The sequence below is a fragment of the Methylobacterium sp. yr668 genome, from assembly GCF_900116245.1.
GTDB lineage: Bacteria > Pseudomonadota > Alphaproteobacteria > Rhizobiales > Beijerinckiaceae > Methylobacterium.
This window is the reverse complement of record NZ_FOZY01000028.1, coordinates 1-57143: the sequence shown is the minus strand read 5'-3', so window position 1 is coordinate 57143 and position 57143 is coordinate 1. Positions and strand designations below refer to the sequence as shown.

Below are 57143 nucleotides of genomic sequence, written 5' to 3'. Positions count from 1 at the left end.
CACGGCCGGCCCGCTCGCGGGCGTGCGGGTCGTCGACCTGACCAGCGTGATCATGGGGCCCTCGGCGACCCATATGCTGGCCGATCTCGGCGCCGACGTGATCAAGATCGAGACGCCGGAGGGCGATTCCTTCCGGCATTACCGGCCTGCCCGCGGCGCCGGGATGGGCGGCAACTTCCTGCACCTCAACCGCAACAAGCGCAGCGTCCGCCTCGACCTGAAGCGGCCGGCGGCGCGGGCCGCCCTCGACCGGCTGATCGCCACGGCCGACGTCTTCGTCCACTCCATGCGGCCCGACGCGATCCTGCGACTGGGCTACGGCTACGAGCGGGTGCGCGCACTCAGGCCCGACATCGTCTTCTGCGGCGCCTACGGGTTCGGGGCCGACGGCCCCTACGCCCACAAGGCGGCCTACGACGACCTGATCCAGGCGGGCTCGGGCCTCGCGGCACTCCAGACCGCCGCCTATGGCCAGCCCGGCTACCTGCCCACGGTGCTGTGCGACAAGATCGCCGGACAGGCCATCGCCTGCGCGATCCTCGCCGCCCTCTACGAGCGCCGGGCCGGCGGCGGCGGGCAGGCGGTCGAGGTGCCGATGTTCGAGACCATGGTGGAGTTCAACTTCGTCGAGCACATGGTCGGCTACGCCTTCGAGCCGCCGCTCGGTCCGCCGGGCTTCAACCGGGTCCTGAGCCCGCGGCGCAAGCCCTACCGGACCCGGGACGGCCACGCCTGCATCCTGCCCTATTCCGACCGGAACTGGCGCGACTTCTTCATCCACACCGGCCGGCTCGAGTTCGTGGACGATCCCCGCTTCGCGCCGCTCGCCGTGCGGGTGGAGAACATCGAGATCCTCTACGCCCTGATCGAGGTGGAGGCGCCGCGCCGGACCACCGCCGAGTGGGTGGCGTTCTGCGATTCGGTGAGCATCCCGTGCATGCCGGTCCTCGGCCTGGAGGACCTGCCGGAGGACGCGCACCTGAAGGCGGTGGGCTTCTTCGGCAGCGCCGAGCACCCGAGCGAGGGGCGCTACCGCACCATGCGCCGGCCGGTCTCGTTCAGCGGCAGCCGCTTCGCGATCCGCCGCCACGCCCCCCGGCACGGCGAGCACACCGCCGAGGTCCTGGCCGAGGCCGGGCTCGACCCGGCCGAGATCGCCGCCCTGACCCTTGAGGAGACCGTCCAATGAGCAGCGCGGGCGAGACAGGCGGCGCGGGGGAGGACCTGCTGTTCTCCGTCGCCGACGGGGTGGCGACCATCACGCTGAACCGGCCCGAGCGGAAGAACGCCTTCACCTTCCCGATGATCGAGGCCTGGACGGAGGCCCTGCGGCGCTGCCGCACCGACGCGGCGATCCGCGTCGTGGTGGTGACCGGCGCGGGCTCGGCCTTCTGCAGCGGCGGCGACATCGTCGAGATGGGCGAGCGCCTCGACCAGCCGCCGGCACGACGCAAGGAGGAGCTTTACGGGCGGATCCAGCGCATCCCGCTGACGCTGGAGGATCTCGACAAGCCGGTGATCGCCGCCCTGAACGGCGTGGCCACCGGCGCCGGCCTCGACCTCGCCCTGATGTGCGACCTGCGCTTCGCCGCCAGGAGCGCCCGCTTCGCCGAGACCTACGTGCGGGTCGGCCTCGTCCCGGGCGCGGGCGGCGCCCATTTCCTGCCCCGCCTTGTCGGGACCGCGAAGGCGCTGGAGCTGTTCTTCACCGGCGATTTCGTCGATGTCGACGAGGCCCTGCGGATCGGCCTCGTCAACGGCGTCCACGCCGACGCGGACCTGATGCCGGCCGTGGCAGCGCTGGCGCGGAAAATCGCCAAGGCGCCGCCGCTGACGCTGAGCCTGATCAAGCGCGCGGTCTACCAAGGCATGCGCAACGACCTGCGCACCAACCTAGACCTGATCTCCTCGCACTACGCCGTCGTCACCGCGACGCCCGAGCATCGGGAGGCCGTGCAGGCTTTCATCGGGGGGCGCGACAGGACCTGACGCGTCGGGGCCCGGTCCCATTGCCGCCCGCATCAAGACCGAAACGTTTGTGCGGGCGACATCTTCCCCCCGGCGTCGCACTTTCGCGCTTGTCGCCACCGCGCTCACCTGCAAGTCTATCCAAAATTCAATCCGCGCAACGACGCGGGCTCAGGTCTGGGAGGACGCGATGACGGCTCGGATACTCGGTGCGCTCGTGTGTGCGCTCGCCTTCGTCACGCCGGCCGCGGCGCAGAGCCCCATCGTCATCAAGTTCAGCCACGTCACCACCACCGACACGCCCAAGGGCCAGGGCGCCGAGCGGTTCAAGCAGCTCGCCGAGGAGCGCACCAAGGGCGCGGTCAAGGTCGAGATCTACCCCAACAGCACGCTCTACAAGGACAAGGAGGAGGTGGAGATGCTCCAGCTCGGCGCCGTGCAGATGCTGGCGCCGTCCACGAGCAAGTTCGGGCCCCTCGGCGTGAAGGAGTTCGAGGCCTTCGACCTGCCCTACATCTTCCCCAATGAGCAGGTGCTGCGGCGCGTCCAGGACGGGCCGATCGGCCAGGGCCTGTTCAAGAAGCTCGAGACCAAGGGGATCAAGGGCCTCGGCTACTGGGACAACGGCTTCAAGATCCTCACCGCCAACAAGCCGATGCACGCCCCCGAGGACGTGAAGGGCCTGAAGTTCCGGATCCAGTCCTCGAAGGTTCTGGAGGCGCAGTTCAAGCAGCTCGGGGCGCTGCCGCAGGTGCTCGCCTTCTCCGAACTCTACCAGGCGCTGCAGACCGGCGTGGTCGACGGCCAGGAGAACCCGCCGTCGAACGTGACGACCCAGAAGCTCAACGAGGTGCAGAAGCACGCCACGCTGACCTACCACGGCTACATCGGCTACGCGGTCATCGTGAACAAGGGCTTCTGGGACGGGCTGCCGGCCGACATCCGCACCACCCTCGAGGGCGCCATCAAGGACGCGACCGCCTACGAGCACGAGATCGCCGACAAGCAGAATGAGAAGGCGCTCGCCGACATCCGCGCCACCGGCAAGACCGAGGTCTACACTCCGACCGATGCCGAGAACGCCGCGTGGCGCAAGGCCCTGGCGCCGGTCCAGCGCGAGATGGCCTCCCGCGTCGGCAAGGATCTGGTCGCGGCGCTGAACAAGGAAGCCGAGGCGGCGCCGAACAACTGATCCCGCCGCAGCAGCGCCCGGACCGACCATGTTGCTGAAACTGCTCGATCGGCTCGAAGAGGTGCTGATCGGAACCCTGATGGCGGCCGCGACCGTCATCACCTTCGCCACGGTGGTGCACCGGTTCCTCTCCGGCATCCCGGCGCTGCAGGACTACACCGACCGGATCGACTTCGGCTGGTCGCAGGAACTGTGCATCTACATGTTCATCTGGGTGGCGAAGTTCGGCGCGGCCTACGGCGTGCGCACCGGCATCCACGTCGGCGTCGACGTGCTGGTCAACCGCCTGCCGCCGGGCGCGCGCCGGGTGATGGTCCTGGTCAGCCTCGCGGCGGGCGCGCTGTTCACCGGAATCGTCGGCACGCTCGGCACGAACTTCGTCTGGCGCATCGGCCACACCGACCAGACGACGCCCGACATGGAGATCCCGGTCTGGATCGTCTACCTTGCGATCCCGCTCGGCTCCTACCTGATGTGCTTCCGCTTCCTGCAGGTCGCGTGGAGCTACTGGAAGACCGGGCATCTGCCCGCCCGCGATCACGCCCATGTCGACGGCGTCCCGACCGTCGAGGGTGTCGACCCGATCCAGCTCGGCCGCGAGGGAGGCCCCGCATGAGCGGCCTGATCATCTTCGGGCTGCTCATCGCCCTCATGCTCACCGGCATGCCGATCTCGATCGCGCTCGGCCTGACGGTGCTGACCTTCCTGTTCACCCTCACGCAGGTGCCGATCGAGAGCGTCGCGCTCAAGCTGTTCACCGGGATCGAGAACTTCTCGATCATGGCGATCCCGTTCTTCATCCTCGCCGGCAACTTCCTGGCCCATGGCGGCGTGGCGCGGCGGATGATCGCCTTCACGACCTCCCTCGTCGGGCACTGGCCGGGCGGCCTCGGCCTCGCCGGCGTGGTCGCCTGCGCGCTGTTCGCCGCCGTGTCGGGGTCGAGCGTGGCGACCGTGGTGGCGATCGGCTCGATCATCCTGCCCGCCATGGTGGCGGAGGGCTACCCACGGCGCTTCGGCGCCGGGGTGATCACCACCTCGGGGGCGCTCGGCATCCTCGTGCCGCCCTCGATCATCCTCGTGCTCTACGGGGTGTCGACGAATTCCTCGATCGGCAACCTGTTCCTCGCCGGTGTGATGCCCGGAATCGTCCTGTCGGCGATGCTGGCGAGCGTCACCTTCGTCATCGCCAAGCGCCGCGGCTATCCGCGCATGCCGAAGGCGTCCTGGGCCGAGCGCCTGCGCGCCTTCCGCGAGAGCGCCTGGGGCCTGTTCCTCGTGGTGATGGTGATCGGCGGCATCTACGCCGGCATCTTCACCCCGACCGAGGCGGCCGCGACGGCGGCCGTCTACGCCTTCGTCATCGCGGTGTTCGTCTACCGGGACCTGAAGCTGTCGGACGTGCCCCGCGTGCTCCTCGCGTCCGCCAACATGAGCGCGATGCTGCTCTACATCATCACCAACGCGGTGCTGTTCTCGTTCCTGATGACGTCGGAGAACATCCCGCAGACGATGGCGGCGTGGCTGATCGCCATGAACTTCAGCCCGCTGGTCTTCCTGCTCGTCGTCAACATCATCCTGCTGATCGCCGGCAACGTGATGGAGCCGTCCTCGATCCTGCTGATCATGGCGCCGATCCTGTTCCCGATCGCGGTCAAGCTCGGGATCGACCCGATCCATTTCGGGATCATCATGGCGGTCAACATGGAGGTCGGCCTGTGCCACCCGCCGGTCGGGCTCAACCTCTACGTGGCGAGCGGGATCGCCCATATGGGCATCTCCGAGCTGACCGTCGCCGTACTGCCCTGGTTGCTGACGATGCTGGCCTTCCTGGTCCTGGTGACCTACTGGCCCGCCCTGTCCCTGTGGCTCCCGCGGGCGCTCGGGGCGATGTGACGGCCTGACGACCGGCGGAAGGATCCGATCGTCACGCTCGGCGCCGGGACGGCCGCTCCGGGCGCCCGTCCCGATCGCACCGGCACGGGCCGGCAGGAAGCCTGAGCATCCCTGCCGTGCCCGGAAACCGCCGCTCAGGCAGGCTGCGCGACCGCGGTGCTGCTGTGCCGCAGGGTCAGCGACAGGCAGACGATCGCGAGGACGCAGGCCGCCAGCAGGAGAATGAAGCAGCCGTTCCAGCCGTAATGGTCGGTCGTGTAGCCGACCAGCGCGCTCGCCGCGACGGAGCCGCCGAGATACCCGAACAGGCCCGTGAAGCCCGCCGCCGTTCCGGCCGCCTTCTTCGGCACGAGCTCGAGGGCCTGAAGGCCGATCAGCATCACCGGCCCGTAGATCAGGAAGCCGATGCAGATCAGGGCCGCGAGATCGACGCCCGGATTGCCCTCGGGATTGAGCCAGTAGACCAGCGTCGCCGCCATGACGCCGAACATGAACACCACGCCCGTCGCGCCCCGGTTGCCGCGAAACAGCTTGTCGGACAGCCAGCCGCAGAGAAGGGTACCGGGAATGCCGGCCCACTCGTAGAGGAAGTAGGCCCAGGAGGTCTTGTCGACCGAGAAGTGCTTGGCCTCCTTCAGGTAGGTCGGCGCCCAGTCCAGCACGCCGTAGCGGAGCAGGTAGACGAAGACGTTGGCGAAGGCGATGTACCAGAGCATCCGGTTCTTCAACACGTGCTCGACGAAGATCTCGCGCGTGGAGAACTCGCGCTCGTGGTTCGCGTCGTAGCCGTCCGGATAATCGTCCTTCCAGGCCTCCACGGAGGGCAGCCCGCAGGATTGCGGCGTGTCGCGCATGGTGATGAAGGCGAAGACCGCGACGCCGAGCGCCACGGCGGCGGGCACGTAGAACGCCGCGTGCCAGTCGTTGAACCAGGCCAAGCCGAGCAGGAAGAGCGGGCCGATCAGGCCACCGCCGACGTTGTGCGCCACGTTCCAGACCGAGACGACGCCGCCGCGCTCCTTCTGGGACCACCAGTGCACCATCGTGCGGCCGCTCGGCGGCCAACCCATGCCCTGGAACCAGCCGTTGAGGAACAGCAGCACGAACATGATGCCGACGCTGGAGGTCGCCCAGGGCACGAAGCCGAACAGGAACATCACCAGCGCCGAGAGCACGAGGCCGATCGGCAGGAAGTAGCGCGGGTTGGAGCGGTCCGAGACCATGCCCATCAGGAACTTGGACAGACCGTACGCGATCGCGACGGCGGAGAGCGCGGTGCCGAGCTCACCGCGGCTGTAGCCCTGCTCGACGAGGTAGGGCATCGCCAGCGAGAAGTTCTTGCGCAGAAGGTAATAGCCCGCATAGCCGAGAAAGATGCCCGCGAAGATCTGCCAGCGCAGCTTGCGGTAGGTCGGATCGACGCGATCCGTCTGAATGGGTGGCCTGTGGGCCGCGGGAGCGAGAAAGCCGATCATGGCGCGCCTTGGTGCTTGAGACCGCGGATGGACCCGGGCTCATCCCGGGCGCATCTCGGATTGGACGGGGTGCTGAGGTGCAGCGCTCAGCGTCGTGCCGTATCGGCGCGCCGACGCGCGATCCGCGCGTCCGGTCTCGACCTGTGGCGATGGTAAACGGCATGGTCCGGTCGCGGCATCGTTTCCTCCTGTGATGCGGCGCTTCTCCGGCCGGGCCGGGTCGCCGTCTCTCGGTCTCGCTGCGTCCTTGCCGGAATCAGACGGCGGCGGCCATCGCGCCGTCGGTGCGGCCGGTCATGGCCGCGATCCGCGCTCGGAGCGCCTCGACCTCGTCGGGCGAGAAGGCGAGACCGAGCTTCGACCGGCGCCAGAGAACGTCCTCGGCGGTGCGGGCCCATTCCCGGTCCATCATCCAGCGCAGCTCGCCCTCGTGGAGGCCGTGTCCCAGATCGGGTCCCAGATTCGAGGCGATGCGCAGCGCGTCCGTCCCGTAGGCGGCCACCATGCGCTGGACCGTGGCGGCGCCGAGCCGGGGCGCGGTGCGGGCGAGGCGCGCCTCGAGCTCGGCCACCCCGTCCACCGCGAAGTCGCCGCCCGGCAGCGCGGCGCCTCCGGTCCACGAGCGGCCGCGCGCCCCGAGGCGCTGACCGATCTCCTTCAGGGCATCCTCGGCTAGCTTGCGGTAGGTGGTGATCTTGCCGCCGAAGATGTTCAGCACCGCCGCCTCGCCGGCCGCGCCGTCCGTCTTCAGCACGTAGTCGCGCGTCGCCTCCTGCGCCGCGGAGGCGTGATCGTCGTAGAGGGGGCGCACACCCGAGAAGGACCAGACGATGTCCTCCCGGCGAAGCGGCGTCGCGAAGTACTCGCTGGCGGCGCTCAGGAGATAGGCGATCTCCTCCTCGGTGATCGCCGCGTCGGCGGGATCGCCGGAGAAGTCGCGGTCCGTCGTGCCGACGAGCGTCGTGTCGTTCGCGTAGGGGATCGCGAAGATGATCCGTCCATCCGCGTTCTGGAAGATGAAGGCCCGGTCGTGGTCGTAGAGCTTGCGCGTCACGATGTGCGAGCCCTGCACGAGGCGCACGTGCTTCGCCTCTCTCCGGCCGAGCGGGCCCTGGATCACCCGGTCGACCCAGGGGCCGGCCGCGTTGACGAGGAAGCGCGCGGCGATCTCCTCCTCGCGGCCGGTCCGAAGCTCGCGCCGGACGATGCGCCAGAGATCGCCCTCGCGCCGGACCGAGACGACGCGGGTCCCCACCGCGATCTCGGCGCCCCGCGCCTCGGCGTCGCGCGCGTTGAGCACCACCAGGCGCGTGTCGTCGACGCGCGCGTCCGAGTACTCGAAGCCGCGCCGGAACTCGGATTTGAGCGGGGCGCCGATGGGGCCGGAGAGGTCCACGGGGCGCGTGCCGGGCAGGCGCTTGCGGCCACCGAGATGGTCGTAGAGGAACAGGCCGATCCGCAGCAGCCAGGCCGGACGCAGGCCCGCGTGGAGCGGCAGGACGAAGCGCAGCGGGCGCACGATGTGGGGCGCGATCCGCCAGAGCACCTCGCGCTCGGCCAGCGCCTCCCGCACGAGGCGGAACTCGTAGTGCTCCAAGTAGCGCAGACCGCCGTGGATCAGCTTGGTCGACCATGACGAGGTGCCGCTGCCCAGGTCATTCTGCTCGGTCAGCGACACCGAGTATCCCCGGCCGGCCGCGTCCCGCGCGATGCCGCAGCCGTTGATCCCTCCGCCGATGACGGCAACGTCGAACGTCCGCATGATCCTCCCCCTCTCGTGCCGCGGCGTCGGACGCGCGGCTGCGAAAGCAGAGGAATTGAATACGAAACCAAAGGAAAGTCAATCGAAACCGATACGCTCAGCGACCGGTTTCGACGAGCCGCACTCCGGACGCGCGGCACAGGTCGCGCAGCGTGTCGCTGGGGCAGCGATCGGTCACGAAGGTGCCGACCTGGCTGAGCTGGGCGAGCCGGACCGGCGCGCTGCGCTCGAACTTGGTGGAATCGGCGACCAGCACGACGTGGCGGGCGTTGGCGATGATCGCCTGCGCGACCCGGACCTCGCGATAGTCGAAGTCGAGGAGGGCCCCGTCCTCGTCGATCGCCGAGGCCCCGATCACCGCGAAATCGACCTTGAACTGGCGGATGAAATCCACCGCCGCCTCCCCGACGATCCCACCGTCCGAGCGGCGGATCAGGCCACCCGCCACGATGCACTCGATCTCCGGGCTGGGCCGCAGGGCGAGCGCGACGTTGAGGTTGTTGGTGATGACCATGAGGCCGGAATGGCTCAGCAGCGCCCGGGCGACGGCCTCGGTGGTGGTGCCGATATTGATGAACAGCGAGGAGCGGTCCGGGATCAGGTCGGCGGCCGCGCGCGCGATCGCCGCCTTCTCGGGCGCCGCGATCGCGTTGCGTGCCTCGTAGTCGAGGTTCTCGGCGCCCGCGCCGAGCACCGCCCCGCCGTGGATGCGCGAGAGGAGGCGCGCGTCGCAGAGGTCATTCAGGTCCTTCCGGATGGTCTGCACGCTGACCGCGAACCGGCCGGACAGGGCATCGACCGAGACGCGCCCCTCGGTCCGGGCGACGTCCATGATCGCGTTCTGACGCTCCGAGAGCATGCCTTCAGACCTCCGCGCGGCGAAAACGAAACCGGTTTCGGTGCGAACGCGCGAACGATGCCGAAAAGCGAAGGCGCGCTCTGAACCGGCCTTCACGCCTAGCGGATTCACCTCCGGGAGGAAACGTCCGGACCCCGCGGCCCGGCCCGGCGGATGTTGACGATGCGCGCCCGCGCGTCGACAAGCGCCGCGATGGAACGGTTTCGGTATTCGCATCGATGACGCGCGCGGCCGTCCCGCAGAACTGGTCTCCGGTCGGAGGCGGGGATCTCGGCGACCTGATCCGCGGTCATGACTGGGCGGCGACGCCGCTCGGGGCCATCGCCTCCTGGCCCGCGCCCGTCCGGACCATCGTCCAGACCCTGCTGCTCTCGCCGGTCCCGACGGTGGCGATCTGGGGAAGCGACGGGATCCTGGTCTACAACCGGGGCTACGCGGAGGTCTGCGGCCCGCGCCATCCGGAGGCCCTCGGCGGGCGTCTCCTGGAACTCTGGCCGGAAGCCCGCGCCTTCAACGCGCACGTGATCGCCAGCGGCCTGGCCGGTCGCCCGCTCAGCTTCCGCGCCCAGGAACTGGAGCTCTGGCGACACGGGCGTCCGGAGACGGTCTGGATGGACCTCGACTACACGCCCATCCTGGACGACGACGGGACGCCGATCGGCACGCTCGCCACGGTGCGCGACATCACCGAGCGCGTCCTCAGCGAGCGTCGGATCGCCGAGAACGAGAGCCGCCTCGGCTTCCTCGACCAGCTGGGCCAGGCAACCGCGAACGCCCGCGACGCCGGCACGATCTTACAGATCACCACGCGCTGCGTCGGCGCACACCTGAACCTGTCGAATTGCGCCTACGCCGACATGGATCCGGACGGCGACGGCTTCACCATCCGCGGCAACTGGCACGTGCCGACGGCGCCCTCGATCCTCGGGCATTACAGCCTCGCCGATTTCGGCGCCCTGGCCGTCCAGGAACTCAATGCCGGCCGGCCGCTCATCATCAACGACAACGCCGCCGAGCTCGCCCCGCACGAGGCCGAGGCCTTCCGGGCGATCGGGATCGCGGCCACCATTTGCATGCCGCTGGTGAAGGACGGACGGCTCGCCGCCCTGATGGCCGTCCACCACGCGCGGCCTCACCGCTGGTCGCGCGCCGAGCTCGCGCTCATCCGCGAAGCGACCGAGCGCTGCTGGGCGCATATCGAGCGTGTCGGCGCGGAGGCGAGCCTGCGGCTCAGCGAGGCGCGGCTCCGCGCCCTGGTCCACGCGACCTCCGACGTGGTCTACCGCATGAGCCCGGACTGGCAGGAGATGCGCCAGCTCCACGGCCGCGGCTTCCTGTCCGACATGGCGGAGCCGAGCGTGCGCTGGCTCGACCGCTACGTCGATCCGGCCGACAGGTCCGAGGTCATGGCCGCCGTCAACGATGCGGTCAGCCGCAAGGGCCTGTTCGAACTCGAGCACCGGGTCCGGCGCGCCGACGGCGGCGTCGGCTGGACGCTGTCGCGCGCGGTGCCGCTGATCGATCGGCACGGGACCGTCACCGAGTGGTTCGGGATGGCCAGCGACGTCACGTTCCGCCACGAGGCCGACGCGCGGCTCAGGGAGAGCGAGGCCCGCTTCCGCGCCATGGCGGACGACGCGCCGGTGATGACCTGGATCACCGACGAGACCGGGGCGTGCATCTACCTCAACCGGCGCTGGTACGAGTTCACCGGGCAGGCGGAGGCCGAGGCGCTCGGCCTCGGCTGGCTGGACGCGATCCATCCCGACGACCGCGCCCACTCCGAGCAGGTGTTCCTGGCGGCGAACGCCGACCGGGCGTCGTTCCGCCTCGAATACCGCCTCCGGGACGGGGACGGCCGGTACCGCTGGGCGCTCGACGCCGCGTCGCCGCGGTTCGCCTCCGACGGCGCGTTCCTCGGCTATTTCGGCTCGGTCATCGACATCGACGAGCGCCGCGAGGCCGAGGCGCGGCTGCGCACGCTGACCGACGTCGTGCCGGCCTTCGTCTGGTTCGCCTCGCCGGACGGCCGCCTGCATTACCTGAACGACCGCTGGTGCGCGTATACCGGCCTCGACACGCAGGCGTCGCTGCCCGATGGCTGGATCGAGGCGGTGCATCCGGACGATCGCGCGCGGACGGCGGCGGTCTGGGCGGACGCGCGCGAGCGGGGCGTCACCTACGAGATCGAGGTGCGCTATCGACGGCACGACGGCGCGTATCGCTGGTACATGGCCCGGGCCGAACCGCTGCGCGATCCCGGGGGGACCATCACCGCCTGGTTCGGGACATCGACCGACATCCACGACCGCAAGCTGGCGGAAGACGGCCTGCGCGAGTTGAACGAGACCCTGGAGAGCCGTGTCGCCGAGCGCACCGGAGAGCTGCTCAAGACCGAGGAGGCGCTGCGCCAGTCGCAGAAGATGGAGGCCGTGGGCCAGCTCACCGGCGGCGTGGCGCACGACTTCAACAACCTGCTCACCATCATCCGCTCGTCCGTCGACTTCCTGCGCCGGCCCGAGCTGCCCGAGGCGCGCAAGGCCCGCTACCTCGACGCGGTGTCCGACACGGTCGATCGCGCCGCCAAGCTGACCGGCCAGCTTCTCGCCTTCGCCCGCCGCCAGACCCTGGACCCGCAGGTCTTCGACCTCGGCGACCGGTTGCGGGCCGTGGCCGAGCTGCTCGACACGGTGACGGGCGCGCGGATCCGGATCGTCACCGCGATCCCGGAAGTCTCCTGCGCCGTGCGTGCCGACCTGAGCCAGTTCGAGACGGCGCTGGTGAACATCGCCGTCAACGCGCGCGACGCGATGGACGGCGAGGGCACCCTCACGCTGCGATTGACCTGCACCTGTCCTCTGCCGGCGATCCGCGGGCACGCGGCGAGCGCGCGGCCGTTCGCGGCGATCGCGCTCACCGATACCGGCTCCGGCATCGCCCCGAACGTGCTGGACCGGATCTTCGAGCCGTTCTTCACCACCAAGGAGGTCGGCAAGGGGACGGGCCTGGGCCTGAGCCAGGTATTCGGCTTCGCGAAGCAGTCCGGCGGCGATGTCGCGGTCGAGAGCGTGCTCGGCGCGGGGACGACCTTCACGCTCTACCTGCCCGAAGTCGCGGCCGAGTCCGCGCCGTACGCCGTCGTCGCCCCCGCGGAGCCGGCCTCCCCCATCGGTTCCGGCCAGCGCGTTCTGGTGGTGGAGGACAACGTCGAGGTCGGCACCTTCGCCACGCAGATTCTGGAAGATCTCGGTTACGAGACCACCTGGGCCGCGAATGCCGAGGAAGCCTTGGACCGGCTCGGACCCGAGGGAACGGAGTTCGACGTCGTGTTCTCGGACGTAGTGATGCCGGGGATGGGCGGGCTGGCCCTCGCGCAGGAACTGAGGCGCCGGATGCCGCGGCTTCCGGTGCTCCTGGCCTCAGGCTACAGCCACGTCCTCGCGCAGGACGGCGCGCACGGATTCTCGGTCCTGCACAAACCCTACTCGGCCGAGCAGCTCGGACGCCTGCTTCGGCAAGTCACCGCGCGGAAGCAGGGCGCGACGGCGACGCCGTGAGCTGCTGCGGCGCGCACGCGCGCCCCCCGGCTGTTTGCTGATGCAACCGGCGGTGTAAGACGGGCGCCGACGACCCGGACGGATGACGGTGCCGTCCCCCCGCGCGCGACTGACATGACGACGCCTGAACACCCATACGCGCCCGCCACCGGCGACGGCGGCCCGTTCGACGCCGACGGCCTGCGGCTGACGCTGGACGAGGCCGGCATCTGCGGCTGGGCCCTCGACATCCCGACCGGGCGCGTCACGATCCTCCCGTCCTGCATCCGCCTGTTCGGCGTGCCGCCGGACCGTCTCACCACCCTGGACGAGATCCAAGCGCGCGTTCACCCGGACGACCGCGCCGCCCGGGCGGCGGCGATCGGGCGCGCGCTGACGGACGGCGGAAGCTACGAGATCGACTTCCGCGCCGTGCATCCTGATGGACGCGTTCACTGGTTGCGCTCGCGCGGGCGCGTGCAGGTCGATGCCGGCGGCCGGCCGTGCCGGCACCGGGGCGTGGTCTTCAGCATCCACGCGCAGAAGCAGGCCGACGAGGAGTTGCGGGCGCGCGAGGCGCACCTGCGCTCGATCCTCGACACGGTCCCCGATGCGATGATCGTCATCGACGAGCAGGCGCAGATCAAGTCGTTCAGCGCGGCCGCCGTGCGCCAGTTCGGCTACGGCTCGGACGAGATGGTCGGGCGGAACGTCAGCGTGCTGATGCCGGAGCCGTACCGCAGCCAGCACGACGCCTACATGGCCCGCTACCTCCGGACGGGCGAGCGCCGGATCATCGGCATCGGCCGCGTCGTGGTCGGCCAGCGCAAGGACGGCTCCACCTTCCCCATGGAGCTGTCGGTCGGGGAGATGCGCTCGGGCGGCGAGCGCTACTTCACCGGCTTCATCCGGGACCTCACCGAGCGGAACGAGACCGAGACGCGCCTGCAGGAGCTGCAGTCCGAGCTGGTGCACATGTCGCGCTTCACCGCCCTCGGCGAGATGGCCTCGACCCTGGCCCACGAGATCAACCAGCCCCTGACGGCGATCGCGAGCTACCTGAAGGGCTGCCGCCGCCTCCTCGGGCGCATGGAGGGTCCCGAGGTGCCCCTGCTCGCCGACGCGGTGAACCAGGCGGCCGACCAAGCCCTGAGAGCCGGGCAGGTGATCCGGCACCTGCGGGATTTCGTGTCGCGCGGCGAGAGCGAGCGGCACATCGAGGGATTGCCGAAGCTGATCGAGGAAGCGAGCGCCCTCGCCCTCGTCGGCGCCAAGGAGAAGGGTGTGCGCGTCCGCTTCGATCTCGACCCGGACGCGCCCCTCGTGATGGCGGTCCGGATCCAGGTGCAGCAGGTCCTGCTCAACCTCATCCGCAACGCGATCGAGGCCATGCAGGACGTCGCCCGGCGCGACCTGACCGTCGCCACGCGGGCGCTGCCCGCCGAGGGCCTGGTCGAGGTGCGCGTGTCGGATACCGGGACCGGCATCGCGCCCGAGATCGCCGAGCAGCTCTTCCAGCCCTTCGTGACGACGAAGGCGAACGGCATGGGCGTCGGCCTGTCGATCTGCCGGACCATCGTCGAGGCCCACGGCGGCAAGATCCAGGCCGGACCCGGTCCGGACGGCGGGACGACCTTCCGCTTCACCCTGCGCACCTTCGACCGCGAGGAGATGGCTCATGTCGAGTGACGCGCCCGTGCACATCGTGGACGACGATCTCGCGGTGCGTCAGGCGCTGGCCTTCCTGCTGGCGACCGACGGGCTGACCGTCCGCGTCCACGATTCCGCGACCGCCTTCCTGGCGGCGGAGCCCGAGCGCGTCCGCTGCGTCGTCACCGACGTGCGCATGCCCGGCATCGACGGCGTCGAGCTCCTGCACCGCCTCCGTCAGCGGGGTAGCCTGCCGCCGGTGATCGTCATGACGGGCCACGCGGACGTCGCCCTCGCGGTCGCGGCCATGAAGGCCGGCGCGGTCGACTTCATCGAGAAGCCGTTCGACGACGAGGTGCTCCTCGCCAGCATCCGCTCGGCACTGGCGCGCTCGGACCGGACGGCCAAGCGCGCGTCCGAGCGCGACGCGGTGCGGGCGCGCCTGGCCGAACTGACCGAGCGCGAGCGGCAGGTGCTGGAGGGACTGATCGCCGGCAAGGCCAACAAGGTGATCGGCCTCGATCTCGGCATCAGCCCGCGGACGGTGGAGATCTACCGGGCAAACGTCATGTCCAAGCTTCAGGCCGGCAGCCTCTCCGAACTCGTCCGCATGGCCCTGATCGCGGGGCAGACGGACGGCGACTGAGTGCGGGAGCGGTCCCGCAGCCGGCCGGTCCCTCGGGCGCCCCGGGGGCAGCATCCGGGGGCGGTGGTCCGAGCCGGGATCCGCGTCGACGCCGTCTAGGTCGTGGCCAGCATTCCTTCCCCGAGGAAGGAGCCGGGCCCCGGCACGCCGGGCAGAGCGAAGAAATAGCCGCCGCCGATCGGGCGGATGTACTCTTCGAGCCCCTCGCCGGACAGACGGTTCTGCACGGTGACGAATCCGGCGGCGAGGTCGGCCTGGTAGCAGACGAACAGCAGGCCCATGTCGAGCTGGCCGGCGGCGGTCAGCCCGCGGGAATAGTTGTAGCTGCGGCGCAGGATCAAACTGCCCTCGGTGCCCGGCAGGCGCGGATTGGCGAGACGGATATGGGCCGCGAGCGAGATCGCCTCGCCGTCCGGGTCGGCGGCGTAGTCGGGGACGTCGCGCTCGTGTCCCTGCCGGAGCGGCGCGCCGCTGCCCTTGTGCCGCCCGATGATGGCCTCCTGCTCGCCGAGCGGCGTGCGGTCCCAGCGCTCGACGAGGGTGCGGATGATCCGCACCACCTGGTAGCTTCCGCCCGTCGTCCAGGCCGGCTCGTCCTGCCCCGCTCCGACCCAGACGTAACGGTCCATCATCCGGAGGTCCCGCACGTCGAGGTTGGCGGTGCCGTCCTTGAAGCCGAGCATGTTGCGCACGGTGTCGGCCCCCATGGTCTTCACAACGTGGGGCGGGAGGAAGCCCTCCATCTTCCAGCGCGGCGTGAGGAGGCCGGGCGTCGCCTTGATGACGTCGCGCAGGGCGTGGATGTTGGTCTCGGCGGTGTTCGAGCAGAACTGGATCAGCAGGTCGCCGTGGCACTGCGCCGGGTCGAGGGCGTCGTTGGGGAAGCGCTCCATCGGCCCGAGATGGCGCGGGCGGGCGCGACCCAGGCCGAACCGGTAATCGAACAGGCTCGCGCCGACCGACACGGTGGCGGTGAGATTGTCCGGGAGGATGGTCGGCCCGAGGATGCCGGAATTGCGCGGCGGGAGCTGCGGGTGAAGATCAGGCACGGCACCGCCGCGCGTCAGGAAGGCGAGGCGCTCGGTGAGCGTCCGGAACAGGTGGGGCAGCTCGCCGCGCCGCTCGGCCAGCACGTCGAAGGCCACGTACAGGGCCGCGGCCGGCTGCGGGGTGACGATCCCGGCCTGATGGGGGCCGTAGAAGGGCTGGGCGACGAGCGTCCCCTCGGTGGCGGTGGTCGGCGTCGCGTCCTCGGCCCGGGCGGGCCCGAGGAGCGCGGCGGCGCCGAGGCCGCCGAGAAACCGGCGGCGGGTGGGAACCGGTGAAAGGAAACGCATCGTCGCTCGGCAAAATCTGGTCGCGCTGCCGCCTTTAGCCACGAAGAGAGGCCACAGCGCGGCACCTCGGCAATGATATCAGTCTAGACCGAGCCGGCCACGCAGCGTCGACAGATCTTCAGCCAGAAGGGTGATGGGCCCCTTCAGGGCGTTGCGGTCCCGGGCGGTGAGGTTGTCGTAGCTCTGGAAGCCGCCGTCCGGACTGCGGTAGCGCGCGAGCAGGTCCTCGACTCGCTTGTAGCTGCGCTCGACCCGGGCCACGAAGTCCCGGTCCGTCAGCAGCGGCCGCAGGAGCGTGAACACCACCTTCGAGCCCTCGATATTGGCCTGGAAGTCCCACAGGTCGGTGCGGCTGTAGCGCTCCTCCTCGCCGCTGATCTTGGTGGCGGCGATCCCCTCGATCAGGGCCGAGGCTGCCCCGACCGCCCGGGCGGGCGGGATGGCGAGCGCCGCGAGTCGGGCGCGCAGGGTCACGGTCTCGGCGGTGAGCCGCTCCGCGACCTCGCCGAGCCCCTCCGTGGTGCCGAGGGTGAACAGCGCCATCTCCAGCCGATGGAAGCCGACGAAGGCGGGATCGCGCTCGCGCAGCTCGAACTCGTCGCTGCGCACGTCGAGACGCTTGATCAGCTCGGGAAACAGGGCCGCCACCGGCTCGATACGCTCGTAGGGCGCGCGCGCCGGGGCGTAGAGCCGGCGCGCCTCCGCGAGCTGCCCGGCCTGGATCGCCGCGACGAAGCGCGCGGTCTCGCGCACGAAGGCGTCGGCCTGGGCCACGACGTAGGTCCTGTACGCCGCGAGGGCCGCAGCCAGCTCCGGCGGCACCGGCCGGGACGGCCGGGCGGGACGCGGGCTGTCCGGCATGTCGAGGGACCAGCCCGGGCGGGGATCGCCGACGCCGATCAGCGCCGCCAGAGCGAGGGCCGCGATGCGGGATCGGTCCCGGGCGAGGCTTGGAGACGCGGGCATGGGCGGCGGCGCATCGTGACACGGGGCGCGGCCCGAGCCGGCCGCATCGACCGGCTAATCGAGGCCTCACCGGCGGGCAACTGCCGACCGCGGCGGCGGTTCGCGGCGGGCCGTGGTCGACCAGCCTTCCGACGGCCTCGCGGAGCATGATCGCGGTGCGCTCAGACGAGGAGCGGAATCACGATCGCGAGCAGGACATTCCCGCCGACGAGCAGGATCAGAGGAAGCGTCTCCATACCGGTCAGCCCAGGCAGGACCGGGCGCGGATCCCGGCCATCGCGGGCTTCGCCGGACAGGCGGGCGCGTCCGCGGCGTAGCTCCGGGTGCCGGCCTGCTGCCCGGTGACCGCCTGCGAGAGCGCCGGCAGGTAGGTCGTGCCGACCATGATGCCGGCCGAGAGCAGGAGGCGGGCGATGACGTCGAGCATGGTGTTTCCCCTCATTCGGCCTTCGAGGACCGTTGTGCGGGGCGGTATCTACGCAAGCGGTGCTGCGGGAATATTGCGTCCCGTGTTGCTTCAGCGCTCTCGGGAAGTCATCGCGCCGATGGCACAATAACGGAGTGTGTCGTCGCGGAATCAGCGACGGATCGGGGAGCGGGACGGGTGACGGGGCGCGGGACACGGTGCGCGGCGCGATGATCCGCGGGTTGGGGAGGTCCGGGATCGCGCGCCGCGTCCTCGTGGTCGGCGCGATTCCGATTCTCGTCGCGGCCGCCATCGCGCTGGGCGCCTGGATCCTGCTCTACGAGGCCGAGCGGGCCCGGACCGGCGCCGTGGTGGCGACGGAGACCGCACAGACGCTGACGTCGATGAACCGGGCGCGGGCGGATGCCGTCAGCGGCGGCACCGAGCGGCGGGACGAGGCCGAGCGACGCTTCGACGAGCGGGCCGCCACGGCGGCCGGGCAGCTCGAACGCCTGGAGGGTCTCGCGCGCACGCGTGGCCAGTCGGCTCTCGTGGCGACCGTCACGGGCGATCTGAACTCGCAGGTGACGCGCATGCGCTCGCTCCTGCTCTCCGAGCGGACGGCGAACGCGACGATCGCCGATATGGCCCGGCGGGCGGACGCCCTGGTGGCGCTGACCGACGTCGCGCGCCGGCGCCAGCAGCAGGACAACGCCCAGTTGATCGCCGTCCTGGCCGTCAAGGATGCCGAGCTGGAGCGGAACCAGGGCGTCGTCACGGCCCTCCGGGAGCTCCGGGAGGCGATCAGCACCGCGGAGCTAAACCGGGCGCGCATCGGCCGCCCGGTCTTCCCGATCGAGTTCGATGAGCTCGCCGCCGACCTGCGGCAGCTCGATGCGGTGGGCGACCGGCTGCGCCGCGTCCTGCGGGTCGACGGCGAGGCGGGGGCGGCGGACCGGGCGACGGAGCTCCTGAAGGCGTACCGCGACCGGAGCCGGACCGAGGACGGCCTCAACAGGGTGCTCTCCGAGGGCTTCGAGCTGACCCGCGCGACCCAGGCCGGCCGCGTCCTGGTCGAGTGGTGCGACCAGCTCGTCCAAGTGAACGTCACCCGGCAGAACCGGCTGTATGAGGAGGTCGCGCTCCTGATCCGTCACTCGGTCCTCTCGAACGAGGCCGAGCTCTCCGCCCAGGACATCGCCCTCACGGCCCTGCGCCTGGCCCGGCGGACGGATGCGGCCCTGGCGCGCCGGGATACTGCGGAAGCGTCGCGGGTGCTGGAGGCGGGCGCGGAGCTGTCGGGCACGTCCCGGACGCTGCTCATCCCGGTGAGCATCCGGGACGAGATGGCGGAGGCGATCGACGGGTGGCGCACGCAGCTCGCCGCGACGATCGGGAAGATCGGCGAGCAGAACGAGACCATCGCCGACATGGACAGCCGCGCCGCCACGATGAGCGCCAACGCGCAGACCCTGAGCCGGGCCTTCATCGACGATGCCGACCAGTTCGGCAGCGTGATCCGGCAGTTGCTGGTCGTGGGGGCGGTCGGCGCCCTGTGCCTGGGGATCGGCGCCGCCGCCGCGGTGGCGCGCTCGATCACCCGGCCGCTGCACGCGCTCCAGCACAGCATCGTCACCGCCGCCGCCGCGCCCGCCCCCGAGGATATCGGCCGCGACAGTCACCTGCTCACCCGACGCGACGAGCTCGGCGACATCGCCAGGGCGACCAACGCGTTCCTGGAGCAGATCCGCCGCCGCGAGGCGGACCGGCGCAACGCCTCCCAGCGCGCCGACGACGCGCTCACGACCCTGCGGCAGGCCCAGGAGGACCTGATCCGCGCCGAGCGGCTCGCCTCGCTCGGGCAGCTCGTGGCGGGCGTCTCGCACGAGATCAGCACCCCGCTCGGCATCGCCCTGACCACGGCGACGCAGGTCCAGTCCGACTCGGCCGCGTTCGCGCGCATGGTCGGGGACAACCAGCTCTCCCGGTCGCGGCTGACCCAGTATGCCGGGCGGATGCGGGAGGGCGCGCAGCTCCTGACCAGCAACCTGATGCGCGCGGCCGATCTCCTCTACAGCTTCAAGCAGGTGGCGGCCGATCAGGCCATCGAGGACCGCCGCCCGCTGAACCTCGCGGACTGGATCGACGAGCTCCTGAAGAGCCTGCGCGCCCTGGCGCGGCCGGGCCGCCACGTCTTCGAGGTCGACTGCCCGCCCGATCTCGTCGTCGACACCCTGCCGGGGATCCTGGCGCAGGTCGTCTCGAACGCCGTCAAGAACGCGATCGAGCACGGCTTCCAGGATCGGGAGGGCGGCCGCATCACCATCACGGGGATCCGGTCCGGGGACGGCATCGGCCTCTCCATCGCCGATGACGGGCGCGGCATCGACGGGGCCGACCTCGGCCGCGTGTTCGACCCGTTCTTCACGACGGCCCGCGCCCGCGGCGGCACGGGCCTGGGCCTGCACATCGTCCACAACCTCGTGGTGAACCGCCTCCAGGGGCGGGTCGAACTGCAGAGCAGCGCGGGTGCCGGCACGGTGCTGCGGCTGTGGCTACCGGAGCGGCTGGCATGAGCGGCGCGACGCAACCCATCCGGCGCGGCGTCGGCCGCTCGAGGCTGCCGAGCGCCGGCCTGCTCATGACGCTGCTCGTCGGGCTACTCGTCGGGCTGCCCGCCGCGCTGCGCCCGCTGCCCGCCGCGGCCCTCACCGAGATCCAGTTCTGGCACGCCCTGGACGGGCCGAACGGCGAGCTGGTGACCCGCCTCGCCGAGACCTTCAACGCCTCCCAGCCGGACTACCGGGTCGTGCCGGTCTACAAGGGCTCCTACGCCGAGACGATCAGCAGCGGCATCACGGCCTACCGCACCGGCGCGGCGCCGCACCTGCTGCAGGTCTTCGAGGTCGGCAACGGCACCATGGCGGCCGCCGTCGGCGCCGTCAGGTCCGTCGCCACCGTGATGCGGGAGGCCGGGCTCTCGGTGACGCCCGAGGACTTCCTGCCGGTCGTCGCCACGAATTATCGGGATGCCGAGGGCGGGATGCTGTCACTCCCCTTCAACGTCTCCTCGACGGTGATGTGGATCAACCGCGACCGGTTCCGTCTGGCGGGACTCGACGCCAAGCAGCCCCCGGCGACCTGGCCCGAGGTCTTCGAGGCCGCGCGGCGGCTCAAGGCGGCGGACGGCAAGCGGTGCGCCCTGTCCTCCGCCTGGCCGACCTGGGTGCATCTCGAGCAGCTGTCCGTCTGGCACGACCGGCCGCTCGCGACCCGCTCCAACGGCCTGGACGGCTACGATGCCGAACTCGTCTTCAACGGCCCGCTCCAGGTCCGCCACCTGCAGAACCTCGTCGACCTGAAGCGCGCGGGCGTGTTCGAGTACAACGACCGCGTCAATCGCGGCGAGAACCGGTTCGTCTCGGGCGACTGCGCGATCTTCCTCACCTCGTCCAGCCTGTACGGCAAGGTCGCCACCGCGGCCCGGTTCGACTGGACGGTCGTGCCCATGCCCTTCTATCCCGACGTCGTGCCGGAGCCGCAGAACGCGATCCTGGGCGGCGGCTCGCTCTACGTGATGCAGGGCAAGACGCCGGACGAGTACCGCGGCGTCGCCCGGTTCCTGGCCTTCCTGATGGACGGGCGGCAGCAGGCCGCGATGTACCGGAACACCGGCTACATCCCCACCACGCGCGCCGCCTACGCCGACGCGGTGGCGGAGGGCTTCTTCGAGCGGCACCCGCAGCTCCACGTCGCCGTGCAGGAACTCACCCGGCGGCCGCCGACGCGCAACACCGCCGGTCTGCGCCTGGGCAACATGCTGCAGATCCGGGACATCTGGGCCGAGGAACTGGAGGCGGCGCTCGACGGCGCGAAGGCGCCGCAGCGGGCCCTCGACGACGCCGTGGCGCGGGGCAATCAGGTGCTGCGGGTCTTCCAGCAGCGGACCAAGAAGTGAGCGTGGCCGGTCGGTCGGCCCACCCCGTCATCGCGAGCGCCGCGAAGTGTCCCAGGGATGCGCGCCGTTAGTGGACGTGGCGCTGCTGGATTGCTTCGCTCCGCTCGCACGGACGGCGCTGTCGTTGCCGTCAGCGCGGGTCGCGGAACCGCACCGTCTCGAACAGGTGGCGGCCGAGGGGATCCATTGTCAGGCCGAGCACGTCGTCGCGGAGCGCCAGATGCACCTTGGTGTGGGCCAGGGGCACCCAGGGCATCGCACGCCGGGCGATGGCCTGAGCCTGCCGGTACAGAGCCTGGCGCGCCTCCCGGTCGCCGGTGCGGCGGGCGGCCTCGACCAGCCGGTCGTAGGCCGGGTCGCACCAGCGGGCGAGGTTGGCGCCGCCGGTCTGGGCGGCCTTGCAGCCGAGCAGAACGTTCAGGAAGTTGTCCGGGTCGCCGTTGTCGCTCGTCCAGCCGTAGAGCATCAGCGTGGGCTCTCCGCCGTATAGGGCGGCGCGGTACGCGTTCCAGGGACGCGTGACCGGGCGCGCGCGGATGCCAACTTGCGCGAGGTCGGCCTGGATCATGTCGGCGACGCGCCGGCCGTTCGGGTTGTAGGGTCGGCTGACTGGCGGATACCACAGGTCAACGTCGAAGCCGTCGGCGAGCCCGGCCTCGGCCAGCAGGCGCAGCGCCTCGCCGCGGTCGAAGGGGGTGTCCGGCAGGTCCGCGTCGTGGGCCCAGATCCCGGGCGGCAGCGGCCCCTGCGCCAGGATCCCCGCGTCGCCGTAGACGCCCGCCACGATCGCCCGCCGGTCGATGGCGAGGTTGACCGCGCGCCGCACCCGGACGTCGCCGAAGGGCGCACGGGTCGTGTTGAGGGCGAGATAGGCGACGTTCAGCTCGGCCAGCGCGAGCAGCGTCAGGCCCGGCTCCGCCCGGATCGCGTCGAGGTCGCCGGTCGCCGGGAACGCCATAGCGTGGCACTCGCCGGCCCGCAGCTTGTTCAGCCGGACCGCCGCGTTCGGCGTGATCGCGAAGACGAGACCGTCGGGGCGTTCGCCCGGCTCGTTCCCGTCCGCGGCGCGGCGCCAGTAATCCGGGAAGGCGCGGTAGCGGAGGACCTGATCCGGCCGGTACCCCTCGAAGACGAACGGGCCCGTCCCGATGGGCGCCCGGGCGAGGTCGTCCGACGCGTTGCCGGCCGCGAGGGCGGCCGCGTACTCGGCGGACAGGATGGCGCCGAAGGCCTGCGCGATGTTGGCGAGGAAGGTGGTGTCGGCCTCGCGCAACCGGAAGCGGACGTGGCGCGGATCCTGGGCGTCGACGGTCTCGATCAGGTCGGCGAGGCCGAGATCGTGGAAGTAGGTGAAGCCCTGCGCGGCGCCGTCGGGCCCGGAGCGCCGCTGCCGGGTGAACGAGAACACCACGTCGTCGGCGTTCAGGGCGCGCGTGGGGGTGAAGCGCGCGTTGGTGTGGAAGCGGACGCCGTCCCGCAGAGCGAAGACGTAGGTCCGGCCGTCCTCCGAGACCGTCCAGGATTCGGCGAGGGCCGGGCGGATCGTCGTGGTGCCGGGCACGAACTCCACGAGCGCATTGTAGACCTGCCACGCGGCGTTCATCGTGGTGGTGGTCGTGGCGCGGGCGGGATCGAAGGATTCCGGGCTGCCTTCCGAGCAGAACACGAAGGTGCGCGCCGACGCCGGGCCGTGACCCAGGATCAGCGCCGAGATGAAGGCGACCGCCAGGGCGCGCTGGCCGGCGCGGTATGCCGCGGCCGGCCTCACGGCGTCTGGATCGCGCCGGTCCGCGGCCGGGCGGCCGCTCCGGCACCCTGGGCGGGAAAGTCGACCTGCACGACGGTCCCCTGGCCGGGCTCGCTGCTGACCGCGATGCGGCCGCCGAGCTTGGCGGTCACGAGATTGTGGACGATGTGCATGCCGAGCCCCGTGCTGCCGGCGCTGCGGGCCGTCGTGAAGAACGGGTCGAAGATCCGGTCGAGGTGCTCCGGCGGGATGCCCTGACCGGTGTCGCGGACCTCCATCCGCACGAGGCCGCCCTCCCGTTCCGACACGTGCACGGTGATCCGTCCCGGCTCGCCCGCCCGGAACCCGTGCACGACCGCGTTCGCGATGAGGTTGGTCACGATCTGCGCGAGCACGCCGGGATTGGTGTCGATGACGAGGTCCGCGGGGCAGGCGCGCTCCACCGTATGGCCGCCCTTGCGCAGCATCGGCCTGAGGCTCGCCAGCAGGTCGTCAAGCCAGGTCGCCAGCACGACGCTGCGGCTCTCGTCGCTGACGCGGTCCACCGCGACCTGCTTGAAGCCCTGGACGAGGTCGGCGGCCCGGGTAAGATTCGTGCAGAGCAGGGTGGCGCCCTCCTCGACCCGGTCGACGAAGTGGTTCAGCCGGGACCGCGACAGCGTGCCGGCGGACAGGCCTGTGCGGAAGGTCCGCGCCTCGTCGCTCATGAGCGTCCCGGTGGTGAGCGCGATGCCCAGCGGCGTGTTGATCTCGTGGGCGACCCCGGCCACGAGCTGCCCGAGGGAGGCGAGCTTCTCGGCCCGGACGAGGTTGTCCTGGGTCCGGCGCAGCTCGACCAGGGCGACGTCCGCCTGATCCTTGGCCCGTCGCAGCGCGCCTTCCCGGCGGGTGATCTCGGAGACGAAGACCGCGGTGGCGCGGGCGATGTCGCCGAGCTCGTCGCGGCGTGCCGTGCCTCGCACGGCCGCCCTCGCCGGGTTACCGGTCAGCATGACCATGTCGCCCTGGAGGGCGCGCAACGGCACCAGGATCGAGCGGGCGACGAGGATCACGACCAGCGCGCCGAACAGCAGGAGCCCGGCCGCGCCGGCGAGCAGGATCCGCTGGATGACGATGCCGGACCGGTCGGCATCCTCCACGAAGGCGTCGTTGAGCGCCTTGGCGCTGTCGATCATCGTCGCGGCGAGCCCGTCCATCGCGACGATCATGGCGTTCTGCTGCCGCAGGCCCCCGATGGTGGTGGTGAGGCGCCCGCGCCACCCGTCGAGGGCCTGGACCATCTCGGCCTGGATCAGCGGCGAGATCGGCAGCGAGGCGGCGCTCCGGGCGAGGCGCTCGCCCTCGTCGCGCATCTGCTCGGCGAGGGCCGCGTCCCGGTGCAGGAGGGCGCCCGCGGTGCGCGGCCCCAGCTTGAGGGTGCCGATCGCGACGTTCTGGGTGGCGCGCTCGATCTCGTTGGCCTCCACGGAATAGGCCAGCAGCTGCGCCACCTCGTCGTGCAGGCTCTCCTGGCCGGACGTCTCGATCTTCAAGGTGCGCTCGATCCAGGCGTCGAGCTTCGCGCGGAGGTCCGGCTTCCACCCCGCCGTCTCGGCGGTGAGCGCGTCGAGGGCCTCCGCCTCGGCGTCCCGGCCGTCGGCCCGCAGCGCCGCCGCGAGGTCGCGGCTGGCGGCGCGGAAGAGGCCCTGCGCGCGCGGGCCGTCGCCCTCCGAGACCGCCGCTCCGGCGGGGCCGGCCGCGGGGGCATCGCTCCGGGCCGCGGCCTGGGCGGCGATCTGAGCAGCGATCACGGCGCTCTCCGCGCTGCGGGCTCTCAGGGCGTTGAGGCGGGCGACGAGTCCCCGGGCGACCCGCAGCGCCTCGACCTTCTCGGCCGTCGAGCGCGCGAGGTCGGCGTTCGAGGCCTGCTGGCGCAGGCGCGCCCGGTCGGCGAGGTCGATCAGGGTGTCGGCCCGCTGCGTCATCTCGCGGATCAGGCCGTCATTCTCCCGGGTCCGGCGGACGAAGGCGTCCATCTCGCCCCGGTAGCCGGCCAGCGCCCGCTCCACCGAGGCGGTCCGCGCGCGCTGCTCGTCGATGCGGGCGAAGCCGGCGAGCCGGCCGAGGCCGGCCTCGGCCCGTGCCGTCAGGCTGGCGAAGCGCTCGGCGTAGGCGGGCCGGTCCTGCGCGTCCGCGGCGGCGTACTGGTCGCGGACCAGGCGGGCGGTGGCGATGTCGTGGTACACGTCGGCGGCCAGGACCGCGCCGCGCCGGGCGCGCTCCTCCTGCGCCAGGAGGAGCCAGCCGGCCATGGCGATCGCGCCGGCGGCGAGGATCGGCACGCCACCGACCAGGGCGATCTTGGGTCCAACCCGCATCCGCGTCCCGACATAGGGGTCCGGCAGCAACTTAAGGCCGTGCCGGAGAGCGGTGCAATCGGGCGGCGTTCCGGCGACCGGATCACCCGGTGTCCGCGCGCAGTCTTCGGTCGCTGCCGCCCGCCCCGTCATCGCGCGCGCAGCGAAGCGACCCAGGGCTGCGCGCGTCCGGCCGATACGGCGCCGCCGGGTCGCTTCGCTGCGCGCGCAGAGACGGCGTCGAAGCCATCCGCCACGGGCGGTCTCAGCGATGTCGGGATCGGGGCGGCCGCGGGTCCGGGCCGGCCAGCACGGCATCCTGCGCGTCACGCGCGCGATCGCGCGGCGCCGGCACGCCGAACCGCTCGGCGCAGGTCGGCAGGCGCCGCGGAGCGCGTTCTCCGGCGCGCAGCATGCGGCGCAGCGCACCGAGCAGGTCGGGATCTTCGTCGGCACCGGGGTCGTCGCGGAAGTGCGGCATGGCGGTTCGCGCCCCTCACCGACGGCCGGGCGCGGCGTCGACCGCGATGAGCCGGACGCGACGGCCCGCCGGGTCGCCGACCGGGCCGGCGCCCGCGCAGGCGCCGGGCGGGTACGGCCAGGCCGCCCCGCCACAGGCGGCGCCGTCACGGGCCGCCGCGGAGGCTTTTGCGCCCCCGCTGGCCTGCATCGGCACCGTGCTGGCCGCTTGGGTCCAGCCGACGAGCGCCAGGACGCAGAGCGTGCCGAAAGCCGCGGCCGACGAGGTACCGATCACGTGTCGCATGGCCCGTCCTCCGGGCACCTCCGGCCCTCGGTCCTGCCACGCTGATAGGGACGCTCCGTACCGCGGATATTGCTTCCAGCCAGATCTGGAGCGTGAATTGTTGCGTCACCCCATCACGACGCAACATTGATCCGGGTCGCATCAGTCTCCCTCGGGGCGGAATATGTATCCGAGGCCCCGCACGGTGCGGATGTAGCGCGGATTGCCGGGGTCCGGCTCGACCTTTTTGCGGATGCGGTTGATCCGTACGTCGATGGCGCGGTCGAACGCGTCCGGGTCGCGGGCGTCCGCGAGGTCGAGCAGGCGCTCGCGCGAGAGCGCCCGCCGCGGATTGTCGGCGAACGCCTTCAGCAGGTCGAATTCCGAGCGGGTGAGCGCCTGCTCCAGACCGGCATCGTCGCTGAGGCGCAGGGCGTCGAGCTCCAGCCATTTCGTGCCGAACCGGATGCGGCGCCCGCTCACGGGAACCGGGGCCGGCGCGGCGGTCGGCGTCTGCACGCGGCGCAGGACCGAGCGCACGCGGGCGACCAGCTCGCGCAACTCGCAGGGCTTGGGCAAGTAATCGTCGGCCCCGAGCTCCAGCCCGACCACGCGGTCGATCGCGCTCGCCGTGGCGGTGAGCATGATGATCGGGATCGCGGTCCGGGCCTTGAGGTCGCGCACGATGGAGAGCCCGTCCTCCTCGGGCATGTTCAGGTCGAGCACGATCAGGTCCGGGCTGTGGCCGGCGAGGTGCTCCCGCAAGGAGCGCCCGCCGTCGCACAGGACCACCGAGAACCCGTGGAGCTTCAGGTAATCCCCGACCATCTCGCGGGTCGCCGCCTCGTCGTCCACCACGGCGATCGACGGGATCGCCGCACCGCCGCGGGCGGCGCCGGGGGCGGGGCTGTCTGGTATGGTCATCGCAGCGGTGCGCACTTTCCGGGTTCGCTCTTGAACGAATGCAGGAATCGTATCGGCTCACGGTAGCGTGACAAGTTTTCAACACGATTTCTAGCGTAGTCGTCCGATTGCGAGCAGCATTTCAGGTCATAGCCATGGACGATGACACCCTCACGCTGATCCCTGACGACCTCGACGAGGCGCAGCCGACCGCGGGAGCCTGGGTGATCGCCGTGATCGACGACGATCCGGCCGTGCATGACGGCACGCGCTACGCGCTGGCGAGCTACACCCTCGACGGGCGCGGCCTGGAGATCCTCACCGCCCGTTCGGCCGCGGAGGCGCGGGTGCTGCTCGCCGAGCGCCGCGACGTGGCGGTGGTGCTGCTCGACGTGGTGATGGAGACCGACAATGCCGGGCTGGAGCTGGTGGACTACATCCGGCGCGAGCTCCGGCAGGAGACCGTGCGCATCATCCTGAGGACCGGCCAGCCCGGGCAGGCGCCGGAGCGGCGGATCATCGTCGACTACGACATCAACGACTACAAGGCGAAGACCGAGCTGACCGCCGACAAGCTGTTCACCAGCCTCACCGCGGCCCTGCGCGCCCATCAGCAGCTCAAGCGCCTCGACGAGACCCGGCGCGGGCTCGAGATCATCATCGACGCCGCGCCGATGCTCCTCGATCACAAGTCGATGCAGCGCCTGGCGGAGGGCGTCCTCACCCAGGTCGCCTCGCTCCTGAACGTCGCCTGCGCCGGCATCCTGGTCCTGCGCGAGACCGCCGCCCCGCAGGAGCGCTTCTGCGTCCTGGCCGGATCCGGCTGCTACGGCCACTACGCCGGGCGCGAGCCGTGCTGGCCGCTGGAGGAGCGGGTGCAACCGCTCGTCGAACGGGCCTTCGCCGAGCGCCGGCACAGCTTCGGCGAGCACTGGTCGACCCTGTATCTGCACACGGCGAGCGGCAGCGAGATCGTCGCGCTGATCGAGGCCGACCGCCAGTTGTCCGAGACCGACCGGTCGCTCATCGCCCTGTTTACGAGCCGGCTGTCGATCGCCTTCGACAACGTCATCCTCTACGAGCGGCTGCAGCTGACCAACGCCGACCTCGAGCGGCGGGTCGTCGAGCGGACCGCCGAGCTGATCCGGGCGAATCGCCGGCTGGACCTGCAGCGCTCGGACCTGCGGCGCGCCAACAGCCTGAAGACCGAGATCCTCGGCACGATCGCGCACGATCTGAAGAACCCGCTGGCAGTCATCCTCGGCCGCGCCGAGATGCTGTCCGACCTGATCGACATGCAGGGCGACCGGGAGCAGATGCGGGCGCAGGTGCAGCACGTGCGCACCAGCGCCAAAGGGCTGACGACCATGATCGACAGCCTCATGGCCGACGCGATGAACGACGCCCTCGACATCAGCCTGCGCCGGGAACCGGTCGACCTCGCGGGCCTCGCCCGGGAGGTCTGCGAGGCCGACCGGCCACTCGCCGACGCGAAGGACCAGACCCTGGTCTGCGAAGGCCCGGACGAGCTGTTCCTCTGCGGCGACGCCGAGCGCCTGCGCGAGGCCCTCGACAACCTCGTCTCGAACGCCATCAAGTACAGCCCGGTGGGCGGGGCGATCACGGTCCGGGTCAGCCGCGAGCCGGGCCCGCGCGGCGCGGAACTGATCTGCGCCGTCGCCGACCACGGGCCCGGCCTCTCGCCGGAGGATTCGGCCCGCGTGTTCGGGCGGTTCCAGCGCCTGTCGGCCAAGCCCACCGGCGGCGAGAACTCGACCGGTCTCGGGCTCTCGATCGTCCGTCGGATCGCCGAGCTTCACGGCGGCCGCGCCACGGCGGAGAGCGCCGGTCCGGGGCTGGGGGCGGTCTTCGCGATCCGCTTCCCGGAAGAATCCGTCGGGCTGATCTGAGGGATCGCCGGGTCAGTCCGTGCCGCCACGCGAGACGTCGCGCAATCCGGCGGCAGAGGAGCTTGACCACAACGCCGCTCCGAGGCGGCCGATCACCGGCCGCGACCGCGAGGAGACGGCCGATGGCGACGCGCAGGATGACGAAACCGCGTCCGGATCCGACCGGCTCGTCGCTTGGTCGATGATCGCGCGTCTCGCACCGGCTCTGATCCAGTACGCGCAGGGCGTCGCCCTGCCCGCGCGCTTCGTCTGACCGGCAGGACGATCCCGGCTCCGATCGCGTCGCGAGGGACGCGCGATGCCGCCGGGGTGCCGCTCAAGGCCGCGACGGGTGCGCCTCTGCGTCACCGTCCCCCGGTGACCGGGTCCGGAGATAGGCGATGAGATCCCCCCGATCGAGGGGATCGGGAAGGCCGCGGAAGGTCATGCGCGTGCCGGGCGCCAGCTTCGCCGGGGCGGCGAGCCAGAGGTCCATCCGCTCCGGTGTCCAGACGCCGCCCAGCGCCTGGAGCGCCCCGGTATAGCCGTAGCGCCGGCTGTTGCTGGCGACCGGCTTGCCGAGCACGCCGTAGAGTTCGGGTCCGTTCCGATCGCCCGCCCCCGGGCTGATCGTGTGGCAGGCGGCGCACTGACCGAACAGCCGCCCGCCGCGCTCCGCGTCGGCCACCCGCATGACGTCGTCGAACGTCGGGGTCTCGCCCAGGGCGCGGCGGCGCTCCCGTCCGTCGTCCGAGCAGGCTGACGCGAGCAGTGCCAGCGCCAGTGCCGAGACGCGCGAGGGACGACGCGGGATCCGCGGGCACGTCCGCCTGAGACACCGGAGCATCGCGTTCCCTTCGCGGTCAGAGGGGTCGGACCGGCACGCGCCGCCTCGGCCGGCTCAGACAACGGTGGAGATCGCGCCGGGCGGGTGCGCCAGCAGCGTCGCGAGCAGGCTGAGGCCGTACCGGAGCGTCTCGGCGTCCGGCGCCGCACCCAGGGAGACGCGGATCGCTTCCGGGGCGGCCCCGACCGCGAAGGCGTCGCTCGGGACGACCGACACGCCGAGCTGGCGCGCGTGGGCGCCGAACTCGCCGCGACGCCAGGGATCGGGCAGCCGGAGCCACAGATGGTGCCCGCACGGATGCGCCCAGACGTCCAGGTCCCGGAGCGTCTCGCGCGCGACCGCCTGCCTGAGCTCGTTCTCCTGCCGGATCGCCGCGACGATGCCGTCGAGTTCGCCCTCGGCGATCCAGTGCGAGGCGAGCGCGGCCGTGAGGGGCGAGGCCATCATGTTGATGGCGCGCAGTTCGGCCGCCAGCCGCACCGCCTCGTTCGTTCCCGGGACCGCGACGTAGGCGATGCGCAGGCCGGGACTCGCGCATTTGGACAGCGTCGCGATGTGCCACGTGATGTCGCTCGCCTGGGACGCGATGGGAGCCGGCGCATCGTGGGGCAAGGCGCCGTACGCGTCGTCCTCGATGATGGCGACGCCGTGCGTGCGGGCGATCTCGGCGATCCGCCGACGCCGGATTGCCGGCAGGGTCGCGGTGGTCGGGTTGTCGAGGGTCGGCACGAGGTACAGGGCCCGCGGCCGATCGGATCGGCACCGCTCGAGCAGGGCGTCCGGGTCGAGCCCCTCCGCGTCGCCGGCCACAGGCAGGAGGCGGACGCCGCGGCGCTCCGCGGCCACGCGCAGCCCGGGATAGGTGAGCGCCGGGACGCAGAGGGCGTCGCCCGGCTTCAGGACGGCAGCGAGCACGGCGGCGAGCACGACCTGGGCACCGCCGGCCACGAGGACGCGCTGCATCGGGAGCGCCCCGAGCCGTTGACCGAGCCAGTGCGCCGCCGCCGCCCGGTCGGCGAGGTTCCCGGCACTGTCCTGGTACTGCATCCGGGCTAGGAAGGTGGACGAACCGGCCAACCGCGACAGACCCGCCTCCAGGCGCTCCGCCAGCCGCGCCGCCTCCGGCTGGGGCGGCATGTTCATGCTGAAATCGACGCTTCCGGACGGATCGGGCCTGCGCATCTCCCCGGCCGGCGATCGGGACGCCCGGACGAAGCTGCCCCGCCCCGCGGTCGCGTCGATCAGGCCCGTTCGGCGCGCCTCGTTGAAGGCGCGCGTGACCGTCGTGAGATCGACGTTGAGGTGCTTCGCCAGGGCGCGCTGCGGCGGAAGGCGCTCTCCCGGCGAGAGCCGGCCGGCCCGGATGTCCTCGGCCAACGCCCGGACGATGGCGAGGTACTTGGGCCCCGTGCCGCCGGCGATTGTCGGGCTCCAGGATTCCATCATTGACCCCTGTAATCCCACCACTGTATGCATACATTGAGCGTGCGGCCAGGTCGCTCAGTGCTCGTAACCGGCCGCGATCCGCCAGAAACCTGTCGAATTGCTCAGTCTCAACCGCGATTGTATGGCTCAATATGCCATACAATCGGCAGGCGCAAGGCCGGTCGATCAGGGATCGGCGCCGGCCTGTTGCTCAGGACCGTCGATGATGCAGAGGACCACCGACCAATCGCTCATGTCCGTCGGCCTGCGCTGCCGCTGCCCGCGCTGCGGGACAGGACGCCTGTTCGACGGCTTCATCACCCTGCGGCCGCGCTGCGAGGCGTGCGGGCTGGACTACGGCTTCGCCGATCCGGCGGACGGGCCCGCCTTCTTCATCATGATGACGATGGCGTTCCCCGTCACCGCTTTCGGGATCTGGCTGGAACTCACCTACGATCCGCCGCTCTGGGTCCACGCCGTGGTGACGCTGCCGCTGCTCCTCCTGGCCTGCGTGCCGATCATCCGGCCGCTGAAGGGGCTCTTCATCGCCAGTCAGTACATCAACAAGGCCGAGGAGGGACGCCTCGCGGTCCCGAAGGCGCCGGTCTCCGGTCCGACGTCGCGGGACTGACCGCGTCGCCGGTGCGTGCGCGCCGCCGCGATGGTCAGGCGGCGGTCGCGGCACGTTGACCGGAAGTCGACCGCCGGGCTAGCCTCGCGGAATCAGAGTATTCTGGGAGATCTCGTGGGCAGAATGTTTCGCCTGATCGTCCCGGCGCCGGGGCTGCGCGACGATAGTGGGAAGCGTACACGGGCAGATTTGGCATCTCGGCGGATGCCGGTGATCGGGACGCGCGGCCGCGCAGGAAAGTCTTCGGTCCGGCCGCGCCTCACGTCACGGGACGGGCTCCGCGAGGCGCCCGCCGCCGGCTCGACGGCGCGGCGCGGGACGGCACCGCGACCCATCGCCCTGTCGCGGCGAGCGGGCCGAACCTGACGGGAGGGGGGTTATCGATACCGCGATCGAACGCCTGGAGCGCGCCATCGGCCGCGCGGCCCGCGGCCTGGTCGGGCGTCGCCACGTGGTGGAGCTGGTGCACCTCGCGCTGGTGGCGCGCGAGCATCTCCTGCTGATCGGACCGCCCGGCACCGGCAAGTCGGCGGCGGTGCGGGCCTGCGCCGCCGGGACCGGGGCGCGCTGCTTCGAGTACCTGATCGGGCGCTTCACGGAACCGGCCGAACTGTTCGGCCCGCTGGACCTCGAAGCCCTGCGCGCGGGCAAGCTGCGGCCGGACATCTCCGGCATGCTGCCGGAGGCCGAGTTCGCCTTCCTCGATGAGGTCTTCCTCGGCTCGACCGCGATCCTGAACGCGCTTCTCGGCGTGCTGAACGAGCGCCGCTACCGCCGGGGGCATTTCGACACCGCCGTCCCGCTGCGCTGCTGCGTCGGCGCCAGCAACGCCCTGCCGGAGGATCCCGGTCTCGCGGCCTTCGCCGACCGCTTCCTCGTCACGGCCTTCGTTGATCCCCTGGCCGACACCGACCTGGAGGCCCTGCTCGCCGGCGACCCGGTCGCGTCCGTCGAACCCGGCGACGGGGAGGCGCCGCTGACGCTCGCGGAGATCGACGCCCTCGCCGAGGCCGCCGCGCGGATCGACCTCGCGCCGGTCCGGCCCGCCTACGCGCAGGTGGTGCGCAAGCTGCGCGCCCGCGGCGTGCGGCTGAGCGACCGGCGCGTGGTGCGGGGCCAGTCGCTCGTCGCGGCGGCGGCGCTCATCGCGGGCCGCATGGCCGCGGAGGAGGCCGACCTGTGGCCGGTGATCCACCTCGTCCAGGACCGGATCGCGCAGGACGAGGCCCGCGACCTGCTGCGCGTCGAGCTCGGCGCCGCGGCGAGCCCCGTCCTGCCCGCGGCCGCCAAGGCGGCGGGCTACGGTCCGGCCGCACGGGCCGCGGACCTCGCCAGGGAAGGGGAGGCTCTGGCCGCCTCCGCCCCGGACGACCGCACCGCCCCCGCCTTCGAGGCCTGGCTGGTCCGCGCCGAATCCTTCCTCGTGCAGATCGACGCCGCCTTCGGGGCGGAGGAGCGCCCGCCGGCCCTCGCCGCGGCGCGGGACGCGCTGCTGACGCGCTGCCGGGCACCGGTCGCGGGCGCGACTCCGGCGTGATCCCGGATCCGGCGCGTCTTCCCCTGCGGTTGATGCCGGCGGCCGGCGGCTCGCCGGTGGGTCTGCGCCTCACCCGCAGCGACGCGGCCGGTCTCTTGGCGCGGATCGCCCCGCGGATCGGCCGCTACGCCACCCTGCGCCTGGCGCTGGCGGGCGGCGAGGCCGTCCTGTTCGCCCCCGACACGGGCTCGGGCCGGCCGGCGCTGCCCTGGTGCGCGACGCCACTCGGGTGGCTGGCGGCCGACGGGCCGCTGCTCCTGCCCTTCGGGTGCCGCCTCGCCGTGCCGGCGCCCTGGCGCGCCGAGGTCGCGCGCCGCCTGCTCGACTGGCACGGTATGGGCGGTCCGGCCCTGCTCGTTCCCGAGGGCGAAACCCTGCGCCTGCTCGACCTCGCCGGGTCGCGCGCCGTGCCGGACATCGATACCGGCCGCCTGGGAGAGGCGGCGTGAGCGCCGCGTCGACCGGTCCGCGGACGACCCTTCCGCCGGCGCTCGCACCGTGGACGGCGCTCTTCTCCGACATGGCGGAACCGGATCTGCGGATCCTCGCGGCGCTGGTCGAGGCGCTGCGGCCCCTCGTCGAGCGGGCCGACGGCGCGGGCGGGCAACCGCAGGGCGAGATCGACGGGCTGGGGGGCCTCGGAACTCGCGGCGGGATCGAGCGCCTCGTCGCCTCGGAGTGGCTCTGGCGCGACCTCGATCCGGACGCCTTCCTGCAGCGCGCGGCCGAGCGCGACCTGCTGACCCTGGAGCCGGTCTACCGTCAGGCGGCGGATGCGGGCGCCGTGCTGGTCGTGGTCGATGCCGGGCCGGAACTCCTCGGCGCCCCCCGCCTCGTGGCCTTCGCGGCGCTGCTCTGCCTGGCCAGCCTCGCCCGGCGGCGCGGCGCGCGCCTGCTCTGGGCCTCGACCGCCACGCCGGAGCGGCGCTGGCTCGGCGCGTTGAAGCGGTCCGACGCCGCGATCCTTCTCCGCGAGAGCGCCGCCACATCCCTCGACGCGGTCGAACTCGAACGGGTCCTGGCCGAGGCGGTCGCGACCCGCGCGGCCGGGCGGCCCGGCGCCTGCCTCTGGCTCATCGGCGGATCCGACCTGCCCGAAGCGGCGCGACCGTGCCGGCGGATCACCATCGTGGAGCGGCCGCGTCTCGGGCCGGACGGCCTCGCCGTGGCCGCCGACGTCACCGTGCTGGACGCCACCGGCCCTGTCGCCGCCGCGCGCCTCGACCTCCCGCCGGAGCGCGAGGCGGTGGCGCTGTTGCGCGACCCGTTCCGGCCCCGTCCGGCTCCCGGACGCCCGCCGTCCCGGCGGTCCGCGCCCGACCGGAGCGCGGCGCCTCCGGACTGGGCGCCCCGCGGGCTGGCCTTCGCGCCCTGCGGCGAGCACCTCTTGGTGGCGCGGCCCGACGGCATCCTTATCGTCCCCGTCACCGGCACCTCCGGCGCGCTGCGCCTGCCGGTCGCACCCCACGAGCGCCTCGTGGGGCTCGCCGTCGGCCGGTCGCGGATCCGGGCCGCGTGCCTCAACGTCTACGCCGACGACGCGCGCCTGACGCTCCGCAGCTGGACCTTCGACCGCTCGGGCGCCGCTGCGACGCTCGACCGGCGGATCCCGCGGGACCATCCCCTGGTGTGCCGGCGCCTGCCGAAGGCGGTTCTGCCGCCCCTCGGGACGCTGAAACGCCGCAACCGGTCCTGGCTCCTGGCGGCCGACGGCACGGCCTTCCTGGTCTCGGAGACGCGGCTGATCGACTACGCGCCGCTCGCGGGCGAACTTCCCCTCGCGGTCACGCCCGCCGGTCTGCTGATGCGCGATCGCGCGGACGGAGTGATCGCGCGGCGGCCGTCCGACGGGAAGGTCGTGGCGCGGTTCCCCGGCCGGGCCGGATCGCTGCGGCCGGGCGGCGGCCTCGCCCTCTGCGCGGTGCGCGGGCAGCCCACCCTGGGGATCGAGCAGGCGGGCGGGCACTGGCACGTGGTGAACGCCGCGGACGGAGTGGTCGCGCACCTCGGGCCGCAGGGCCGGATCATCGGCATCGTGCCCCCGTACGACGGCGTGCGCGCCCAGGCCGTCGGAAGCCTCCTCGCCCTCCATCTCGACCGCGACGAGGCGGCCTCGGCGCGCCTGACGTTCCGGACCCCGGACGGCGCGGCGGCGGGCGATCCCCTGACGCTTCCGGACGCGACCCTCGAGGCGGTGCGCGTCGCCGTCGATGCCGATGCCGTCCCGTGCATCGCGGCCGCGCGGTGCGACGCAGGGGGCTTCGTCGACGCGCTCGCCTTCGGCCAGCTCGACCGCGGATGGTCCCACCTGAGAGATCTCGGCGCGTTCACGGAAGCCGTCCCGTGCCTGGGCGCCTGAGGCCGCCGCCGGTCCCCGATGCCCGGGAGCCGCTCGCGGCCCTGCGCCCGCGCGGCTGGTTGCATGCCGGCACGATCCCCCTCGACGGGATCCTGATGGCGCGCGGCTCCGCGGGGCCGGACTGGCGCGCCCGGCTCCTTCCCTGGCTCGAGCACGCCGCGGAGGTGCGGGCACGCGGCGATCGCGTGCTCGTGCTGTTCGCCGCGCCCGTCACGCGGGACTGCGCGGCCCTCGGACCGGTCCTGCCGGTCGTGCGCAGTGCCGGGATCCTGACCGCCGTACCCCTCGCCGAGCCGGAGCCGCCCGTCGCCGCGGCCCTGCGGGACCATGTCGTCCACATGACGGGGGGACGCCTCGCCGCAGAGCCGCTGGCGGCCTTCGCCAGTCTCGACATCGCCGGTTGGTGGGATCTCGACGCGATCGCGGTACATCCGGCCGAACGCCTGCCGGTCCTGCGACCGGCGCCGCCAGCGCGCCGCCTCGTCAGCGCCCCCGCCCTCGTCGCCGACGCGGACCCCCTCGCGCCGGTCCGCGACGCCGCGACCCGGCGGCCGCGGCGCCGGACGAAGCACGTCCTCGGCGATCTCGTCACCCGCTTCCGGCGCCTGATCGGCGGCGCTTTGGGGCTCCTCTGGACCGCCTACGTCGTCCTGCTGGCCTCCATCATGGTCGGCGCCATGGTGCTCGGCTTCGCCGAGAACGTCCGGACGACGGCGGAGCACGGGGCCGCCGCGGCCCACTGGGGCAGCCTCGCGCTGCCGGTGCTGGTCCTTCTCGTCCTCGCGTGGTTCGCGTTCCGGCGCCGCGGAGCGCGGGCCGCGCGTGAGGGCGCCACGCCCTCGGCCAGCCCGCCCGCCGGAACCGGCAGCGGGCGCACCCCCATCTGGCGCCGGGCGGCGGCGTGGCTCGCGTGGCGCTCGCCCTACGCGGCCCATCTTCGCCGCCTCTATGCCCGGCGGCTCACCGAGGTCGAGCGGCTGTTCGCGGCGGGGCGCGTCGACGAGGCCCTGTACCGGGCGATCGGTCTCGGCGGCGCGGCGCGGCGCGGGAGCGCCTTCGCCGACCTGCCCCTGACCGGGCCCGGGCTGCGCAGGAGCCTCGACCTCGATCTCGGGCCGCAGCGGGCGAACGGACTGAGCCTCGCGCCCGCGGACGAGATCCGGCTCGCGGCGCTCTACCGCGCGCAGGCCGTGGCGATGGCCGGACGCGGCGACACGGAACGCGCGGCCTTCGTGCTCGACAGCCTGGTCGGGAACCCGCACGAGGCGGTGCGCCTCCTCGCGGAATCCGGGCGCCTGGAGACCGCCGCCCGTCTGGCCGAGGCGCGCCGCCTCCCGCCCGCGACGACCGTCCCGCTCTGGTTCCGGGCGGGGCAGACCGAGCGGGCCCTGGCACTCGCCGCCCGCCACGAGGCCCACGCGGAGCTCTGGAAGGAACTCGGGGCCAACGATCCGTTCCGACCGGTCCTGGCCGAGGCCTGGGCCGCGCGCCTCGTCGGGATCGGCGCCCTGGATCGCGCCGCCGCGGTCACCTTCGGCCTGCCGGCTCTGGCCGAGCGGCGACTGGCCTGGATCCGGCAAGCCCTCGACGCCGAGACGCCGGTGCCGGCCGCGCCGCTCGCCCGGGCCCTGCGCGCCCTGTCCTGGGCGGGACGGGACGGCGACCGCCTGCACGCCGCCTTCGCGGACCTGGTGAGTGGGACCGGGGCCGAGGCGGCGGCGCGCCGGAGCGCGGTGGCCGCGCTCCTGCTCGACGCGCAGTTCGAGGGCGGTCCGGAGCGGCCGCCGACGCCCGCCTTCGCGCTCCTCTGCCGCGGCCTCGCGCGCCGCCTCGCCGCGGATGACGGCATCCTCGGCCACGATGCGGAGCGCGCCCGGCTCGCCGGGCGCCTCGCGGAAGCCGGCGGACAGGTCGCCCTGCGCCAGCATCTCCGGCAGCTCAGGACGCGCACCGCACCGTCCGCCTCCCGCTTGGCGGGCTCGCTCGTCGTCCCGGACGGCCCGGCGCTGGCCGAGATCGCCGATGCCGCGCTCCTGTCGGGCGGGCGGCTGCTCCTGGGCTACCGTTCCGGGCTCGTGCGCCTCCTCGGCCGCGCCGGCCGCGAGCGCTGGCGGGGACAGGTGGATGGCCTGACGGGCTTCGCGCGTCTCGGCGCGGGCGACCGGGCCCTCGTTCTGCGCGAGACGCTCGACGGCCCCGACGTCCAGCTCTTCGACGCCGGCACCGGACGGCTCCTGCCGCTCGGTCCCCTGCCGATCACGCACTGGCATGGTCAGGCGGACGAGACCGGCTGGCTCGTCTTCGACGGGGAGGCGCTCGTCCGGCTGGACACCGCCTCGCTCCTCGGTCGCGCGGGGGGCGCGCCCGGCTCCGACGGCGCCCTGGCGCACCATTGGCGCCTGCCCATGACCGAACCGGGCCGGCCGCTGCTGCTCGCCGCCTTCGCGGACGCGAGCGCCCTGATCTACGCCCGGCACGACGGCACGATCGAGTGGTGGAGCCTGTCCTCCCGCACCCTGGCGGTGACGTGCCGGTTCTGGACGCCGCCTGATCGCGGCGTCGGCGTGCTCGGCCTGACCGAGGCCGTCGCGTGGTCCCTCGAGGGGACCGGCGCGCATCCGCACCTGCGGGCGCATCCCCACGCTTTCACGACGGCCTCCCGGGAGCAGGAGCGCGCGTTGATCGAGGCCGCCGCGCGCGCGGAGCCCACGGATCCGCCGCGCCTAGTCGCGGCGGAGAACGGCCGCCTCTGGGCCGCGACCGCCACCGAGGAGGGGACGCTCTGGGCCGGCGTGCCCGGCGCGAACCGGATCCGCGGACCGGCCGTCCTGTGGCAGGGCAGCGGGAGCCTGCGCGTGCGCTTCGCTCCGGAGGGCGACGCCGCGGCCGTCTTCGACGAGCGCGGTCGCCTGATCGTGTTCGAGACCGTCACCGGACAGGTGATCCTGCGCCTGATCTGACCGGCCGGGCGCGCGCACCGCCTTGGGCACGCGACACCATCCGGGCTAGCTTCCCCGTCGGACGACGACGTCGCTGCCCCGGCGACCGGCAGGCTCACCCCGACGATCCCATGCGGCCCCGCACGCCTCCCCTCTCCACGCTCAGGCTCTTCGAAGCGGCCGGCCGCCATCTCAGCTTCGCCCGCGCGGCGTCCGAACTGAACCTGACGCCGAGCGCCGTGAGCCACGGGATCGTCGGCCTCGAGAAGGCGCTGGGCGTCAAGCTGTTCGTCCGGGAGCCGGGCCGGCTGGCGCTGACGCGCGAGGGGGCCGAGTACCTGACCTACGTGTCCGAGGCGCTGTCCCTCATCCTGATCGGCACGCGCCGCCTGCCCACACCGCGGTCCGGCAGGACCCTGGCCATCAGTTGCGCACCGACCCTGGCGACGCGGTGGCTGCTGCCCCGGCTCCCGGCCTTTCGCAGCCGCCACCCGCAGATCGCGATCCGGATCGACACCTCCCACCGGCAGGTCGGCTTCCCGATCGACGGCTTCGACTTCGCCCTCCGTCTCGGCCGGATTCCGACTCCGCGCCACCGCAGCGTCCACCTGTTCGAGGATTGGCTGCTCCACGTCTGCAGCCCGGCCCAGCGCGGGGCTGTCATCGGTCCGGACGGCGCCCTCGACCTTCGGCGCGCGACGACGATCCACGTCACCTCCGCGACCGAGGACTGGCAGGCCTGGAGCGACGCGTCGGGGGCGGTGGAGCTGGCCTCGGCCGACACCCTGCACGTCGACACGTTCGCGATGGCGCTCCAGGCCGCGGCCGCGGGCCTCGGCATCGCCCTCGGCCGGGGGGCGCTCATGGACCGGGAGCTGCGCGAGGGTACGCTCGTCGGGGTCGGCCCCGCCGTCCCGGCGGCGACCTCCCACTGGCTCGTGAGCGCCGAGGGCGACGACGACCGGCAGGAGCCCGACCTGTTCCGGACCTGGCTGCTGGCAGAGGCGCGCCGGTTCGCGGCCGAGCAGAAGCGGCGCTTCCCGGCCGGCGCCGCCTGAGGGCCCGACGGGACCGGGACGGCGCGCCCCGCCCGTGAGCGGCGTTCACTGCCCGTGGAAATCTTCTCGTTTGTCGCGCCGGCCGCCGGCTGCGAGCGTCTCCGCGAAGGCGACAGCCAACGGAGACCGCGATGGCAACGATCGGGCGCGCGGGCGCAGGGCGATGGGGCGGGTTGCCGGTGGTGGCAGTGGCGGTCGCGGCCGGCCTGGTTCTGAGCGGCGCGATGGGCATCCGGCAGACCTTCGGGCTGTTCCTCGGGCCCTTCTCCCTCGAGACCGGCATCCCGGTGGCGACGACCGCCCTCGCCATCGCCCTGCACAACCTCGTCTGGGGCTTCGCGCAGCCCTTCGCGGGCGCGGCGGCGGACCGCTACGGGGCCGCGCCGGTCGTCGCCCTCGGCGCACTGGTCTACGCGGGCGGCCTCGTCCTGACGGCGCTCGCGCCGACGGCGCCGACGCTGCTGCTCGGCCTGGGGCTGCTGGTCGGGATCGGGATCAGCTGTACCAGCTTCGGCGTCGTCCTGACCGCGGTCGGTCGCGCCTCGGCACCGGAGCGTCGCAGCGCGGCTCTGGGCCTCGCGAGCGCCGGCGGCTCGCTCGGCCAGGTGCTGCTCGTCCCGTTCGCGCAGTCCGTCACCGCGGTCGCGGGCGTGAGCGCGGGGCTCCTCGCGCTCGCGGCGATCATCGTCGCGCTCGCGCCGCTCGGTGTCGCGCTCGACCGCGCGCCCCGCGCCGGCGTGCCCGACGGCTCTTCGGCGGCCGGCAGCCTGTCCGAGGCGCTCCTGCGGGCGTGGCGGCACCCGGGCTACCGGCTGCTGACGCTCGGCTTCTTCACCTGCGGCTTCCAGCTCGCCTTCATCGCGACCCACCTTCCGGGGTACCTCGCCCTCTGCCACATGCCGGCGGGCCTGGGCGCGACCGCGCTGGCGCTGATCGGCCTGTTCAACATGGCCGGGAGCTGGGGGTGCGGCTGGCTCGGAGGCCGGTACCGGCCGCAGCACGTCCTAGTCTGGCTCTACCTCATCCGCGCCGCCGCGATCGGCACCTTCCTCGTCGCGCCGAAATCCGAGGCTGTCGTCCTCGCATTCGCGGCCGTGATGGGCCTGACCTGGCTGGGCACGGTCCCGCTGACGAGCGGCCTGGTGGCGCGGGTCTTCGGGATCCGTCACCTCGGGACGCTGTTCGGGATCGTCTTCCTCAGCCACCAGATCGGCTCGTTCCTCGGGGCGTGGCTGGGGGGCGTGGTTCTGGAGGTCTCCGGATCCTACGATGGGGTCTGGCTCGCCACGGCCCTCGCGGGCCTGATCGCCGCGCTCCTCCACCTCCCGATCGACGATCGTCCGGTCCCGGCGGCCACCGCCGAGGGGGTCCGATGACGCCCGTCCGCCACGCGCCCGCCGCGACCGCGGGTCTCGACGCGCGACCCGTGACGATCGCCTGCCGCGACGGCTACCGGCTCCGCGGTCATCTCTGGCGGCCCGAGGCGAGCCGACCGCCGGGCCGGGGCACGATCGTCGTCAATCCCGCGACCGGCGTCCGCGCGCGCTACTAGCACGCCTACGCGCGGTTCCTGGCCGAGCGGGGCTTCGTCGTGCTCACCTACGATTACCGCGGCATCGGCGAATCGCGGCCCGCGCGCCTGAGGGGATCCGGCATCCGCTGGCGGGACTGGGGCGAGCTCGACTTCGACGCCGCCGCCCAATGGATTCGGCAGCGCGAGGCGGGGCCGCTCACGGTCGTCGGTCACAGCATCGGCGGCTTCCTCCCCGGCTTCGCCGAGGCCGCGGGCGCGGTGGACCGCATCCTCACCGTCGGCGCGCAATTCGCCTATCGCCGCGATGATCGCGCCCGCGAGAGGCTCAGCATGATCGCGAAGTGGCACCTGCTGATGCCGTGCGTGACCGCCGCCGTCGGCTACTTTCCCGGCCGTCGGCTCGGATGGCTCGAGGATCTGCCGGCCGGCGTGGCCTACGAGTGAGCATTCCGCGGGCGGCGCATGGAGGCGAGCTACCCGGCCGCCGAGCGCCCCGCCCTCCTCGCCCGCTTCGCCGCCGTCCGCGCCCCGATCCTGGCGGTCGGTACGCCGGACGGCCCGTTCGGCACGCCGGCGGCGATCCGCCGGGGCCTCGGCTACTACGTGTCGAGCCCGCGCATCCAGGTACAGCTGACCCCGTCCGCGATCGGCGCGGAGGCGCCCGGCCATTTCGGCCTGTTCCACGCGCGCAGGAGCGGCGGATTCTGGGCCGACACGCTGCGCTGGCTGAGCGACGGGCAGAATCCCTGGCCGGACTCCGTGATCGATCCGGGTCGCCCGATCCCCGCCTGACCGCGCGTATCGCGGCGAACCGCTTCGGACGCGATTGAGAGGGCCTAGCCCGCCCTGTGTCGCAGCTGCAGCGATCGCGCGATCTCCGAGCGCTTGGCGGCGTAACCCGGAGCCACCATCGGATAGTCGCGCGGCAGTCCGTACTTGGCGCGATACTCTTCCGGTGTCAGCCCGTAAGCCGTCAGGTGACGCTTGAGCGTCTTGTAGGACCTGCCGTCGATGAAGCTGATCAGGCCCTCGGCCTGGATGGACGCGCGGATCTCCCGCGCGGTGGCGGCCTCGGGCGTCGCGACCGCGCGCGCCGGTCCCGCGCTGATCTGGCTAAGCATTTCGTACGTACTGGCTAAAATCTCACAGAGTTGGACAGGGGATACCGGATTCCGGATCACGTAGGCGCAGACGATCTTGATTGAATTTCTCAAGGACGAGTCAGAAATTTCTCCCGCACCGACACCAACCTCAGGTAGCATACCTGCCATTCTCCCTCTAAACGCACCTCATGAGAGTTGTATATCAATTTTCGCATGTCAATCCTTCATCTTGATTGAGCTTCAAAAAAGAACATCGTGACCACTATTCTACTTATAGAAACAGTGGCTACAAAATTTCTCAACCAGAAAGTGGCTCCATCCTCCCCGCTGATCTGGGTACCGAACAGGTTGCTGGACTGGATCTGCGACACGTCCGTGGCGGCGACTTTGTCGGAAGCGGTCGCGCCAGTCCCGCACGGGACGCCCACGGACGCGGATGGAAGCGCGATCGGCGGAGTTCGCGCACGGCGGACGGTCGCCAACCACGCTGGCGCGACCGTTGCACCTCGGGTCCCAGGTCTGCGAAGAGCCCAGCCGGCACGGGACCGGATGCGGGGCGCCGGATCGCGTCGAGAGAGGATCATGACGGATCAATCCGCACGGACACGGGCGACAGAGTCCGGACGCCGTCCATGAAGGCGGGAGACGAGGGCGATCGCGTCGGAGCGATCTGCCAGGCCCTGAGGCGGGCCATCGTGGAACGGGCGCTCGCCCCCGGCGACCGATTGCCGGAGGACGCCCTCGGCGAGCGGTTCGGGGTGAGCCGCACCATCGCCCGGCAGGCCCTGCTGCGGCTGGCCGGGGAAGGCTTGGTCGATCTGCGCCGCAACCGCATCGCCGTCGTAGCGACGCCGAGCTGGGAGGAGGCGCGCGACACCTTCGACGTGCGCCTCGGCCTGGAGCGGCTCGTGGTCCGCCGCCTCGCCGGGCGGCTCAGCGCGGAGCAGCGTCAGGTCCTGCTGGACCAGATCGCGCGCGAGGAGGCCGCACGGGGCGGCCCCGAGGCGCTGTCGATCCGGCTCGCGACGGAGTTTCACCTGATGCTCGCCGAGATGACCGGCAGCGCCGTGCTGATCCGGTACGTCGCGGAACTCGGCTATCGCTGCGCCCTGATCCTGTCCCTCTACAGCCGGCCGCATTCCTCGGACTGCGCCGTGAGCGAACACCGCGACATCGTCGCCGCCCTGGTCTCGGGCGATGCCGAGCGCGCCGCCGCGCTCATGGACCACCACCTCGACGCCGTCGCCGACCGGGCGCGGATCGTGCCCCCGGCCCCGCGCGAGCGCGATCTGGCACGCCTGCTGGCGCCCTACGTCGCGGGCGGCGGGGCCTGAGCCCGCCGCGTCAGGCCGTCAGGCCGTGCTTCGTCAGCAGGCGCTCGGCGCTGTCGTTCCAGACCTCCATGCCGACGATCAGCCCGTCGCGCACGGTGAAGCGGTCGACGTAGCGGTTGCCCTCGAAGGGCGTGCCGTCCGGCCACGCGCCGTACAGGGTCCCGAGGCTGTAGACCGTGGTGACGCCGTCGCCCGGCACCACGTCCAGCCGCTCCATCCGCTTCTTCACCCAGGCGTAGCGGCCGGCATTGAAGGCCGTGACCTCGGACGGATGATTGAAGACCCGCGCCCCGGTGAACACGATCCGGGTGCCCGGCGCCATGTAGCGCGCGGCCGTCTCGGGATCGGGCACCATCGAGGCCTCGAGATAGGCGGTCACGTTGCCGGCGTCGCGCGCGGTCGCCGCGCTGTGGGTCACGTCAGTCATGCAGGCCTCCTGTCGGCCCAACGTGCCGCAAAAGGCCGGCCCGTGCATGCAGGAAGTGTATGCACTTTGACGCCAGATTGAGCACAGATTGCCTCCGACGATACAGGCACCGGTCTGTGCAGCGGCCGAAGCGGCCAATTCCTGGTGGCATGGAGGTTGCGCAAAGCAGGCTGCGCCCCGCTCCCGGAGACACGCCATGGCCTCCTTCCTGCCCCCGACCCTGCGCCGCTTCGCGGTGACGACGAGCGCCCTGCTCGGCCTCGCCGTCTCGACCGCGCAGGCGGCCGACACCGTCAAGATCGGCCTCGTGACCGCCCTGAGCGGCCAGTCCGCGAAATCCGGCGAGGCGATCTCCCGCGGGATCGGGCTCGCCATCGACGAGATCAACGCCAAGGGCGGCGTCCTCGGGCGTCCCCTCGAGCTCGTGGCCCGCGACGACGAGGCCAACCCGTCCAAGGGCGTGCTGGCGACCCGCGAGTTGATCCAGCGGGTCGGCGTCGTCGCGGTGGTCGGCGGCCTCGACACGCCGGTCTCGATGGCGATCGTGCCGATCGCCAACCAGATGAAGGTGCCGTTCATCGGCCCCTGGGCGGCCGGCACCGGCATCACCCGCAACGGCGCCGCCGACAACTACGCCTTCCGCGTCTCCGCGGTCGACGCCCTCGTCGACGAGGCGCTGGTCGCCTACGCGGTGAAGACCTACGGGGCGAAGAAGCCCGGGATGATCCTCGTCAACAACGCCTGGGGCGAGTCGAACCAGAAGGGACTCAAGGACGCCCTGCAGGCGGCCAACCTCCCGGCGGCGGGCATCGAGAAGTACGAGGCCAACGACGTCGACATGGTGCCCCAGCTGTCCCGGCTGAAGGAGGCCGGGGCCGACGCGCTGTTCCTCGTCGGCAATGTCGGCCCCTCGGCCCAGGTGGTGAAGTCCCTCGACCGGATGGGCTGGTCGGTGCCGGTCGTCTCGCACTGGGGTCCGGCGGGCGGCCGTTTCGACGAGCTCGCGGGCCCGAGCGCCGGGAAGGTCCACTTCATCCAGACCTTCACCTTCGCGGGCAACACGTCGCCGAAGGCGAGCGCGGTCCTCGACGCGCTCAAGGCCAAGTACCCGGCGATCAAGTCGATGGCCGACGTCACCCCCGCCGTCGGCATCGCCAACGCCTACGACGCGACGCACCTGCTGGCGCTCGCCATCCAGGCCGCCGGCTCCACCGAGGGCCCGAAGGTCCGCGACGGCTTCTACAAGATCGGCACCTATCCGGGCCTGATCAAAACCTACGCCACGCCCTTCGCGCCCGGCCAGCACGACGCGCTCGGCCCGAACGACTACGTGTTCACCCGCTTCAAGGACGGTGAGATCGTCGCGGTGACCAACTGAGCCCGGCGATGCTGACCTCCATCCTCGTCAGCGGCCTCGGCCTCGGCAGCATGTACGGGCTCGTGGCCCTGGGCTTCCACGTGACCTACGCGGTGTCGGGGACCGTGAACTTCGCGCAGGGGAGCGTCGTCACCCTGGGCGCGGTCCTGGCCTACGCGCTCGGCGTCACCCTCGGCTGGCCGATGCCGGCCGCGATCGTCCTGGCGCTCGCCGGCTGCGCCCTGTTCGGCCTCGTGGTCGAGCTGGCGCTGGTCCGCCCGTTCGTCGCGCGCGGCTCGGACGCGTGGCTCCTGGCGACGGTGGCGGGCGGCATCGTGCTCGACAACACCGTGCTGTTCACCTTCGGCAAGGAGCCGCGCAGCCTGCCCTCGCCGCTGGCCACGAAGCCGGTGGAGATCCTCGGGACCGGCATCTACCCGCTGCAGCTCGTGATCCCGGTGGTCGGGATCGCGCTCGCCTTCGCGATCCGCACGGTGTTCCGCCGGACCGATCTCGGCCGCGTCCTGCTCGCCGTGGCGCAGAACGCCGACGCCGCCCGGCTGATGGGGATCGACGTGCGCCGCACCGTGGCCCGCGCCTTCGCGCTCTCGGCGGTGCTCGCCGGCATCGCGGGCCTGCTGATCGCGCCGCTGTTTTCGGTCTCGGCCGAGCTCGGCACGCTGTTCGGCATCAAGGCCTTCGCGGTCGCGATCCTCGGCGGCATCGGTTCCGCCACCGGGGTGATCCTGGCGGGGCTGCTCTACGGCCTCGTCGAGGCCGGCGTCACCGCGACCCTGGGCTCGACCTACACGCAGCTCGTGGTGTTCTCGGTGATCATCCTGGCCCTCACCCTGCGCCCCGACGGCCTGCTCGGCCGCGCCGCGGTCAACAAGGTCTGACGCGATGCCGTACCTGCGCTCAGGCCCGGCGATGCGGCTCGGCATCGCCGGCCTCACCGCCGCCGCGCTCGGCCTCGTGGCGCTGACCGCCGGCTACAGCCACTTCGTGATCGCCCTCGTGGCGCTGACCACGGTGGCGGGCGTCGGCCTCAACGTGCTCCTCGGCCTGACCGGGCTGATCTCCTTCGGCCAGGCCGGCTTCTACGCGATCGGCGCCTACGCGAGCGCGATCCTGACGCTCCACGGCGTCAGCTTCTGGCTGGCGCTCCCGGCGGCGGCCCTGATCGCGGCGCTCGTCGGCGGCCTCGTGGCAGTGCCGGCGATGCGGGTGAAGGGCCCCTACCTCGCCATGCTGACGATCGCCTTCGGCTTCATCGTCGAGCACGGGCTGATCGAGGGCGGCGAGCTGACCGGCGGCCAGAACGGCCTCGTTGTGACCGACGCGCCGAGCCTCCTCGGCGAGCCGCTCTCGCCGGCCGGCCTCGCGGTGCTGGCGGTGCTCGCCGCCGGGGCGAGCCTCGCCGGGTTCGACGTCCTCGCCCGCAGCCGCCTCGGCCGGGCTATGCGCGCCGTGCGCGACGCCGACGTCGCCGCGGCGGCTCTGGGCTTCGACCCGGTCCGGGTGAAGACCCTGGCCTTCGCGATCTCCGCCGCCCTGACCGGCCTCGCGGGCGCGATCCTGCCGCCGCTGATGCTGTTCATCGCGCCGAGCTCGTTCCCGTTCTCGCAGTCGATCCTGTTCGTCCTCTCGGTGGTCGTCGGCGGCGCCGGAACGGTGCTCGGCCCGCTCCTCGGGGCCCTCGTCACCGTGCTGCTGCCGGAGGCGCTGTCCGGCCTCGCCGAGTACCGCCTGCTGTTCTTCGGCGTCGCGACCCTGGCGGTGCTGTGGCTGGTGCCCTCGGGGCTGGTCGGCAGCCTCGCCCGGCTGCTGCCCCGAGGCCGCGACGAGGCGGCCGCCCCGGAGAGCGGGGAGGTACCGCTGCCCGGCACGGCGGCGCGCGAGGCCCTCGTCCTCGACGGCGTCGGCATCCGCTTCGGCGGCATCACGGCGGCGGACGGCGTCGACCTCACGGCGCGGCCGGCGGCCGTCACCAGCGTGATCGGCCCGAACGGGGCCGGCAAGACCACCGTGCTCAACATGGTCTCGGGCTTCTACCGCCCGAGCGCCGGGGCGATCCGGCTGGGCGGGCGCGACCTCGCCGGTCGGCCGGCCCACGTCGTCGCCCGCGCCGGCATCGCGCGCACCTACCAGACCACGCGCCTGTTCGGCTCGCTCCCGGTGGCCGACAACGTCGCCCTCGGCCTCGCGCCGGGCCGGCTGTGGCGCCGCGCGCGGGCGCGGGACCGCGCGACGGCCGCCGCGCTCCTCGCCTTCGTCGGCTACCGGGGCGCCCTCGACCGCCCGGCCGCCGAGCTGCCCCACGTCGACCGGCGCCTCGTGGAGATCGCCCGGGCGCTCGCCGGCAGCCCCGCGGTGCTGCTCCTCGACGAGCCCGCCGCCGGCCTGTCGCGGGCCGACACCGACCGGCTGGCCCGGCTGATCCGCCGGATCGCCGACAGCGGCGTCGCGGTGGTGCTGGTCGAGCACGACATGCCGCTGGTGATGGGCATCTCCGACCACATCCTCGTCATGGATGCCGGCCGCCCGATCGCGCGCGGCACGCCCGCCGAGATCCGGCGCGACCCGGCGGTGCTGCGCGCGTATCTCGGCGGCGCCGACACCCCGGCTCGGCCGCGGAGCGCGCCGTGGCAGGGGCCGGCCGACGCCGTCCTCTCGGTCCTCGACCTGACCGCCGGCTACGGCGCCGCGCCCGTCCTCGACGGCGTCCATCTCGACGTGCGGCCCGGCGAGACCGTCGCGCTTCTGGGCGCGAACGGGGCCGGCAAGTCCACGGCGATGCGGGCGCTGGCGGGGCTGCTGCGCCCGGTCGCGGGATCGGTCGTGTTCGAAGACCGCCGCATCGAGGCGCTCCCCGCCCACCGGATCGCCCGCGGCGGGCTCGTGCTGGTGCCGGAGGGCCGGCAGGTCTTCCCGGAGCTCACCGTCGTCGAGAACATCCGCCTCGGCGCCTTCGGGCGCGGGTCGCCGATCGACCCTGCCGAGGTGGAGCGCCTGCTCGACCGGTTCCCGCGGCTGCGCGACCGGGCGGCGAGCCGGGCGGGCCTGCTCTCCGGCGGCGAGCAGCAGATGCTGGCCATCGCCCGCGGGTTGATGGCGCACCCGCGCATCCTGCTCCTCGACGAGCCGTCGCTCGGCCTCGCCCCGGCGATGATCAACGCCCTCTACGCGACCGTGGCCGAGCTGCGCGACGAGGGCGTCACCATCCTGATCGTGGACCAGATGGCGGCGCTGGCCCTCACGGTCGCCGACCGCGGCTACGTGCTGGAGCAGGGCCGGGTCGTCGCGCGCGGAACCGCCGCGGAGCTGTCGGCGGACAAGGGGCTGGAAGCGGCCTATCTCGGTGCGGCGTAACGGGGGCTCTGATGGACACGAATGCCGGACACGGTCGCTACGGCTACAGCGCCCTCCCCGACCGCCCGGTCTACGACTGGCCGGAGGGCAAGCGGCTGGCCGTCTATGTCGGGCTGAACCTCGAGACCTTCGCGTTCGGCGAGGGCCTGGGTGCCGAGCTGGCGCCCGGCGGCCCGCAGCCGGACGTGCTCAACTACGCGTGGCGCGACTGGGGCAACCGGGTCGGCGCGTGGCGGATCGCCGAGATGCTGGACACTCTGGCGATGCCGGCGAGCGTGCTCGTCAACAGCAACCTCTACCGGGACTGCCCCGGGCTGATCGAGGCGTTCCGGGCGCGGGGCGACGAGATCGTCGGCCACGGACGCACCAACGCCGAGCGGCAAGGCACCCTCGACGAGGACGCGGAGCGGGCCCTGATCGCCGAGACGACCCGCGAGATCGCCGCGCGGGAGGGCCGCCCCCCCGCCGGGTGGCTCGGGCCGTGGATCTCGCAGTCGCGGGTGACGCCCGATCTCCTCGCCGAGGCCGGGTACCGCTACCTGCTCGACTGGGACCACGACGACCAGCCGACCTGGTTCAAGACCCGCGGCGGCGGCCGCATCCTGACGGTGCCCTACCCGCAGGAACTCAACGACATCCCCGCCATCGTCGCCCGCAAGGAGACGGGCCGCCAGTTCGCCGAAGCCATCGTCGACGCCTTCGACGAGATGCTGGAGCAGGCGCAGGCCGCGCCCCTGGTCATGGGCCTCGCGCTCCATCCCTACATCGTCGGGCGCCCGCACCGGTTGCGGCCCCTGCGGCGGGCGCTCCAGCACATCGCCGACCGGCGCGACGACATCTGGCTCACCACCGCCGGGGCGATCGCCGACCACATCGTGGCGCGGGAGGCCGGGCCGCGCTGACGCGGTCCGGACCCCAGGCCCGGACCGAAGGGCCTCAGAGCACCTGCGACAGGAACCGGCGCGTGCGCTCGTCCTGGGCGGAGGCGAAGAAGGTCGCGGGCGGGCCGTGCTCGACGATGACGCCGCGGTCGGTGAAGTAAATGTGGTCGGCGACGTCGCGGGCGAAGTTCATCTCGTGCGTGACGAGCATGCAGGTCATGCCCTCCTCGGCGAGTTCCCGGATCGTCACCAGCACCTCCTTGACCGTCTCCGGATCGAGGGCGGCGGTGACCTCGTCGAACAGCATCACGTCCGGCCGCATCGCCAGCGAGCGGGCGATGGCCACGCGCTGCTGCTGGCCGCCCGACAACTCGCCCGGATAGGCGTTCTCCTTGCCGGCGAGCCGGACCTTGGCGAGGAGCGCCCGCGCCCGGGCCTCGACCTCGCGCTTCTCCTGTCCGAGGACGTGGATGGGGGCCATCATCACGTTCTGCAGCGCGGTCTTGTGTGGGAACAAGTTGTACTGCTGGAACACCATGCCGACCTTGCGGCGCAGCGCCAGCTTGTCGAGCCGCGGATCGGTCACCTCGATCCCCTCGACCTGGATCGAGCCCGCGCTCACCGGCACCAGGGCGTTGACGCAGCGGATCAGCGTCGACTTGCCCGAGCCCGAGGGACCGATAATGCAGACGACCTCGCCCTTGCGGACGTCGAAGCTGATCCCCTTCAGCACCTCGAACGTCCCGAAGGATTTGTGCACGTCGACGACGCGGACGATCGGCTGATCGGGGGTCCAGCTCGGGGACGGGGTGGCGGCCAGGGTCGCGCGCGTCATGGTCTCAGCGGGTCTCGAAGCGGCGTTCCAGGGCGGCGGTGAACCGGTCGATCGGGTAGCAGTAGAGGAAGAAGCAGAGCAGCGCGAAGCCGTAGAGCGGCGCGAACAGCTCGGGGCGGCCGCCCTCGGCGGCGTGCACCTGCGCGGTCAGCGTCAGCATCTCGGTGACGCCGACGATGGAGGCCTGCACGGTGGCCATCGCGATGAGCGAGTAGACGTTCATCCAGGGCGGCAGCATGCGCTTCGCGCACTGGGGCAAGATGATGCGCCACATCGTCTGGCGCCGGGTGAAGGCCAGGGATTCGGCGGCCTCCCACTGGGTGTTGGGCACCGAGCGCACCGCGCCGCGGACGATCTCGGCGACGTTGGCCATGACCGGCAGGCTGAAACCGAAGGTCGCCTTGACCCAGTCGGGCAGCGGCACGCGGACACCGAACACCGTGACCTGGAACGGGACCAGGAACATCACGAAGAACAGCAGGACCAGCCAGGGCACGTTGCGGAAGACCTGCGTGGCGCACCACGCGAGGCGGGGCAGGATCCGCCCCTCGGCCAGCATGGCCAGCCCGAGCCCGATGCCCGCCACCGTGCCGATCGCCATCGCCATCAGCGAGATCGCGACGTTGAAGGCGAAGCCCGTGAGCAGGAGGGGCGCCCACTTGATCACGACCTCCAGCGGCGACAGCGCGGCGACCCCGCCCTGCGCCCAGGCCGGGACGGCGACGAGGGCGAGCCCGGTGAGCAGCCAGAGATGCGCCGGGCGCAGGCGCGCCGCCGCGCGGTCCTTCGGGAGCGCGAACGGCAGGAGCACCGGCAGGTCCCCCGGTCGCCCGCCCCGCGGATCGGCGGCGTTCATCGGCCGTATCCCGGGATGCGCAGGGCGCGTTCCCAGCGGTGCATGATCCAGACGAGCACGCCGACGAGGATCGCGTAGGTCGCGAGCAGCACCAGCATCATCTCCAGCACGTTCTGCGACTCGGACCAGATCTGCTTGACCGCGTACAGCGTCTCCGGGACAGCGATGGCGTAGGCCAGCGTGGTGGTCTTGAGGAGGTTGATCAGGTTGTTGTTGAGCGCCGGCAGGCAGACGCGCAGGGCCAGCGGCAGGACGACGTACCGGTAGGCCTTGAAGCGGGTATAGCCCAGGGCCTCCGCGGCCTCGACCGTGGTCCGCGGCACGGCCTCGATGCCGGAGCGGAAGATCTCCACGTTGAACGCGCCCGCGAACAGCGAAAGCGAGATGATCGCCCACTGGACATTGTTGAGGATCGGCGCGCGCAGGCCGTCGGCCGAGCGGATGTCCGGGAGCAGCGTCCCGAGGCCGAAATAGAAGAAGAAGATCTGCACGAGCGGCGGCGTGTTGCGGAAGACCACCACGAAGCCGTTGACCAGCGCCCGCAGGACGCGCGACGGCCCGCTCTGCATGAGCGCGCCGACGGCGCCGATGACGAGGCTCGCCAGGATCGTGCTGATCCCGAGGAGCAGCGTCATCCGCAGGCCGGCCACGTACCGGTCCCAGTCGTAGGGATCGTAGAAGACCGTGAAGTTGAAGCCCGTGGTCTCGTAGAGCTGCTGGAACCACGCCTGGATCGTGGCGATCATCGCGGGCGATCGCCCGGCTTCGTAGTGCAGGCGCGCATCAGTTGGTCGCGTTCTTGTACTTCTCGTGCATCGCCTTCGAGTAAGCGGTCGGCTCGATGCCCCACTTCTTCTCCTCGTTGACGATGAAGCCGGTCTTCATCCAATCCTTGGTGGCGTCCTCGACCGCGGCCTGGAGCGTGGTGTTGCCCTGCGCCACCGCCATCATCCACGGGGCGTCGAGGATACCCTTGAGCGGCAGCGCGTAGTTGGCCTTCCAGTCGTCGTCGAGCAGCTTACCCTGCAGCATGCTCTGGTCGTAGACGTAGCCGATGCAGTTGCCCTGCTTGAGCGCGAAGAGCGGCTTCTCGGACCCGTCGAAGGCGACGATCTCGGCCCCGTAGGTCCGCGCGACGTCCTTGTTGTACCAAGCGCCCGAGGTGGCGCAGAGCGGCTTGCCTTTGAGCTGCGCCCAGTCGGTGATGCCGGACGACTTGGGCAGCAGGACGTTCACGAAGTCAGAATAGTAGTTCGGGTCGATCGCCTGCACCACGCGGCGGCGCTCTGGCTTGTCCGACAGGGTGGCGATCAGCAGATCGACCTTGCCCTGCTGCAGGAACTCGATCCGGTTGGCCGAGACGACCGGCACGAGCTCGAGCTTCACGCCGAGCCGCTTGGCGAGGTCGGCGGCGAGGTCGGGCTCCAGGCCGATGATGGTCCCGCTCGGGTCGCGGAAGCCGAACGGCTTGTAATCCGCCTTCACGCCGACGATCAGCGTTCCGCGCTTCTTGATCGCGTCGACGCCGTCGGCGGCCGTGGCCCGGCCGGGCAGCGCGACGGTCGAGAACGCCGCGAGCGCGGCCAGCGCACCGGTGGTCAGAAGGGTGCGGACGGTGAGACGCATCGGATCTTTCCTGCTCGGGTCGACGGATCTTGGCATGGTTTCAAGCAATCCACGAGCCATTGGCCGGCGCATCAACTGAAACGTGCCAGAGCGAAGGGCTTGAGATCGACGGTGCTACCGGTCCCAGCCAGCTCCGCGGCGACGGCCTCGCCGATGCCGGCCGAGTGCTTGAAGCCGTGCCCCGAGCAGGCGGAGACGACCAGGACCCGCTCCATCGCGGGATGCCGGTCGATGATGAAGCCGCGGTCGGGGGTCACCGTGTAGACGCAGGCGGCGGCCTGGACGACCTCCGGGGTCGCGCCGGCCAGCCGGTTCGCGACGCGCAGCCGGTACATGTCGTCGGATTCCGACGGATCGACGCGGCGCTCCACCCCGTCGGCGGTGGTGGTGGTGCTGTACTGCTCCGTCGCGACCTTGATGGACCCGTCCAGCGGCGGGAAGCCGTAGAGGTATTCCGTGTCGCTCGTCCCGTACATCCAGATGAAGACCGGCGCGTGTGGCCCGTAGGCGGTCTCGTCCGCGAGCGCGTACCAGTGCAGCAGTTGGCGACGGACGGTCAGGAGCCGGTCGAAGGGGCCCCCGAGCAGGGGGGCCGTCCAGGCGCCCGCGGCCACGACGGCGCGGTCGGCCAGGATGGTCTCCTCCGCCGTCTCGATGCGGACGCCGCTCCCGTCCTGCTGCAGCCCGACCACCGTGCAGTTGGTGCGGATCTCGGCGCCCGCGGCACCCGCGCGGCCGAGCTGCGCCGCGAGGCAGCGCTCCGGGAACACGTAGCCGCCGCCCGGCTCGTAATAGGCCTTCTCGTCGCCCGCGAGGTTCAGGAATTGCGGGAAGCGGCGGGCCACCTCCGCCCCTGTCAGCACCTCGTGGACGATGCCGGCGCCCTCCGCGGCGCTGATGGACCGGCCCACGAAGTCCGGTTTGCCGTGGTGCGAGGAGACGCCGTGGCCCGGGGCCATGACGAGCGCCCCGCAGGCGTTCAGCAGGGTCTCGCCCGTCTCGGCCTCCAGCTCGCGCCAGATGCGGTGCGAGGCGGTGACGAAGGGGACGTAGTCGGCGCCCTCACCGACCGCCTGACGGGTGATCCGCGTCTCGCCGTGGCTCGACCCGAGCGCGTGGGGCGGCGCGAAGCGGTCGAGCCCGATGACCGCGGCGCCCCGCTTCGCCAGCTGGTAGAGCGCGGCGCTGCCCATCGCGCCGAGACCCAGCACGGCGACGTCGTAGCGGCGGCTCACGGCCGACACTCCCGCTCGCTTCCGGGACGGGCCGCCGCGGCGGCGCGGAACGGAGGAAGATCGGCAGGTCGAGGCATCCGGAAGCGATCTCGCGCGGGACGGGGTAACGGCACACAGCATGATCAATGCCGAGGCGGGCGTTTGACTGAAACGGACGGTTTCCTGCACGTTTGAGCCATCGAGGAGCGGAGGGGGCGTCCGAGATGGAGGCGGAGACCGGGGATCGCCCACAGGAGATCGGCTTCATCCTCGTGCCCGGCTTCGCGCTGCTGTCCTTCGCTTCGGGGTGCGAGCCGTTCCGGGCGGCCAACGAACTTGCCGGGCGGCCGCTCTACCGCCTGCGCTACTTCGGCGAGTCGGAGGGCCGGGTGGCCGCCTCGTCGGGCGCCGAGGTCCCCACCGAGGCGCTGCCGCGCCAGCGCGGCCACCTCCACACCCTCTTCGTCTGCGCGGGCGGCGAGCCGACCGAGTGGGACAGGCCCGAGATCCACGCGACCCTGCGGCGGATGGCCCGACTCGGCGTCCGCATCGGCGGCATCTCGGGCGGTCCCTACCTGATGGCCGAAGCGGGCCTGCTGGCCGATCGCGCGTTCACGCTCCACTGGGAATATGCCGGTGCCACGGTCGAGACCTTCCCGGAGGCGCGCCTGAGCCGGGCGCGCTACGTCGCCGACGGCGATCGCCTGACCTGCGGCGGCGGCGTCGCGCCCCTGGAGATGGCCCACGCCCTGATCGCCGAACGCATGGGCGAGGCCTTCGCCCGGCGCGTCTCCGACTGGTTCCTCCACACCGCCATCGGCGCCGCCGACGACCCGCAGCGGGCCTCCGCGGTCGAGCGATACGGAATCCACCATCCGGCTCTGCTGGCGGTCCTGGAGACGATGGAGAAGACCGTGGAGGCGCCGCTCGGCCGCCTCGCCATGGCGCGCCTCGCGGCGATAAGCCCGCGCCACCTCGACCGGCTGTTCCTCGACAAGCTCGGGCTCAGCTTCTCGGCCCAGTACAGGGCGATCCGCCTCGCCCACGGACGCCGCCTTCTGCGCCAGAGCCCGCTCAGGATCGGGGAGATCGCGACGGCCTGCGGCTTCACGAGCGCGGCCCATTTCGCCCGCTGCTACCGGTCCCAGTTCGGCTGCAGCCCGTCCGCGGAGCGCGCGTGACGTCCGCCCGGGTCGTCCGAGCGGTCAGTCCCGCGCGTCCGGCAGCGCCTTCGGGTCTGCGGGATCGTCCCGGCGCAGCGCGACGCCGCTGGTGCCCTGGGCCAGCATCGCCCGCAGCAGCGCCTCCATCTGCCCGGCGGCCGCCTCGACCGCCAGGCCGCCCTCCCGGATGTTCGAGATGCAGTTGCGCCGGGAATCGGGCAGCCCCGGCGCCGGGCCGTACGTGACGTAGCAGCCCAGGCTGTCGGAGGCCGACAGGCCCGGCCGCTCCCCGATCAGAACCACGACGCAGCGCGCCCCGAGTCGCGCCCCGATCGGATCGCCGATCGCTACACGTCCCTGGCTCGCGACGACCACCGGCGCGAGGCGCCAGCCGGCCCGCCGCACCCGCGCTGCCAGCGCCGCCGCCGCCGGGACCGCGTTCAGCGCGACCGCCGTCGCCGACAGCCCGTCCGCGATCACGATCGCCACGTCGAAGCCCGGCCCGTGCCCGTCGAGCACCGACCCGGATCCCGGATCGAGGGTGCGGCCCCTGTCCGGCCGGCGCAGGTACTCCGCCCGGTCGGCCACGGCGGAGCGGACCTCCACCGCGTCGAGGCCCTGCGCCCGCAGCCCTTCGCGGATCGCGGCCGCGTCGAGGGGCGTCCACACCGCCTCGCGGGCGCGGGCATGGTCGAGCCCGAAGGCGAGCGCCGCGCCGGTCGGCAGGCCAGCGCCGTGCGCGCCGAGCGCGATGCGCGCCTGGGTCAGGCCGCGCAGGTCGCGCAGCGTCGGGTGGCCCGGTCGGGCCGGCTCGCCGCTCATGCCGCCCGCCCGGGCAGGAGCCGGGACGCCTCCGCCAGGGCCGGGGGCAGCGCGCCCGTCGCGCTGGCCAGCCGGCCCTGCCCGTCCGTGATGCCCACGGCCCGCAGCCACGCCTCGAATTCCGGGGCCGGACGGCGACCCAGGGTCTCGCGGGCGTAGACCGCGTCGTGGTGCGACAATGACTGGTAGTTCAGCATCACGTCGTCCGCCCCCGGCACCGTGATGACGAAGTTGACCCCGGCCGCGCACAGCAGGGTCAGGAGCGCGTCCATGTCCTCGCCGTCGGCATCGGCGTGGTTGGTGTAGCAGACGTCCACGCCCATCGGCAGGCCGAGCAGCTTGCCGCAGAAGTGGTCCTCCAGCCCGGCGCGGATGATCTGCTTGCCGTCGTAGAGGTACTCGGGACCGATGAAGCCCACGACCGTGTTGACCAGCAGCGGGTCGAACTCCCGCGCCACCGCGTAGGCGCGCGCCTCCATGGTCTGCTGGTCGACGCCCCAGTGGGCGTCGGCCGAGAGCGCCGAGCCCTGGCCGGTCTCGAAGTACATGACC

At 72.2% G+C, this 57143-nt stretch carries 47 protein-coding genes and 1 pseudogene (1 of these 48 running past the window's edge); 26 read left to right on the top strand and 22 right to left on the bottom strand.

What is annotated here, in order from left to right; translation table 11 throughout:
• The 5 genes from BM419_RS25265 to BM419_RS25245 form a co-directional block, all read left to right on the top strand.
• A protein-coding gene (locus BM419_RS25265; protein WP_091928055.1) for a CaiB/BaiF CoA transferase family protein crosses the window boundary here: on the top strand, positions 1–1189 show its 3' portion. Its footprint begins 41 nt before the window's first position; only the last 1189 of its 1230 coding nucleotides appear in the window; the start codon falls outside the window, past its left edge; the stop codon is at positions 1187–1189.
• On the top strand, positions 1186–1989 hold the full coding sequence (locus tag BM419_RS25260; protein WP_091928038.1) for an enoyl-CoA hydratase/isomerase family protein: 804 nt from the start codon (positions 1186–1188) through the stop codon (positions 1987–1989). The genes BM419_RS25265 and BM419_RS25260 overlap by 4 nt, the downstream gene beginning before the upstream one ends.
• 169 nt (positions 1990–2158) lie before the next feature.
• Complete coding sequence (locus BM419_RS25255; protein ID WP_091928037.1) at positions 2159–3160, top strand: TRAP transporter substrate-binding protein; 1002 nt, start codon at positions 2159–2161, stop codon at positions 3158–3160.
• A 28-nt stretch (positions 3161–3188) separates the two neighbouring features.
• Positions 3189–3776: a TRAP transporter small permease gene (locus tag BM419_RS25250; RefSeq protein ID WP_020093150.1), complete on the top strand. Its 588-nt coding sequence runs from the start codon at positions 3189–3191 to the stop codon at positions 3774–3776.
• Positions 3773–5056: a TRAP transporter large permease gene (locus BM419_RS25245; protein ID WP_056533341.1), complete on the top strand. Its 1284-nt coding sequence runs from the start codon at positions 3773–3775 to the stop codon at positions 5054–5056. The genes BM419_RS25250 and BM419_RS25245 overlap by 4 nt, the downstream gene beginning before the upstream one ends.
• A gap of 134 nt (positions 5057–5190) precedes the next feature.
• On the opposite strand, the gene glpT is transcribed toward BM419_RS25245, so the two are convergent.
• The 3 genes from glpT to BM419_RS25230 all read right to left on the bottom strand — a co-directional run bounded on the left by glpT (position 5191) and on the right by BM419_RS25230 (position 9152).
• The gene (gene glpT, locus BM419_RS25240) at positions 5191–6531 is read right to left on the bottom strand and encodes a glycerol-3-phosphate transporter (RefSeq protein WP_020093148.1); all 1341 of its coding nucleotides are present in this window, start codon (positions 6529–6531) and stop codon (positions 5191–5193) included.
• Positions 6532–6787: 256 nt separating this feature from the next.
• Positions 6788–8293, bottom strand: coding sequence for a glycerol-3-phosphate dehydrogenase (gene glpD / locus BM419_RS25235; RefSeq protein ID WP_091928036.1), 1506 nt, complete (start codon positions 8291–8293; stop codon positions 6788–6790).
• 97 nt (positions 8294–8390) lie between these two features.
• Positions 8391–9152, bottom strand: a complete 762-nt coding sequence (locus BM419_RS25230; RefSeq protein WP_020093146.1) for a DeoR/GlpR family DNA-binding transcription regulator — start codon at positions 9150–9152, stop codon at positions 8391–8393.
• 218 nt (positions 9153–9370) lie between these two features.
• Here BM419_RS25230 and BM419_RS25225 point away from each other — a divergent pair, with 218 nt between their 5' ends.
• The 3 genes from BM419_RS25225 to fixJ all read left to right on the top strand — a co-directional run bounded on the left by BM419_RS25225 (position 9371) and on the right by fixJ (position 14984).
• Positions 9371–12709: a PAS domain S-box protein gene (locus BM419_RS25225; protein WP_091928035.1), complete on the top strand. Its 3339-nt coding sequence runs from the start codon at positions 9371–9373 to the stop codon at positions 12707–12709.
• A gap of 114 nt (positions 12710–12823) precedes the next feature.
• Positions 12824–14377, top strand: coding sequence for a PAS domain S-box protein (locus tag BM419_RS25220; protein WP_042669577.1), 1554 nt, complete (start codon positions 12824–12826; stop codon positions 14375–14377).
• Complete coding sequence (gene fixJ / locus BM419_RS25215) at positions 14367–14984, top strand: response regulator FixJ (RefSeq protein WP_091928034.1); 618 nt, start codon at positions 14367–14369, stop codon at positions 14982–14984. Before BM419_RS25220 ends, fixJ begins: the two co-directional genes overlap by 11 nt.
• Positions 14985–15079: 95 nt before the next feature.
• On the opposite strand, the gene efeB is transcribed toward fixJ, so the two are convergent.
• The 3 genes from efeB to BM419_RS25200 form a co-directional block, all read right to left on the bottom strand.
• A complete protein-coding gene (gene efeB, locus BM419_RS25210; RefSeq protein ID WP_091928033.1) occupies positions 15080–16321 on the bottom strand; it encodes an iron uptake transporter deferrochelatase/peroxidase subunit in 1242 nt (413 codons plus the stop codon).
• Positions 16322–16399: 78 nt separating this feature from the next.
• Positions 16400–17287: an iron uptake system protein EfeO gene (gene efeO / locus BM419_RS25205; protein ID WP_091928032.1), complete on the bottom strand. Its 888-nt coding sequence runs from the start codon at positions 17285–17287 to the stop codon at positions 16400–16402.
• 241 nt (positions 17288–17528) lie between these two features.
• Positions 17529–17714: a hypothetical protein gene (locus tag BM419_RS25200; RefSeq protein ID WP_091928031.1), complete on the bottom strand. Its 186-nt coding sequence runs from the start codon at positions 17712–17714 to the stop codon at positions 17529–17531.
• A 209-nt stretch (positions 17715–17923) separates the two neighbouring features.
• Here BM419_RS25200 and BM419_RS25195 point away from each other — a divergent pair, with 209 nt between their 5' ends.
• Positions 17924–20269, top strand: coding sequence for a sensor histidine kinase (locus BM419_RS25195; protein ID WP_091928054.1), 2346 nt, complete (start codon positions 17924–17926; stop codon positions 20267–20269).
• The gene (ugpB, locus tag BM419_RS25190; RefSeq protein WP_091928030.1) at positions 20266–21651 is read left to right on the top strand and encodes a sn-glycerol-3-phosphate ABC transporter substrate-binding protein UgpB; all 1386 of its coding nucleotides are present in this window, start codon (positions 20266–20268) and stop codon (positions 21649–21651) included. Before BM419_RS25195 ends, ugpB begins: the two co-directional genes overlap by 4 nt.
• Before the next feature lie 130 nt (positions 21652–21781).
• Here ugpB and BM419_RS25185 read toward each other — a convergent pair whose 3' ends face one another.
• From BM419_RS25185 to BM419_RS25165, 5 genes are all read right to left on the bottom strand, one after another.
• Positions 21782–23419, bottom strand: a complete 1638-nt coding sequence (locus BM419_RS25185; protein WP_091928029.1) for an ABC transporter substrate-binding protein — start codon at positions 23417–23419, stop codon at positions 21782–21784.
• Entirely contained in the window at positions 23416–25755 is a 2340-nt protein-coding gene (locus tag BM419_RS25180; RefSeq protein ID WP_091928028.1) for a sensor histidine kinase, read from the bottom strand. Before BM419_RS25180 ends, BM419_RS25185 begins: the two co-directional genes overlap by 4 nt.
• Positions 25756–25999: 244 nt before the next feature.
• Entirely contained in the window at positions 26000–26215 is a 216-nt protein-coding gene (locus BM419_RS25175; RefSeq protein WP_091928027.1) for a hypothetical protein, read from the bottom strand.
• A 15-nt stretch (positions 26216–26230) separates the two neighbouring features.
• Positions 26231–26500 carry a hypothetical protein gene (locus BM419_RS25170; protein WP_020093134.1) on the bottom strand — a complete coding sequence of 90 codons (270 nt, stop codon included), beginning with the start codon at positions 26498–26500 and terminating at the stop codon, positions 26231–26233.
• A gap of 141 nt (positions 26501–26641) precedes the next feature.
• Positions 26642–27403: a response regulator gene (locus tag BM419_RS25165; RefSeq protein WP_056533312.1), complete on the bottom strand. Its 762-nt coding sequence runs from the start codon at positions 27401–27403 to the stop codon at positions 26642–26644.
• 134 nt (positions 27404–27537) lie between these two features.
• Between BM419_RS25165 and BM419_RS25160 the strand changes: the two genes are divergently transcribed.
• Together BM419_RS25160 and BM419_RS32585 are read left to right on the top strand one after the other, a co-directional pair.
• A complete protein-coding gene (locus BM419_RS25160; RefSeq protein ID WP_091680607.1) occupies positions 27538–29292 on the top strand; it encodes an ATP-binding response regulator in 1755 nt (584 codons plus the stop codon).
• Between the two features lie 19 nt (positions 29293–29311).
• Positions 29312–29545 carry a hypothetical protein gene (locus BM419_RS32585; protein ID WP_091928026.1) on the top strand — a complete coding sequence of 78 codons (234 nt, stop codon included), beginning with the start codon at positions 29312–29314 and terminating at the stop codon, positions 29543–29545.
• Between the two features lie 63 nt (positions 29546–29608).
• Here BM419_RS32585 and BM419_RS25150 read toward each other — a convergent pair whose 3' ends face one another.
• Together BM419_RS25150 and BM419_RS25145 are read right to left on the bottom strand one after the other, a co-directional pair.
• Positions 29609–30118: a c-type cytochrome gene (locus tag BM419_RS25150; protein WP_091928025.1), complete on the bottom strand. Its 510-nt coding sequence runs from the start codon at positions 30116–30118 to the stop codon at positions 29609–29611.
• A 54-nt stretch (positions 30119–30172) separates the two neighbouring features.
• Entirely contained in the window at positions 30173–31564 is a 1392-nt protein-coding gene (locus BM419_RS25145) for an aminotransferase-like domain-containing protein (protein ID WP_091928024.1), read from the bottom strand.
• Positions 31565–31769: 205 nt separating this feature from the next.
• On the opposite strand from BM419_RS25145, the gene BM419_RS25140 reads away from it, so the two are divergent.
• From BM419_RS25140 to BM419_RS25100, 8 genes and pseudogenes are all read left to right on the top strand, one after another.
• Positions 31770–32174, top strand: coding sequence for a DUF983 domain-containing protein (locus BM419_RS25140; protein WP_085986796.1), 405 nt, complete (start codon positions 31770–31772; stop codon positions 32172–32174).
• A gap of 379 nt (positions 32175–32553) precedes the next feature.
• Complete coding sequence (locus BM419_RS33300) at positions 32554–33711, top strand: AAA family ATPase (RefSeq protein ID WP_348273202.1); 1158 nt, start codon at positions 32554–32556, stop codon at positions 33709–33711.
• 56 nt (positions 33712–33767) lie between these two features.
• Positions 33768–34160 carry a hypothetical protein gene (locus BM419_RS25125; RefSeq protein WP_139257110.1) on the top strand — a complete coding sequence of 131 codons (393 nt, stop codon included), beginning with the start codon at positions 33768–33770 and terminating at the stop codon, positions 34158–34160.
• The gene (locus BM419_RS25120) at positions 34157–36070 is read left to right on the top strand and encodes a hypothetical protein (protein ID WP_091928020.1); all 1914 of its coding nucleotides are present in this window, start codon (positions 34157–34159) and stop codon (positions 36068–36070) included. Before BM419_RS25125 ends, BM419_RS25120 begins: the two co-directional genes overlap by 4 nt.
• A complete protein-coding gene (locus BM419_RS25115; protein WP_091928019.1) occupies positions 36055–39030 on the top strand; it encodes a hypothetical protein in 2976 nt (991 codons plus the stop codon). The genes BM419_RS25120 and BM419_RS25115 overlap by 16 nt, the downstream gene beginning before the upstream one ends.
• 110 nt (positions 39031–39140) lie before the next feature.
• Entirely contained in the window at positions 39141–40067 is a 927-nt protein-coding gene (locus BM419_RS25110) for a LysR substrate-binding domain-containing protein (RefSeq protein ID WP_091928018.1), read from the top strand.
• A gap of 131 nt (positions 40068–40198) precedes the next feature.
• Positions 40199–41443: an MFS transporter gene (locus BM419_RS25105; protein ID WP_091928017.1), complete on the top strand. Its 1245-nt coding sequence runs from the start codon at positions 40199–40201 to the stop codon at positions 41441–41443.
• Positions 41440–42393: pseudogene (locus BM419_RS25100) on the top strand (alpha/beta fold hydrolase). Before BM419_RS25105 ends, BM419_RS25100 begins: the two are co-directional and overlap by 4 nt.
• 44 nt (positions 42394–42437) lie before the next feature.
• On the opposite strand, the gene BM419_RS25095 reads toward BM419_RS25100, so the two are convergent.
• Positions 42438–42863 carry a Ros/MucR family transcriptional regulator gene (locus tag BM419_RS25095; RefSeq protein ID WP_091928016.1) on the bottom strand — a complete coding sequence of 142 codons (426 nt, stop codon included), beginning with the start codon at positions 42861–42863 and terminating at the stop codon, positions 42438–42440.
• 473 nt (positions 42864–43336) lie between these two features.
• On the opposite strand from BM419_RS25095, the gene BM419_RS25090 reads away from it, so the two are divergent.
• A complete protein-coding gene (locus tag BM419_RS25090; RefSeq protein ID WP_020093119.1) occupies positions 43337–44038 on the top strand; it encodes a GntR family transcriptional regulator in 702 nt (233 codons plus the stop codon).
• Positions 44039–44048: 10 nt separating this feature from the next.
• Here BM419_RS25090 and BM419_RS25085 read toward each other — a convergent pair whose 3' ends face one another.
• Complete coding sequence (locus BM419_RS25085) at positions 44049–44465, bottom strand: nuclear transport factor 2 family protein (RefSeq protein WP_091928015.1); 417 nt, start codon at positions 44463–44465, stop codon at positions 44049–44051.
• Positions 44466–44661: 196 nt separating this feature from the next.
• Here BM419_RS25085 and BM419_RS25080 point away from each other — a divergent pair, with 196 nt between their 5' ends.
• The 4 genes from BM419_RS25080 to BM419_RS25065 are packed head-to-tail and all read left to right on the top strand — an operon-like array spanning position 44662 to position 50096.
• On the top strand, positions 44662–45843 hold the full coding sequence (locus tag BM419_RS25080; RefSeq protein WP_091928014.1) for an ABC transporter substrate-binding protein: 1182 nt from the start codon (positions 44662–44664) through the stop codon (positions 45841–45843).
• A gap of 8 nt (positions 45844–45851) precedes the next feature.
• Positions 45852–46721: a branched-chain amino acid ABC transporter permease gene (locus BM419_RS25075; protein WP_091928013.1), complete on the top strand. Its 870-nt coding sequence runs from the start codon at positions 45852–45854 to the stop codon at positions 46719–46721.
• Positions 46722–46725: 4 nt separating this feature from the next.
• Positions 46726–49194, top strand: coding sequence for a branched-chain amino acid ABC transporter ATP-binding protein/permease (locus tag BM419_RS25070; RefSeq protein WP_091928012.1), 2469 nt, complete (start codon positions 46726–46728; stop codon positions 49192–49194).
• A gap of 11 nt (positions 49195–49205) precedes the next feature.
• Positions 49206–50096, top strand: coding sequence for a polysaccharide deacetylase family protein (locus BM419_RS25065; protein ID WP_091928011.1), 891 nt, complete (start codon positions 49206–49208; stop codon positions 50094–50096).
• A gap of 34 nt (positions 50097–50130) precedes the next feature.
• Here the strand turns inward: BM419_RS25065 and BM419_RS25060 are convergent, their stop codons facing one another.
• From BM419_RS25060 to solA, 5 genes are all read right to left on the bottom strand, one after another.
• Positions 50131–50910, bottom strand: coding sequence for an amino acid ABC transporter ATP-binding protein (locus BM419_RS25060; protein WP_042674771.1), 780 nt, complete (start codon positions 50908–50910; stop codon positions 50131–50133).
• Between the two features lie 4 nt (positions 50911–50914).
• Positions 50915–51766 (bottom strand): amino acid ABC transporter permease, encoded by an 852-nt coding sequence (locus tag BM419_RS25055; protein ID WP_091928010.1) that lies wholly within the window; start codon positions 51764–51766, stop codon positions 50915–50917.
• A complete protein-coding gene (locus BM419_RS25050) occupies positions 51763–52512 on the bottom strand; it encodes an amino acid ABC transporter permease (RefSeq protein ID WP_091928009.1) in 750 nt (249 codons plus the stop codon). The genes BM419_RS25055 and BM419_RS25050 overlap by 4 nt, the downstream gene beginning before the upstream one ends.
• Before the next feature lie 37 nt (positions 52513–52549).
• Positions 52550–53392: a transporter substrate-binding domain-containing protein gene (locus BM419_RS25045; RefSeq protein ID WP_020093110.1), complete on the bottom strand. Its 843-nt coding sequence runs from the start codon at positions 53390–53392 to the stop codon at positions 52550–52552.
• 71 nt (positions 53393–53463) lie between these two features.
• The gene (solA, locus tag BM419_RS25040) at positions 53464–54627 is read right to left on the bottom strand and encodes an N-methyl-L-tryptophan oxidase (protein WP_091928053.1); all 1164 of its coding nucleotides are present in this window, start codon (positions 54625–54627) and stop codon (positions 53464–53466) included.
• 203 nt (positions 54628–54830) lie between these two features.
• Between solA and BM419_RS25035 the strand changes: the two genes are divergently transcribed.
• Positions 54831–55787 (top strand): GlxA family transcriptional regulator, encoded by a 957-nt coding sequence (locus BM419_RS25035; protein ID WP_091928008.1) that lies wholly within the window; start codon positions 54831–54833, stop codon positions 55785–55787.
• A gap of 24 nt (positions 55788–55811) precedes the next feature.
• Here BM419_RS25035 and eutC read toward each other — a convergent pair whose 3' ends face one another.
• Together eutC and eutB are read right to left on the bottom strand one after the other, a co-directional pair.
• Positions 55812–56591, bottom strand: a complete 780-nt coding sequence (gene eutC, locus BM419_RS25030; RefSeq protein ID WP_091928007.1) for an ethanolamine ammonia-lyase subunit EutC — start codon at positions 56589–56591, stop codon at positions 55812–55814.
• Positions 56588–57143, bottom strand: a 556-nt coding sequence (eutB, locus tag BM419_RS25025) for an ethanolamine ammonia-lyase subunit EutB (RefSeq protein ID WP_175556370.1), incomplete at its 5' end; no start/stop codon positions are given. The genes eutB and eutC, both read right to left, overlap by 4 nt.

Excerpts from the sequence above, each read along its gene's own strand:
- BM419_RS25260 (WP_091928038.1), top strand. The coding sequence starts at position 1,186 with ATGAGCAGCGCGGGCGAGACAGGCGGCGCGGGGGAGGACCTGCTGTTC.
- BM419_RS25255 (WP_091928037.1), top strand. The coding sequence starts at position 2,159 with ATGACGGCTCGGATACTCGGTGCGCTCGTGTGTGCGCTCGCCTTCGTC.
- BM419_RS25250 (WP_020093150.1), top strand. The coding sequence starts at position 3,189 with ATGTTGCTGAAACTGCTCGATCGGCTCGAAGAGGTGCTGATCGGAACC.
- BM419_RS25245 (WP_056533341.1), top strand. The coding sequence starts at position 3,773 with ATGAGCGGCCTGATCATCTTCGGGCTGCTCATCGCCCTCATGCTCACC.
- glpT (WP_020093148.1), bottom strand. The coding sequence starts at position 6,531 with ATGATCGGCTTTCTCGCTCCCGCGGCCCACAGGCCACCCATTCAGACG.
- glpD (WP_091928036.1), bottom strand. The coding sequence starts at position 8,293 with ATGCGGACGTTCGACGTTGCCGTCATCGGCGGAGGGATCAACGGCTGC.
- BM419_RS25230 (WP_020093146.1), bottom strand. The coding sequence starts at position 9,152 with ATGCTCTCGGAGCGTCAGAACGCGATCATGGACGTCGCCCGGACCGAG.
- BM419_RS25225 (WP_091928035.1), top strand. The coding sequence starts at position 9,371 with ATGACGCGCGCGGCCGTCCCGCAGAACTGGTCTCCGGTCGGAGGCGGG.
- BM419_RS25220 (WP_042669577.1), top strand. The coding sequence starts at position 12,824 with ATGACGACGCCTGAACACCCATACGCGCCCGCCACCGGCGACGGCGGC.
- fixJ (WP_091928034.1), top strand. The coding sequence starts at position 14,367 with ATGTCGAGTGACGCGCCCGTGCACATCGTGGACGACGATCTCGCGGTG.
- efeB (WP_091928033.1), bottom strand. The coding sequence starts at position 16,321 with ATGCGTTTCCTTTCACCGGTTCCCACCCGCCGCCGGTTTCTCGGCGGC.
- efeO (WP_091928032.1), bottom strand. The coding sequence starts at position 17,287 with ATGCCCGCGTCTCCAAGCCTCGCCCGGGACCGATCCCGCATCGCGGCC.
- BM419_RS25200 (WP_091928031.1), bottom strand. The coding sequence starts at position 17,714 with ATGCTCGACGTCATCGCCCGCCTCCTGCTCTCGGCCGGCATCATGGTC.
- BM419_RS25195 (WP_091928054.1), top strand. The coding sequence starts at position 17,924 with ATGATCCGCGGGTTGGGGAGGTCCGGGATCGCGCGCCGCGTCCTCGTG.
- ugpB (WP_091928030.1), top strand. The coding sequence starts at position 20,266 with ATGAGCGGCGCGACGCAACCCATCCGGCGCGGCGTCGGCCGCTCGAGG.
- BM419_RS25180 (WP_091928028.1), bottom strand. The coding sequence starts at position 25,755 with ATGCGGGTTGGACCCAAGATCGCCCTGGTCGGTGGCGTGCCGATCCTC.
- BM419_RS25175 (WP_091928027.1), bottom strand. The coding sequence starts at position 26,215 with ATGCCGCACTTCCGCGACGACCCCGGTGCCGACGAAGATCCCGACCTG.
- BM419_RS25170 (WP_020093134.1), bottom strand. The coding sequence starts at position 26,500 with ATGCGACACGTGATCGGTACCTCGTCGGCCGCGGCTTTCGGCACGCTC.
- BM419_RS25165 (WP_056533312.1), bottom strand. The coding sequence starts at position 27,403 with ATGACCATACCAGACAGCCCCGCCCCCGGCGCCGCCCGCGGCGGTGCG.
- BM419_RS25160 (WP_091680607.1), top strand. The coding sequence starts at position 27,538 with ATGGACGATGACACCCTCACGCTGATCCCTGACGACCTCGACGAGGCG.
- BM419_RS25150 (WP_091928025.1), bottom strand. The coding sequence starts at position 30,118 with ATGCTCCGGTGTCTCAGGCGGACGTGCCCGCGGATCCCGCGTCGTCCC.
- BM419_RS25145 (WP_091928024.1), bottom strand. The coding sequence starts at position 31,564 with ATGATGGAATCCTGGAGCCCGACAATCGCCGGCGGCACGGGGCCCAAG.
- BM419_RS25140 (WP_085986796.1), top strand. The coding sequence starts at position 31,770 with ATGCAGAGGACCACCGACCAATCGCTCATGTCCGTCGGCCTGCGCTGC.
- BM419_RS25110 (WP_091928018.1), top strand. The coding sequence starts at position 39,141 with ATGCGGCCCCGCACGCCTCCCCTCTCCACGCTCAGGCTCTTCGAAGCG.
- BM419_RS25105 (WP_091928017.1), top strand. The coding sequence starts at position 40,199 with ATGGCAACGATCGGGCGCGCGGGCGCAGGGCGATGGGGCGGGTTGCCG.
- BM419_RS25095 (WP_091928016.1), bottom strand. The coding sequence starts at position 42,863 with ATGCTACCTGAGGTTGGTGTCGGTGCGGGAGAAATTTCTGACTCGTCC.
- BM419_RS25090 (WP_020093119.1), top strand. The coding sequence starts at position 43,337 with ATGAAGGCGGGAGACGAGGGCGATCGCGTCGGAGCGATCTGCCAGGCC.
- BM419_RS25085 (WP_091928015.1), bottom strand. The coding sequence starts at position 44,465 with ATGACTGACGTGACCCACAGCGCGGCGACCGCGCGCGACGCCGGCAAC.
- BM419_RS25080 (WP_091928014.1), top strand. The coding sequence starts at position 44,662 with ATGGCCTCCTTCCTGCCCCCGACCCTGCGCCGCTTCGCGGTGACGACG.
- BM419_RS25075 (WP_091928013.1), top strand. The coding sequence starts at position 45,852 with ATGCTGACCTCCATCCTCGTCAGCGGCCTCGGCCTCGGCAGCATGTAC.
- BM419_RS25070 (WP_091928012.1), top strand. The coding sequence starts at position 46,726 with ATGCCGTACCTGCGCTCAGGCCCGGCGATGCGGCTCGGCATCGCCGGC.
- BM419_RS25065 (WP_091928011.1), top strand. The coding sequence starts at position 49,206 with ATGGACACGAATGCCGGACACGGTCGCTACGGCTACAGCGCCCTCCCC.
- BM419_RS25060 (WP_042674771.1), bottom strand. The coding sequence starts at position 50,910 with ATGACGCGCGCGACCCTGGCCGCCACCCCGTCCCCGAGCTGGACCCCC.
- BM419_RS25055 (WP_091928010.1), bottom strand. The coding sequence starts at position 51,766 with ATGAACGCCGCCGATCCGCGGGGCGGGCGACCGGGGGACCTGCCGGTG.
- BM419_RS25050 (WP_091928009.1), bottom strand. The coding sequence starts at position 52,512 with ATGATCGCCACGATCCAGGCGTGGTTCCAGCAGCTCTACGAGACCACG.
- BM419_RS25045 (WP_020093110.1), bottom strand. The coding sequence starts at position 53,392 with ATGCGTCTCACCGTCCGCACCCTTCTGACCACCGGTGCGCTGGCCGCG.
- BM419_RS25035 (WP_091928008.1), top strand. The coding sequence starts at position 54,831 with ATGGAGGCGGAGACCGGGGATCGCCCACAGGAGATCGGCTTCATCCTC.
- eutC (WP_091928007.1), bottom strand. The coding sequence starts at position 56,591 with ATGAGCGGCGAGCCGGCCCGACCGGGCCACCCGACGCTGCGCGACCTG.